A 57671-nucleotide genomic window follows, 5' to 3' on the forward strand; every position below is an offset into this window, starting at 1 on the left:
GGTCGCGGAGGCGGCGCGGTGGTCAGGGGTGCCAGGGGACGCGGTGTTCGGCGAGGTGGGAGAGGACCGCCTGGTTGGCCTCCCAGCCGTCCGGGGCTGCGATCTCCTGCCGCCTCCGGCGGGTGCCAGGGTGCTCGGGGGTGCCGGTGGGTCGCGGAGGCGGCGCGGTGGTCAGGGGTGCCAGGGGACGCGGTGTTCGGCGAGGTGGGAGAGGACCGCGTGGTTGGCCTCCCAGCCGTCCGGGAACTTCACGGTGACGCCCAGCTGCACCGGCTCCGTGGACGGGTGGTCGTCGAGCAGGTCGGCCACCCCCGCCCGGCAGACCACGATGCACGCGTGCCGGTGCCGTGACGCGAGGACGCACAGCCGCCCCGTCTCCAGGTGGAACGCCGTCGCGTCCGGGCGCCCCGACAGCGGGTGCAGCACCACCGTCACGTCGTACTCCCGCCCCTGCAGCCGGTTGGCGGTGTCGACGACGACGTCCCGCACCCCCAGCTCGGCCAGCGCCGCCCGCACCGCGGCCGCCTGGTCGCGGTGGGCCGTGCCGACCGCGACCCGGTCGGCGGTGAGCGGCGCAGGCACGTCCGACCGCTCCGAGACCGCCGCCCCGCCCCGGTCCAGCAGCCGCCGCACCACCATGGCGACCGCCCGCACCGCCTCCGGATCGGTGCGCGGCGTCAGCCGGTGCGGCAGCTCCAGCAGCCCCCACCCCGAATGCGCCGCCTCGTCGATCACCCGGTCCGGACCCGACCCGTCCGACGGCACCGCGAACGACAGCCGCCGGTCGTCGAAACCGGTGCCGGCGCGGAACGGCGTGAACGGGTAGAACGCGGCGGACACCAGCGGCGCCGCCGACGCCGGGAGGCGCCACGACACCGGCAGCCGGTGCTGCGGCAGGCCGGGGTTGTGGGCCAGCAGCGTGGAGACCGCCGAGGCGGACGGGTCGTACGACAGCCCCGCCCACTGCTCCGCGCCCACCACCGAGAACGGGTCCAGCTGACCCGGGTCGCCGACGAACAGCGCCCGGTCGAACAGCCCGGCCACCGTCAGCAGCGCGTCCGAGCGCATCTGGTACGCCTCGTCGACGATCGCCTGCTCCCAGTGCGCGTCGGACGGCTTCACATGGCCCCACTTGGCGGCCGTGGAGATCACCACCGGCAGCCCGGCCAGCGCGGCCGCCTTGTCGGAGAGCAGGACGTTGTCCAGGCCCTCCAGCGCCTTGTCGTACGCGTCGGCGTCGCTGCTGTGCAGCCGGCCCACCGGCAGGTCGGGCCGCTTCTCGTGCAGCCGCAGCACCAGGTCGTCCACCTGCGCGTTGGTCTGCGCGACCACCATCAGCGGACGCCCCGCCTCCGCCAGCTCCAGCGCCGCCCGCACCACCAGCGTCGACTTCCCGGCGCCGGGCGGGGAGTCCACCACCACGCCGCGGTGCGCGCCGGCCTTCGTGTCGCGCAGGATCGCCTCGGTGACCCGGGCGGCCTCCGCGCCGGGATCGAAGGGGGCGGCCTGGGCGGCCCCGACGGACGTCATCACAGCAGGTCCTCCTCGGTGACGGGATCGGCGGCGGGCAGCGGGGCCGGGTCCGAGGGCGGCCCGCCGTGCGTCCACGGAGTGTTCTCCGGGTCCGGCAGCTTGGGCCCGCCCCGCGGCTCGTGCTCGAACAGCGTGAAGCAGAGCCGGTCGCCCTTCTCCGGCACCGAGCCGAGGGCCGGCTCCTTGCCCCGGCCCATCCTGTCCACGATCCGCAGGACGATGAGCAGCGGCCCCTCCTCGGAAGGCTCCCCCTCGCCGCCCGCGACGCCGCCGTCCTCCTCCTCGACGGCGACGAACTGGGCCGCCTGCGGCTTGCCCTCCAGCGAACGGAAGACCTTCGCCTTGTCGCCCAGGTGCGGCCGGTCCTCCGTGCGCACGGTGACCAGCGGACGCGGAGAGGGGCGCTTGGTCTCCGTGTACGTCATCGTCACGTCGACGACCTCGCCGACGAAGGCCTCCCCGGTCAACCGCCGCGCGGCCAGCACCAGCGGGTCGTCCAGCGCCTCCTGGGCGTCCAGCTTCGCCTGCTCCCGCTCGCGGCGGGCCAGCTTCTGCGCCGCCGTGACCGCGTCGTCGATCCTCGGCTGCGGGGGCTCGCCGGAGGCCACCCGGTCCCGGTGCGCGGTGAACGACCAGCGGTCGCCCGTCCAGCGGTCCGGCACCCGGGACGCCTCGGGCAGCGCGCGCAGCAGATCCAGGCCGCGCCAGACGTTCTCCCAGGTGGGGAGGGTGCGCGAACGGACCAGCTCGCCGATCTCCCGCTCCGCCTGCGACAGGTGCGCCAGCAGCGCGTCGGCGGCCACCCCGTCCTCGGCGGCGGCCAGCGCCGAACGCGCCCGGTCGTACCGCTCGATCGCCGGGGCCAGCAGCCGGTTGTCGAAGGCGGGGTCGGTGGCCGGACCGGCCGGCGGGCACAGCAGCTGGCCCTCGGGGTCCCGCCCCAGCTCGGCCCGCAGCGCCGCCTCGGCGCCGGTCGGGCCCTCCTCCTCGGGCGGGTCGATCCAGGCGAGCAGCGCCCCCAGGTGCTGGTCCTCCAGGCTGGACTGCCCGGTGGCCCAGTGCCGGGACAGCAGATCGGTCATGGCGAGCAGCAGCGAGGAACCCGGCACCCGGGCCCGCTCGCCGAAGTGGGTGAGCCAGCGGCCCAGCAGCGGCACCCGCGGCGGCGCCGGGTACGCCGTCTCCGGGTCCTGGTCGGCGGTGCGGCGGAACCGGGTGGAGCGGCCCAGCAGCCGCACGAACTCCACGCCCGCCCGGCTCGGCACGATCAGCTGCGGCGCGTCGGCGCACAGCTCCCGCTCCACCTTCACCTGCCGCCCCGTCTCCGGGTCGGCCTCCTTGCCCTCCACCAGTTCGACGTCGTCCGCGAAGGACTCCACGTGGGGCAGCACGACGTCGGCCAGCTCGGCCAGGAAGGCGGAGCGCAGGTCGCGGTCGCGGGGCTGCGGCACCACCAGCAGGCGCGGCGCGTCCCGGTCGCAGCCGACCAGCGCGCCCAGCGGGGCGCCGGCCTCGCCGGCCGTGGTCAGCGGCACCATCACCAGCGGGCGCTCGGCGAGGTGCCGGTGCCGCACCGTGGCGGCCGGCTGGGCGCGGCCCGCGCGGATCGCCTCGAGCCGGGCCAGGGTGGTGATCAGCGACATGACAGCGCCTCCTCCCGCAGCCGGGCCGCACGGCGCAGCGCGGCGACCGCCGGGTCGGCGGCGTCCCCCGCCTCGCCGTGCGCGGCGGCCAGCACCGCCTCCACGGCGGCCAGCTCGCCCAGCTCGGCCCGGGCGGACCGGCCCAGTACCGTCACCGTGCCCTCGTCGCGGGCCCGGGACCGGCAGTGGAACGCCAGCTCGCAGGTGGCCAGGCACTCCGGGGTGTACACCGCGCGCACCGACTCGACCGTCTCGGTGAGCAGATCGGCGGGCAGCTCCGGGGAGAAGCACGCGCCCGGGGCCAGGCCCGCCGCGATCTCCTCGACCCGGGTCAGCCGGCCCAGCTGCCGCGCCGTCACCGCGCGCTGCTTGCGGATGTCCACGGCGGAGGCGGCGGGCAGGTTGGAGAAGTCCTTCGGGCAGACCAGCAGGATGCGGTGGCGCACCCGCGGAGGCGGATCGAGGCGCGCGGCCACGTCCTCCAGCGCCAGCACGTACACCGCGGCCTGCCGCGCCGCCGCGCCCACCTTCGCGGCGTCCGCGGAGCCGTCCAGCATGGGGAACGACTTGATCTCCACGACCGTCCAGGTGCCGTCCGGGTGCACCACGACGGCGTCCGGCTCGAGGAAGGCGGGGGTGCCGGCCACCTCGAGGGCCAGCATGGGGTGGTCCAGGAGCGTCCACGCGCCGTCCGCCGCGGCGGCGGCGGAGGCCTCGCGCAGGGCCAGCGCGGTGCGGCCGGCGCGGCCCTGCGGGCCCGTCGCGGCGAGGTCCGGCACGCGCGCGCCGCCGGGCGGGGGCTCCGGGGCCGACGGATCGAGCCGCTCGCGCACCAGCCGCAGCAGCTCCGCGCCGCCGTCGCCCTTCACCCGCGCCTCGAAGGCGTGACCGCGGGTGAAGGCGAACTGGGACTGTCCGAACGGCGCGGGGGCGCCCAGCGCGCTCGCCAGCGCGGTCTTGTCCACGCCGGCGCCGTCCAGGAGCGCGCGGCGTTCGCACCCCGGGTTGGCGGCCAGCGCCGCGAGGGCGCGCGCGTCCAGCGGCTTGGCCTGGACGCCGGGACCACGCAGCTCGGCCAGCCGCTGCCGCAGCGCGGGGGCGTCGCCGTACGGGGCCTCGCCCCGGCCCACGCGGTCCCCGCCGGGCCCGGGCGACTGGTTCGGCTCGGGGCCCGGACCGCCCCGACCGGGGCGCGGGCCGCTCAGGTATTCGCTCACCCGGGGAAGTCTGGCATCCGCCACCGACAACGCGGGGTGCGCGTGTGACGCGAGGGGTTCCTGGGGACGGACGACCGCATTGCGAGGGGTGGCGAAGGGGAGCGAATCGGCGGGACGGGGCGTCCGTCCGTGTCCACCGGGGGTTCACTGACGTTGAATTCCACGCTGCCGCTGAATTCGCCGCTGGGGATTCACGCCGTGAGTTACTGCCGGTTCTCGAGCTATTGAGGTCCTTGGAGGCCGAAAATGCAGAACAGCCGTCCGTCGGTGCGAGGCGATGTGGTGACCGTTCCCACGCGGCACGGGCTCGAGGCGGTGGACATCCTGCGCCGCCACCACGTCGCGGCGGTGGGCCCCGTGCTGCACGACGACCGGGGCGGGACCCTGGGCTTCGTGGTGCCGACCGGCACGGCGGAGCGGTGGAACGTCCCCGGCAGCCGGTGCGTCCACCGGGCCGAGGGCACGGACTGGCTCCTCCCGCCCGCCCCCGACGGCCTCGCCACCGACCCCGCCGTCCTGCGCCGCGCCCTCAGCGAGGCCGCCCGCCTCATCGCCGCCGCCGACAGCTGCCAGTAGGTCCGCCCGGGCCCGCACGCGGACCCTCGCCCGTACCCGGCCTCCGTGAGGCCCCCGCCCGCGGCCTTCCCTCGCCCGGACCGGCCCCCCACCCCGCGGTCTTCCCTCGTGCTGAGGCGACAATGGGCGTATGGGCAGGAAGACACGGGGCGCGACGGCCCCCGGGGTGACCGAGGAGGTCGACGGCGGGACGGCCGCGCTGGTGCCGGACCGGGACCGCCCCCGCGGGTGGACGCTGACGATCGACGGCGCGCCCCAGTCCCACGTGGACCTGGACGACCCCACACACCTCGCGTTCACCTACCAGCGCCGCATCGGGCACGTGATCGACCTGGCCGCCCCGCAGGGCAGGCCGGTGACCGCGCTGCACCTCGGCGGCGGCGCCTTCACCCTGGCGAGGTACGTCGCCGCGACCCGCCCCCGCTCGTCCCAGCAGGTCGTCGAACGCGACGGGCGTCTCGTCCAGCTGGTGCGCAGGGAACTGCCCCTGGACCCCGCCGCCCGCATCCGGGTGCGGACCGCCGACGCCCGCGAGGGCCTGGCCAAGGCCCCGGACGCCCGGGCCGACCTGGTCGTCGCCGACGTCTTCGGCGGCGCCCGCACCCCCGCCCACCTCACCTCCGTGGAGTTCCTGGACGAGGTGCGCCGCGCCCTGGCCCCCGGTGGACGCTACGTCGCCAACATCGCGGACGGCGCGCCCCTGGCGTTCCTCCGCGGCCAGATCGCCACCGCCGCCGCCCGGTTCGCCGAGCTCGCGCTGATCGCGGAACCCGCGCTGCTGCGCGGCAAGCGGTTCGGCAACGCGGTGCTCGTCGCCTCCGACGCGCCGCTCCCCCTCGCCGACCTGACCCGCCGCGCGGCCGGCGACCCGCACACCGCCCGGGTGGAGCACGGCCGGGCCCTGCTCGACTTCACCGGCGGCGCCGCACCCGTCACCGACGCCACCGCCGTGGCCTCGCCCGCCCCGCCGGCCTCCGTGTTCACGTAGCCCGCGACGCCACGCCGGCGAGGGCGGTACGCCGACGGGAAAGCCCGCCCCCGGTGACCTGGTCGGCACCGGAGACGGGCTTTTCCCTCGCGCGGCCCGCGCCTCCGCCGGTGGCGGGGAGGAAGTGTGGCGAGGACCCGGACCGCACGTCACAAGGGCGGCCCGTCCCCTCGCGCGGGCCGCCCAAGCCGTCAGCCCGCGTCGGCGGCCGGCTCCGCGGCGGCCTTGGCCGCCGGCTCGACCGCGATCTCGACCGGGACGGCGGCCGGCTCCACCGGCACGGCCACCGGCTCGACGACCGGATCGGCGAGCGTGCCGGTGCGCGCGGCCTGCGCGTACCACAGGGCGCTCGCCTTCGGGGTGCGCTCCTGCGTCGCGTAGTCCACGTAGACCATGCCGAACCGCTTCGAGTAGCCGTAGGCCCACTCGAAGTTGTCCAGCAGCGACCACAGGTAGTACCCGCGCACGTCGGCGCCGTCGGCCATCGCCTGGCGCACCGTGGACAGGTGGGAGTGCAGGTAGGCGACCCGCTCGGGGTCCCGCACCTGGCCGTCCACGTCCTTGACGTCGTCGTAGGCGGCGCCGTTCTCGGTGATGTAGATCGGCAGTCCGGGGACCTCGCGCTGGTAGCGCATGATCAGGTCGTACAGACCGGTGTGGTCGACGGTCCAGCCCATGGCGGTCTGGTCGCCCGGGCTCTGGTGGAAGACCACGTCCTCCGCGCCGGGCCACGGCGAGAAGTCGCCCGTGCCGTGCGCGTCCGTGGCGGGGCCGTCCTCCGGCGCGGTGCCGGCGTGGCCGACCGTGGCCGGGGTGTAGTAGTTGAGACCCAGCGCGTCCAGCGGCTGGTGGATCAGCTTGAGGTCGCCGTCCTCGACGAAGGACCAGTCGGTCACCGAGGCGGTCGCCGGGAAGAGCGTCTCGGGGTAGGCGCCGTGCAGCATCGGACCGTGGAAGACGCCGTTGGCGAGGTCGTCGATCCGGCGGGCGGCCTCGAGGTTGCGAGGGTCGTCGGAGACGGTGCGCACCACGTGCGAGTTGAGCGCCACGGCGACCTGGTTGCGGGCCGGCATCACGGAGCGGAGCGCCGAGGTGCCCAGGCCGTGGGCCAGGTTCAGGGTGTGGGCGGCGCGCAGGGCCAGCTCGCCGTCGGTGCGGCCGGGGGCGTGGACGCCGGAGCTGTAGCCCAGGAAGGCCGCGCACCAGGGCTCGTTCAGGGTGATCCACCGCTCGACGCGGTCACCGAGGGCCTCGCCGACGATCGCCGCGTACTCGGCGAACCGGTAGGCCGTCTCGCGCGCGGGCCAGCCGCCCGCGTCCTCGAGCTCCTGCGGGAGGTCCCAGTGGTAGAGGGTGACGGCGGGGGCGATGCCCTTGGCGAGCAGCTCGTCGACCAGGCGGCGGTAGAAGTCCAGGCCCTTCTGCACGGCCGGGCCGCGGCCGGTGGGCTGCACGCGGGGCCAGGCGACGGAGAAGCGGTAGGAGTTCAGGTTGAGGTCCGACATGAGGGCCACGTCGTCGCGGTACCGGTGGTAGTGGTCCACCGCGACGTCGCCGTGCTCACCCTCGTGGGTCTTGCCGGGAGTATGGCTGAACGTGTCCCAGATGGAGGGGGTACGGCCGTCCTCACGGACCGCGCCTTCGATCTGGTAGGAGGACGTGGCCGATCCCCAGAGGAAGTTGGGGGGGAAGGAGACCTGTGCGGAATCGGGCATGGAAGCGCTCCCATGAAGTGGTCACGGCGGGACCGTGGGCGGAAGGGGGGAAGGGGAAGAGCGGGAACGCGGGGCCGGCCACCTGTGGACAGGGGCCGGCCCCGCGGAGTGATCAGCCCTTGACGGCGCCCTGCATGATGCCGCCCACGATCTGCTTGCCGAAGATCACGAAGACGAGCAGCAGCGGCAGCGTGCCGAGCAGTGCGCCGGCCATGATGAGGGCCTGGTCCGGGGTGTAGCCGCGGCCGAGTCCGGCCAGCGCCACCTGCACGGTCGGACTGCCGTGCTGGGTCAGGACGAGGAACGGCCACAGGAAGTCGTTCCAGGTCTCGACGAACTTCAGCATCGCCAGCACCGCCATCGCGGGCCGGGCGATCGGGAACACGATGTGCCACAGGATGCGCCAGGTGCTCGCACCGTCCACCCGGCCCGCCTCGATCAGCTCGTCGGGCAGGGCCTGGATGAGGTACTGGCGCATGAAGAACACGCCGAACGCGTTGACCAGCGAGGGCAGCAGCACCGCCTGGAGCTGGTCGGACCAGTCGAGCTTGGCCACCATCATGTACAGCGGGATCACGCTGAGCTGCGGCGGCACCATCATGGTGCCGATCACGACCAGCAGCAGCGCGTTGCTTCCCTTGAAGCGAAGCTTGGCGAAGGCGAAGCCGGCCATCGTCGACAGGAAGCAGATGGTCAGCGCCGAGGTGCCGGCCACGAAGGTGGTGTTGATGAAGGCTTCGCCGAGGTTGCCGTCGACCCACGCCGCCTCGACCTTGTCGAAGAGGTTGGCGCCGAACCAGAACGGCGGGGGCGACTGGGCCAGCCGGGAGTTGTCCCGGGAGGCGGCGACAGCCGTCCAGAACAGCGGGAAGAGCGATCCCAGCGTGAACAGCGCGAGGAGCACGTAGGTGAGCGGACCGGCATGGAAGTGCCCGCCCGCCCGGGCGGACTTGGGTCCGCGGCGCCGGGGGGCCTTGGTGCCCGGTGTCTTCTCGGGCGCCGGTTGCTGCGGCGGGGTCAGGGTCGTCGTCACGGCCGGGTCTCCTTAACTACTGGTGCGCAGCCGGCGCGAGATGACGGAGTTCACCAGACCGATCACGATCAGGATCGCGAACATCGTCCAGGCGATCGCCGAGGCGCGGCCCAGGTGCTGGTTCACCCAGCCCTGCTCGTACAGGTACAGGCCGAGGGTCTGGAAGTCGTGCTCCGGGCCGCCGGAGGCGCCCTTGCTGGCGTCGAAGAGCAGCACCTCGCCGAAGATCTGGGTGGCGCCGATGGTGGAGACCACGACGGTGAACAGGATCGTCGGGCGCAGCGAGGGCAGCGTCACGTGGAAGAACTGCCGCCACCGGGAGGCGCCGTCGAGGGCCGCCGACTCGTAGAGGTCGTGCGGGATCGCCTGCATGGCGGCCAGGTAGATCAGGGCGTTGTAGCCGGTCCACCGCCAGATGACGATGGTGGAGACGGCGAGCTTGGAGGCCCAGCCGACCTGCCAGTCCACCGGGTTGATGCCGAGGAAGTTCAGCGCCCAGTTGATCATGCCGTAGTCACGGCCGAAGAGCAGGACGAAGACCAGCGTCGCCGCGGCCACCGAGGTGGCGTACGGGGCGAGCATGGAGACCCGCCAGAACGTGGAGCCGCGCAGCTTGTAGTTGAGGAGGTGGGCGATGCCCATCGCCATGGCGAGCTGCGGGACCGTCGAGACGATGCCGATGAACAGCGTGTTGCGGGCCGCGTTCCAGAAGAACTCGTCGTCGAAGATCCGGACGAAGTTCTTCAGGCCGGCCCACTCCATGTCGGTGGGCGCGGTCAGCTCCACGGTGTGGAACGACGCCCAGCCGGTGTAGAGGAGGGGGAACAGGCCGAAGGCGATGAACAGGAGGAAGAACGGGGCGACGAAGGCGTACGGGCTCCAGCGCAGGTCCCGCTGCCAGCGGCGGGACAGCTTGGCCCGCTGTCGGTCGTCCTCCGGGGCGCTGCCGGCCGGACGTGAACCGGCCGGGGCCGCGCCCCCCTTGACGGGGGGCGCGGCGATGGAGTGCCGGGAAGGCATACCGGTCACTTCTCCAGGTTGTTGTCGATGGTCTTGATCGCGTTGGACCAGGCCTGCTCGGCGGACTTGCCCTTCGTCACCAGGATCACGCCGTTGTCGGTCAGACCCTGCTGGATGATCTGGTCCTTGGCGCCGATCACCTGGACCGGGGCGGACTTGGCCGCGTCACCGAAGATCTGGCCGATCGGGGCCTCACCGGTCATCTTGTTCTTCGCGGCGAGAACCTGGTCACCCTCGTAGGTGGACGGGGCGCTCGGGAAGGAACCGCGCTTGGCGAAGAGCGTCGCCTGCTGCTCCGGGGCGGTCAGCCACGCGGCCAGCTTGGCGGCCGCCTCGGCGTTCTTGCCGGCCTTCGGGACGGCCAGGAAGGAACCGCCCCAGTTGCCGGCCTTGGGCGCCTTGGCGACGTCCCACTTGCCCGCGGCCGAGGCCTCGGACTTGCTCTCGATGTAACCGAGCATCCACGGCGGGCAGGACATCGCCGCGAACTTGCCCTTGGCGATGGTGGTGTCCCACGAGGGCTGGAACTGGACCTGCTTGCCGATCAGCCCCTCCTTGGCGGCGTCGGCGGTGAGGTCGAAGGCGTCCTTGACGGCCGGGTTGGTCTTGTAGATGACCTCGCCCTGCGCGTTGTAGAACTTCTCCGTCTCACTGGAGAGGACGGCGTTCAGCAGACCGCCGGGGGAGTCCATGAAGGAGACGCCCTTGGGCGCGCCCTTCTTGAAGTCACGGCCGACGTCGACGAACTTCGCCCAGTCGCCCTCCCACAGCTTCGCGAGCTCCTCGCGGTCGGTGGGCAGGCCCGCCTTCTCGAAGAGGTCCTTGCGGTAGCAGATCGCCATCGGGCCGACGTCGGTGCCGAGAGCGACCGTCTTGCCGTCCTTGGCGGTGCCCTGGGCCCACTTCCACTCCAGGAAGTCGCCCTTCTTGCCGTACTTGGAGAGGTCGACCAGCTTGTCGGCCTGGGTGGCGGTGATCTCGGCGATGTTGCCGACCTCGACACCCTGGATGTCCTGGAGGCCGCTGCCGGTGGTCAGGTGGTTGACGAGAGCCGGGTAGTAGTTCTCGTTGCGCTCGACCACCGTCTCCTTGATCTGGACGTCGGGGTTCTGCTTCATGTACTCGTCGTACAGCCCCGCCTCCTTGAAGCCGAACGTGCCGAACAGCCCGACGGTGATGGTGGTCTTGCCGTCGCTGTTGCCGGACGAGGTGGCGTCCTCGTCCTTGCCGTCGTCGGCGCAGCCGGCCAGCAGTCCGGCGCCGAGCGCCGCGACCGTTGCGAGAACCACTGCCCTGTGGCGGGCGGTTCGAATGGCGCGCATGGTCGTCCCTCCTGATTGCCCTGAACGTGCCTACCCCCGGGCCAAAGGTCACTGGCGACCTCTGATCTTCTTGCTGCGGCGCGGGCGGGGAACGCGTGGGTTGGGTTTGGGTCAGGTACCGTGAGAGCGCGTGGGAGCGCTCCCAGAAGTGATGTGTTGAAGAGTCCCGGGTCGCGGCGGGGGTGTCAAGGGAAGTGACGCCTGGATCTTGCCGGGGTTATCAGGGTGTTACCGAATGGGGAGAACCCGGTCAACGCGCGGCAGCGTGCGGATACTTGGTACCTCCGGGCGGCGCTCCGCGCGTAGACCCCCGTCCCGCAAGGGGTCGAGGACGCGCCAAGGTGGGCCGTCCACGCATCACATGGCGGTGGCCGGACCCGGGAATGCCCGGAACGGCTGTTAGATTCCAGGACCGGTACGAACAGGAGGCGGCGGATGGCGAGCCACGGACGAGGCCGAAGCGGCGGGCGACCCACCCTTGAGGAGGTCGCGGCCCGGGCGGGTGTCGGCCGGGGCACGGTCTCGCGCGTGATCAACGGCTCGCCCAGCGTCAGCGAGGCCACCCGCGCCGCCGTGGAGGCGGCCGTCGCCGAGCTCGGCTACGTGCCCAACACGGCGGCCCGCGCGCTGGCCGCCAACCGGACCGACGCCATCGCCCTGGTCGTCCCGGAGTCGGAGACCCGCTTCTTCGCCGAGCCGTACTTCTCCGACATGCTGCGGGGCGTCGGCACCGCCCTCACGGACACCGAGATGCAGCTCCTGCTGATATTCGCGGGCAACGACCGCGAACGGCAGCGCCTGGCCCAGTACCTGGCCGCGCACCGGGTGGACGGCGTGCTGCTGGTGTCGGTGCACGCCGACGACCCGCTGCCCGACATGGTCTCCGAGCTGGGCATTCCCGCCGTGATCAGCGGCCCCCGCAGCGCCGACGAGCCGCTGGCCTCGGTCGACTCCGACAACCACGGCGGCGGACGCTCGGCCACCGCCCACCTGATCGAGCGGGGCCGCCGCCGGATCGCCCACATCACCGGCCGCCTCGACGTGTACGGCGCCCAGCGCCGCACCGACGGGTACCGCACCGCCCTCGCGGAGGCCGGCATCGCGGAGGACGAGGGGCTGGTCGAGCCCGGCGACTTCAGTGAGGAGGGCGGCCGTCGCGCCATGGCGGCCCTGCTGGAACGCCGTCCCGACCTGGACGCCGTCTTCGCCGCCTCCGACGTCACCGCGGCCGGCGCCCGGCAGGTGCTGCGGGAGGCCGGGCGGAGCATCCCCGACGACGTCGCCCTGGTCGGGTACGACGACTCGGCCATCGCCCGCCACATGGACCCGCCGCTGACCAGCGTCCGGCAGCCCATAACGGAGATGGGCCGGGTCATGACCGACCTGCTGCTCGAGGAGACGGCCACCCGCGAACCGCGGCAGCGGGTCCCGGCCGGAATTCGCCGGGTCCAGACCGTTCTGCCCACCCAGCTGGTGCTGCGCCAGTCCTCCTGAGGCGTTCGGGGCTTCATGCCCCGGACGCCCCCGGGCGCGGGGATGTCTCCATGTCTTGAAACGAGGAAGGCCCTCGGTCCGGTGTTTCCACCGGCCCGAGGGCCTTCTTTCAGGGTGAGTGACGGGACTTGAACCCGCGACATCCTGGACCACAACCAGGTGCTCTGCCAGCTGAGCTACACCCACCATGACCGGCGGTTCGGTACCTTGCGGTTTCTTTCCGACCGGCCGAGAAAAAGTGTACAGGGTCGGAAGGGGTGCTCGCGCCGCCCTTTTCCGGCGCCCCTCGCCGAGGGGCGCCGGGCGGGTCAGCCGCCGGAGACGACGTGCTTGGCGGCGATGGTGCGGGCGGTGGCGGAGTCAGGCCCGGGCTGGGGGACGAAGACCGCCTCGCGGTAGTAGCGCAGCTCCGCGATCGACTCCCGGATGTCCGCGAGCGCCCGGTGGTTGCCGGCCTTCTCGGGCGCGTTGAAGTACGCCTGCGGGTACCAGCGGCGCGCCAGTTCCTTCACCGAGGAGACGTCGACGATCCGGTAGTGCATGAAGGACTCCAGCGTCGGCATGTCCCGCAGCAGGAAGCCGCGGTCCGTGCCGACGGAGTTCCCGCACAGCGGGGCCTTGCCGGGGTCCTTCACGTGCTCACGGATGTAGGAGAGGACCCGCTCCTCGGCGTCGGCCAGGGTGGTGCCGCCGGCCAGCTCGGTCAGCAGACCGGACGCGGTGTGCATCTGGCGCACCACCTCCGGCATCGTCTCCAGCGCCGAGTCCGGCGGGCGGATGACGATGTCCACCCCCTCGCCGAGCACGTTCAGCTCGGAGTCGGTGACGAGGGCGGCCACCTCGATGAGAGCGTCGTCGGACAGCGAGAGGCCGGTCATCTCGCAGTCGATCCACACCATGCGATCGTTCATACGTCCACCCTACGGGGCGGGGCGGTGACCGTACGCGCTGCCGTACGAGCCGGTGTGCGAAGGGGGGCGCGGTCCGCGCCACCGGGACCGCGCGTACCCGCGCGCGGGGGCGTGCCTCCGGGGCCGACCGTGCGTCGAGGCCGCGCCTGCTGGTTCGCGGCGGGGCGGTGTCCGCGGGTGGTCCGGGCCGCGGCGCGGTCGTCGGTATGCGGCAATGGGGACGGACGGGGCCCGCCGGTGCAGCGAGCGGTGCCGCCGGCGCACGAAGGCGTGGGCTCGGCTGTACCTGGAGGCCGGCGGGGCCACCCGCTGCACGAGGGGCTGCGTGCCCGCCCCGCCGCTCGCGCGGTGGGGCGGAACCGCCGGTGGGTCCGGTTGCGCTTGCCGGTGGGTGACAGGGGGACCACCGGCCCGTGTCTCGGGCTCTTCCGTATACGAATGGCGTGCCCGTATGTACACGGAGGCCGAGCCGTATGTACACGGAGGCCGGGCCGCCCGCGCGTGAAGGGCCGTGCCCCCCGCCGCTCGCGCGGTGGGGCGGAACCGCCGGAGGTCCGGCGCTCTACTGGTGCCCGGCGACGGTGTGCGCCCCGCCCGTGCCGGGGGGCGCGGGAATGGGGAGAGGGGCGCGCCGTGGCGCGCCCCTCTCGTCCTGCGGCTCAGCCGGTCAGCGGCGGCCGGGCAGGGTGGGCCGCGGGAGGGCCTCGCCGTTCTCGGCGGGACGCCGGGACTGCGAGGGCACCCCAGGAGCCCCGGACAGCGGCGCCGGGTCCGCCGACAGCGGCTGGGCGCCCGGACCCTGCTGCGGCATTCCGGCGGACGGCCCGTGCTCCACGGCGACGCTCTGCTCGCTCTGCGGACGCCGGGCCCGGTACGCGGCCCGGTAGGCCGCCGGGGAGGCCCCCAACTGCCGCCGGAAGTGCCCGCGCAGGGCCACCGGCGAGCGGAAGCCGCACCGGCCGGCGACCTCGTCGACCGAGTAGTCGGAGGTCTCCAGCAGCCGCTGCGCCTGGAGCACCCGCTGGGTGATCAGCCACTGCAGCGGGGCGCTTCCGGTCAGCGAGCGGAACCGCCGGTCGAAGGTGCGCCGCGACATGTAGGCGCGCGCGGCCAGCTGCTCGACGTCGAACTGCTCGTGCAGGTGCTCCAGCGCCCAGGCGACGACCTCGGCCAGCGGGTCGGCGCCGATCTCCTCGGGTAAAGACCTGTCGAGGTAGCGCTCCTGCGCCGCCCCGCCTCCCGCTCCGCCCGCGTGCCCGGTGCCGCCGCCCCTGCGGGGCGGCACGACCAGGCGGCGGGCCAGCGCGTTGGCTGCCTCGTTCCCGTGGTCCGAGCGGACGATGTGCAGGCACAGGTCGATCCCGGCGCCGGTCCCGGCCGAGGTCAGCACGTCGCCGTCGTCGACGAAGAGCTCCCGCGGGTCGACGTGGACCGACGGGTAGCGCTTGGCGAGCGTGGGCGCGTACATCCAGTGCGTGGTCGCCGGACGCCCGTCCAGCAGACCGGCCGCGGCCAGGACGAACGCCCCGGTGCACAGGCCGACGATGCGGGCCCCCTCCTCGTGCGCCCGGCGCAGCACGTCGAGTGCCTGCTCGGGGGGCGGGGAGGTGATCGAACGCCACGCGGGCACCACCACGGTGCCGGCCCGGCCGATCGCGTCGAGGCCGTGCGGCGCGGAGAGCTCCAGGCCCCCCGTCGTACGCAGCGGTCCCTCTTCGCCGGCGCACACCAGCAGCCGGTATCGCGGTACGCCGGCGTCCTGCCGGTCGATCCCGAACACCGAGAGCGGGATGGAGCTCTCGAAGATCGGTCCGCCACTGAACAGCAGTACCGCGACGATCTCCTTGCGGCGCCGGCCGGACAGCTTTCTGACGGCTGTGTCCGACACGGCGGTGGAGTCGTGGCTCATCCTGCTAAGCCCCCCTCGGTGGTCGCGGCGCCTCTCACTGGACGGGTCTCTCGTTCCAGCACGTTTCCCCTCGGTCCCGAACGAATCCCCAGCCGGACGACAGTCAAGATCGAATCTACTGTGTCCGGCGTTGCCGGGAAGCCCAGTTGGACAAGCGCCGGAATGTCGACATGGCAACTTGGCGTAAAGCATTCGATCACGAAGGGTCGCGGCGCGGGAGGGGGCGGAGAAGCGCGCCGTGCGCCGGTGGCCAATCCGCGTAGGGTACCTGAGTCGGTCCGCACCCTTTTTGCCCTGGTGGAACGGTGGTTGGGGGGACGTTTCGGCACGGGTGTGCTGTGGCCGGGAAGTTGGCTGAAAGTGTGCGGCGGCCGGAACGGAAACCGGTCAGTCGCAAGGGGGTGCGCGGCAGGCGGTCCGACGTGCCTCCGTGCGCCCCGCGTGCCCCGTGGCGCACGTGACCTGGGGTGCGTGTGTGGCGTCGCGCCCCCTGTGTGGTGGCCTGTCGTGGCGCCTTGCCGTGAGTTCGGCGCGGGTGCCGGGCCGGTTGCCGGCGCCTCGTGGCGCGGAACCGTCTCCTGTCGCGGGGCGGCAGCGGCCGAGGTGAGGGCCTCGCTTCCCCCGTCTGGCCTGGGGGTCTGCCGGCATCGCGGGTGCCCGGCGGGCGTCGGCCGTGCGGGTGATGGCGTCGCGCCGTGCGGGTGATGGCGTCGCGCCGGACGGATGGTGGCGTCGGGGCGGACGGCGGCCCGGGCAGCAGGCGTCCGAGGCCTCTCGGCGGGACCGGGGGCGGGGCCGCGAGGCCGGGCCGGACGGCGGCCGAACCGCCTGTACGGCGCAGCCAACATTGCGCGGGAGGCGTCGGCTCATGCATGCTCCGGAGAATCCCGGCGGGCCCTCGCGGAGCGGGCAGCCGGGTGAAGCCTTGCCACCGGCAACTGCCGGTACCCGTCCGGACCTGCGGATCTCCCCCCGGAGGCGGCAGAAAAAGGGCCCGGGAACGCTTGCCGCCGTACCCTGAAGGGTATGGGGACGGGAAGATGGATCCCGGACACAGCTCCGCCGCTCACGTCGCCCCAACGAGGATCACTACGCCGAGACAGTCATGGCCGGTCACGAATACACCGATCCAGCGGACCGCAAGCGGCCGGTCGCCGAACCGACGGCGGCCGATCCCCTCGCGGCCGAAGAGCTGCGTCCTCATCCCTGCGACCCCGCCTTCAAGCACGGGGTGGTCGTCGGTTTCGACGGCTCGACGTCCAGTGAGCGCGCCCTCGCCTACGCCGTGGGCATGGCCACCCGGTCCCGTTCGGGGCTGATCATCGTGCACGTCGCCAACCGCCTGCCGACCACGGTCTGGGCCGGCTGCGAGCCCCCCGTCTTCGTGGACGTGCCGGACCACCGCACCGAGGTGCTCGGCCTGGAGCTCGCCTGCTCGGACTTCCTCGCCGAGGTGCCGTGGATCCTGGTCGAGCGCGGCGGGGACATCTGCCACGAACTCGAGGAGGTCGGCCGGGAGTACGAGGCCGACGCCATCGTCGTGGGCTCGACGCACGGACTGCTCAGCCGCGTCTTCGGCTCGGTCGCCGGCCGGCTGGCCAAGCGGGCGCAGCGGCCCGTGGTCGTCATCCCCTGAGCGACTGCGGGGCGCTCGTATGCCCTGCCAGGGCCGCCCCTCCGAGGCGCCCCCGCCCGGCCCGCCGGGCGTTTCAGCCGCCGGGGCGCATCAGCCGCCGTCCACCGCCGCGTCCGCCGAACACCGCGGACTGCATGCGGAGTTGGTGCACGCCCGCGCCCAAGCTACCGGCGCGTACGGCGTGTTCGGCGTCGTAGCGAGGGAATGACACCGACACGGAAACCGGCTGCCGGCCGCCGTGGGGTGACGGCCACCGCCAACGGCAGCCAGGGCCGGAGGATTCGGGCGGCTCCGGCCCATGGGAAAGGAACGGTCCCTGTGCATGGTGGCGCACAGGGACCGTTTCGCCGTTCAGGGGCGAGGCGAGGGCGAGGGCGAACCCGGGGATGACGATGGCGGGTGCCGACCGCCCCACCGTGGCCGACTACTCGACGGTGACCGACTTCGCCAGGTTGCGCGGCTTGTCGATGTCCCGGCCCAGCGCCAGCGCCGTGTGGTAGGCGAGCAGCTGCAGCGGGATGCCCATCAGGATCGGGTCCAGCTCGTCCTCGTTCTTCGGGACGACGACGGTCCGGTCGGCCTTCTCCTGGTCCCGGTGCGCGACCGCGAGGATCCTGCCGCTGCGGGCCTTGATCTCCTCGAGGGCGGCGCGGTTCTTCTCCAGCAGGTCGTCGTCCGGCACGATCGCGATGGTCGGCATGGCCGGCTCGATCAGGGCCAGCGGACCGTGCTTGAGCTCGGAGGCCGGGTAGGCCTCGGCGTGGATGTAGGTGATCTCCTTGAGCTTCAGCGAGGCCTCGCGGGCGACCGGGTAACCCCGGACGCGGCCGATGAAGAGCGTGGAGCGGGCGTCGGCGAACTCCTGCGCCAGCTCCTTGACCTCGTCCTCGAGCTTGAGGATCTCGTTGATCTGCTCCGGCAGGCGGCGCAGGCCCGCGATGATCCGCTTGCCGTCGGCGACGGACAGGTCGCGGGTGCGGCCCAGGTGCAGGGCCAGCAGCGCGAAGGCCACCGTGGTGTTGGTGAAGCACTTGGTGGAGACCACGCAGACCTCGGGGCCGGCGTGGACGTAGATGCCGCCGTCCGACTCACGGGCGATGGCGGAGCCGACCACGTTGACCACGCCGAGGACGCGGGCCCCCTTGCGCTTGAGCTCCTGCACCGCGGCGAGCACGTCGTAGGTCTCGCCGGACTGGGAGACGGCGATGTACAGCGTGTCGGGGTCCACGACCGCGTTGCGGTAGCGGAACTCGGAGGCCGGCTCGGCGTCCGCGGGGATGCGGGCCATCTCCTCGATCATCTGCGCGCCGATCATGCCGGCGTGGTACGAGGTGCCGCAGCCCAGGATCTTCACGCGGCGGATCTGGCGCGCCTCACGGGCATCCAGGTTCAGGCCGCCCAGGTGCACGGTGGAGAACCGGTCGTCGATGCGGCCGCGCAGCACGCGGTCCACGGCGTCGGCCTGCTCGTGGATCTCCTTGTGCATGTACGTGTCGTGGCCGCCCATGTCGTAGGAGGCGGCCTCCCACTCGACGGTGGTCGGCTCGGCGGAGGTGCGGGTGCCCTCGGTGGTGTAGGTGCGGAAGTCGTCCGCGGTGAGGGTGGCCATCTCGCCGTCGTCCAGGGTGACGATCTGACGGGTGTGCGTGACCAGCGCCGCGATGTCCGAGGCGACGAACATCTCCTTCTCGCCTATGCCGAGCACGACGGGCGAGCCGTTGCGGGCGACGACGATCCGGTCCGGGAAGTCGGCGTGCAGCACGGCGACACCGTAGGTGCCCTCGATCAGGCGGACCGCCTGACGGACCTTCTCCTCCAGGGTGGTGGCCTGGGAGCGGGCGATCAGGTGGGTGAGGACCTCGGTGTCGGTCTCCGAGAGGAACTCGACGCCGTCGGCCTCGAGCTTGCGGCGCAGGTCCGAGGCGTTGTCGATGATGCCGTTGTGGACGACGGCGACCTTCTCGTCGGCGGAGAGGTGCGGGTGCGCGTTCACGTCGGACGGCGCGCCGTGGGTGGCCCAGCGGGTGTGCGCGATGCCGGCCGTGCCCTTGAAACGGGCCGGCACCTTCGCCTCCAGCTCACGGACACGACCCTTGGCCTTGACCATCTTCAGCCCGCCCTTGGGGGCCGTGACGGCGATACCGGCAGAGTCGTAGCCGCGGTACTCGAGGCGCGCGAGGCCTTCGAGGAGCAGCGGGGCGATGTCACGCTTGCCGATGTACCCGACAATTCCGCACATGTGGTGTGGTTCCCTCAGCCATAGACGATGCGGCGGAGCTGACGGAGCGAGAGCTCCGGCGGCGCCACCGCGCGGTACTGGAGGTCCGCCGAGATCCTGGTGAAGATCTCCGCGTTCACCAGACCCTGGGCCTGGAGCTCGCGGTGGCGGCGACGGACGTAGTCCTCGGTCGTCTCGTCGAAGTAGGCGAGAACGTCCTGGATCACCCGCACGGCCTCGCCCCGCGTGAGCGAGGAAGACCGCGTCAAATGATCGACAAGTTCGTCGTGCATGCTCGATCCTCCGATACGTCGCGTGGTATCCGCAACAATTCTGCCCGATATCGGGCAGGATTCTGGCGTTCGGGTGCGCGACGCCACAGGACGGCGCGCGAGGGGATTGTCGCGCCTCCCGTGTGGGGAGAAGTGGTCCAGACCTTCTTGCGGCGCAATGAGTGAACGGAAGGGGACGACCGTGGCGGGACAACGGCACACGGCCTTACGGCTGGCGGCCTCACTGCTGCTCCTGACGGCGGCCGCCGGGGGAGCGGCCGGAGCCGGGCCCTCGGAACGGACGGCCGGTCCCGGCGAGGCCGACGCGCCGGCCGGGGGGTTCGGCGCGCTGATCCCGGCGCCGGTCTCGGCCGAGCCGGGCGGCGCCCCGTACCGGATCACCTCCGGCACGGCGATCCGGGTCGAGGACGGTCCCGAGGTGCGCGCGATCGGCGTCTACCTCGCGGAACTGCTGCGGACCTCCACCGGCTACCGCCTTCCGGTCACCGGCGCGGGCGGGGACGACGAGGGGGCGGGCGGTCCCGGGGACGGGGCGGGGGGTCTCGGGGACGGGGCCGGTGGTGAGCCGCGCGGTGCCGGGGGCATTCGGCTGCGGCTCGCGGACGGCCCCTGGGGGGAGGAGGGCTACCGGCTCACCAGCGGCCCCTCAGGGGTGACGGTGACGGCCGGGCGGCCCGCCGGGCTGTTCCACGGCGTGCAGACCCTCCGTCAGCTCCTGCCGCCCGAGGTGGAGGCCGGCCGGGTGCGGCCCGGACCCTGGCAGGTGCCCGGCGGCGTGGTCGAGGACCGCCCGCGCTACGCCTACCGCGGCGTGCACCTGGACGTGGCGCGGCACTTCTTCACCGTCGAGCAGGTCAAGCGGTTCATCGACCGGATCGCGCTGTACAAGGTCAACACGCTGCACCTGCACCTCACCGACGACCAGGGCTGGAGGCTGGCGATCGACTCCTGGCCCCAGCTCACCGCCGTCGGCGGGGCCACCGAGGTCGGCGGCACGCCCGGCGGCCACTACACGAAGGACCAGTACCGGGAGATCGTCGCCCACGCGGCCTCCCGCTACCTGGAGGTCGTCCCGGAGATCGACCTGCCGGGCCACACCAACGCCGCGCTGACCTCCTACGCGGAGCTCAACTGCGACGGCGTCGCGCCGCCCGCGTACACCGGGATCAAGGTGGGCTTCTCCTCGCTGTGCGTCGGCAAGGAGGTGACCTACGACTTCGTGGAGGACGTGATCCGCGAGGTGGCCGAGCTCACCCCGGGCCGCTACCTCCACATCGGCGGGGACGAGGCGCACTCCACCCCGCACGAGGACTACGTCGCCTTCATGGCGAGGGTGCAGCCCCTGGTCGCCGAGCACGGCAAGACGGTGATCGGCTGGCACCAGCTCACCGCGGCGGAGCCCGCGCCGGGGGCGCTGGCGCAGTACTGGGGCTACGACGCCACCGAGGAGGAGGAACGGGCCCGGGTGGCTCAGGCGGCCCGGGCCGGCACCGGGATCATCCTGTCGCCGGCCGACCGGGCGTACCTGGACATGAAGTACACCGACGGGACGCCGCTCGGACTCGACTGGGCCGGGCTGGTGGAGGTCCGCCGGTCCTACGACTGGGACCCGGCCACCTACCTCGCGTCCTCCGGCGTACCGGAGGACGCGGTGCGGGGCGTCGAGGCGCCGCTGTGGACGGAGACCTTGAGTACGCCGCAGGAGCTGGAGTTCATGGCCTTCCCCCGGCTGCCGGGGATCGCCGAACTGGGCTGGTCGCCGGCGGACGCCCACGACTGGGACGCCTACCGGGTGCGGCTGGCCGCGCAGGCGCCGCGGTGGGACGCGATGGGCCTGGACTACTACCGGTCCCCGGAGGTGCCGTGGCCGTCCGGAGACGCCGAGGGGTCCGAGGGGGTCAAGGGAGCCGAGGGGGTCGCGGCTGCGGGGTGAGCCGTCGGGCGGCGGACGCGCGGGAGCCCCCGGAGGACCGTCTCCGGGGGCTCCCACGGCTGCCCGAGGGGGAGGCAGCGGTCAGGCCACCTTCTTGGCGTTCTCGATGGCCTCGGCAAGGTTGTTCAGCAGCGGAGTGCACTTGGCGTAGGACAGGATCGGCTCCGGCGAACGGGCGATGACCTGGCCGGCCTTGACGGCGGGCAGCTTCTTCCAGGTCGCCTTGGTGATGTCGGCGGGCTGGATGGCCTGGGCCCGGTCGTCCATGATGATCACGTCGGCCTTGTACTTGTCGACGTTCTCCCAGCTCAGGCTCTCGAACCAGCCGCCGCTCTCCTTGATCGCCTTCGCGTCCGGCTCGACGATGTTCACACCGAGGGCCTTGTAGTACTCGAGGTCGATCGAGAGGTTGTGGGTGGAGACGTAGAAGAGGTCGGGGGAGGCGGAACCGGCCAGGACGCGGATCTCCGGGCGGGCCTTCGCGGCGGCCTTGAGGCGCGCGGCGGCCTCCTCGAACTTCTTCTTCGCCTCGACGACCTCGGCGGCCTTCATGTCCGCGCCCAGCGACTCGGCCAGCGCCGCCATGCGCTCCAGGGACTTGGTCATCTGCACGTCGAAGACGGAGACGCCCACGCTCGGGGCGAACTTGGCGATCTGCTTCTCGGACTCCTCCGGCACGTACCAGAGGGTGCCCGCGCCGTCGAACATGGTGGAGACCAGGAGGTCGGGCTTGAGGGCGGCGTACTTCTCGACGCTGAACTCGCCCCAGACGTTGCCGATGACCTTCACCTTGGACACGTCCATGTCGCCGGCCTGGACGTCCGGCTTGCCGTCCTTGGTGGTGGTCGGGCCGAAGACGCCCTTGACCTGGACGCCGTAGTCGTACAGCGCGGCGCCCACGCCCGTGAAGGCCACGATGTTCTGCGGCGCCTTGTCCAGCTTCACCGTGGTGCCGCGGTCGTCCGTGAAGGACCACGGGCCGGAGGCGGCCTCGCCCTTGTCCGCACTGCCCTTCGCCGGCTCGTCGTCACCGCACGCGGCGAGGACGGCGCCGAGGCCGAGGGCGCCGCCGGCTGCCAGGATGCCGCGGCGGGTGGGGAGGGAGGGACGGACGTGGCGCATGGGTCACTGCTTTCGAACAGGGCGGACGGCCGCCGGACGATTCGAGGCAAGGTTAGCCTTACCTACATTGGCTTTGTCCAGGGGGTGGCGGACCGCGGTTTTCCGGGAGCGTCCGCAGGTGGGGAGGCCCGGCGTCCGTCCCGGCAACCGGCTCGTCCCGACACTGCCGGGTCCAGGCACTGCGCGCCGCCCCGCGGGGATGCGATCATGCGCGGCACGGGGGTCGTCGGCCCGGGCCGGGACCGGGGTGCCGGAGTCGTGGGGGGGGCCGCCCCCGGCCCCCGCCCACCGCCGGGCGGGGGGGGGGGGGGTGGTGGGGGGCGGGGGGGGGGGGGGGGGGGGGGGGCGCGGGGGGGGGGGGGGGGGGGGGGGGGGGGGGGGGGGGGGGGGGGGGCGGGCGGGGCCCCCCCCCCCCCCCCCGGACGCCGAACGCTGCGGGCTGCGGGCTGCGGGCTGCGGGCTGCGGGACCGGGCCTGACGGGCTGTAGGTCTGCGCGCCGGCGGGCCTGCGGACGGGCGGGCCCGCCGGGCCTGCGGACGTGCGGGCGCGGTGATCTGACGGCCCGACGGATGGGACGCGAGAGCTCAGGGGGTGGGCGCGTGGTCACGTTGCCGAGGCAGGGCGAACGGTCGCCGGCGGAACCGCACATGCTGGTCTGCGGTGACGACGGGCTGGCCCCGCGGCTGGCCGCCGAGCTGCGGGACGTCTACCGGCAGCGGGTGGTCCTGGTGGTGCCGGGGGAGCGGACCGAGGACGCCGGGACGCTCGCCTCCACCGTCTCCCGCGCCGCCGCGCTCCTGGGCCGTTGGGGCCAGGGGCAGGCCCAGCCGGGGCCCGACGACTCCCAGCCGGGGCTGAGCACCCCGGTGCTGGAGCTGCACGCCCCCCGGCCGGGCGCGGACGTGCTCACCGAGGCGGGCGTGGAGCGCGCCGCCGCGATCGCGCTGCTCTACGAGGACGACGAGACCAATCTGCGCGCCGCCCTCGCCGCCCGCAGGCTCAACCCCTCGGTCCGGCTGGTGGTGCGGATGTACAACCGCAAGCTCGGCGAGTACATGGAGGAACTCCTCGACCAGGCGGCCCTGATGGCGCGGCCCGAGCTGGACCGGGCCACCCTGGAGGCCTCCACCACGGTCCTCTCGGACGCCGACACCGCCGCTCCCGCCCTCGCCGCCACCGCCGTGGCGGACACCCGCCGCGTGGTGCAGGCCGACGGACTGCTGCTGCGCGCCGCCGAGCGCACCCCGCCGCGGACGGGGGAGGCCGCCGACCCGGGCCTGTGCACGCTGGCCCTCCTTTCCTCCACCACCGCCGACCCCGCGGGCGCCGAGGGGTCCGACGCCAGCGGCCCGCAGGGGCCGCGCCTGCTGCCCGACGACGCCGAGGTACGGGCGGCCACCGGGCGCGGCACGGTGGTGCTGGACGCGGTGCGCCGCACCGGCCCCGCCCTGCCGCCGCACCGGCTGGCCCGGCGCGGGGCGCCGCTGTCCCGGCTGTTCTCCCGGCGGCTGCGCTGGGCCACGGCCGGCGTGGTCGCCTCCGTGCTGGCGCTGGCCGTCGCCACCACCGTGCTCACCGACATGGAGTTGCTGTCGGCGACCTACGTCTCGCTGCTCGACCTCCTCGGCATCGGCGACCCGGCCACGGGTCAGTCGGCGTCCCGTCAGATCCTGCAGCTGCTCTCCGGCCTGGTCGGCCTCGCCCTGCTGCCGCTGCTGGTGGCGGCCGGGCTGGAGGCGCTGGGCACCTTCCGCGGCGCGGGCGCGCTGCGGCGTCCGCCGCGCGGGCTCTCCGGGCACATCGTGCTGCTGGGTCTCGGCCGGGTCGGCACCCGGGTGCTGGCCCGGCTGCGGGAGCTGGACATGCCGGTGGTGTGCGTCGAGCAGTCCGCCGAGGCACGGGGCGTGCCGCTGGCCCGGGACCTGGGGGTGCCGGTGGTGCTGGGCGACGTCACCGAGGCGGGGGTACTGGGCGCGGCCAAGATCCACCGGGCCGCGGCGCTGCTGGCGCTGACCAGCTCCGACACCACCAACCTGGAGGCGACGCTGGCGGCCCGCTCGATCGCGCCCGAGCTGCGGGTGGCGCTGCGGCTGTACGACGACGAGTTCGCCACCGTCGTCTACCGGACGCTGCGGGCGGCGCATCCGCGGGCCGTCACCCGCAGCCGGAGCGTCAGCCATCTCTCCGCGCCCGCGTTCGCGGCGGCGATGATGGGACGTCAGGTGCTGGGGGCGATCTCCATCGAGCGCAAGGTGCTGCTGTTCGCGGCGCTGGTGGTCGGCGGGCACCCGCGGTTCGAGGGGCGCACGGTGGCCGAGGCGTTCCGCGCGGGGGCGTGGCGGGTGATCGCCCTGGACACCCGGCGGCCCGAGGCCCGCCGCCCCGACCTGGCCCGCGAGGCCCGCCCGGACGGCCCCCAGCTGCTGTGGGACCTCCACCCGGGGTACGTCCTCCAGCCGGACGACCGCATCGTCCTGGCCGTCACCCGGCGCGGCTACGCGGAGATCCTGAGCACCACCCGGGGCGCCACGGGCTGAGCGGGCCGCCGGCCGGTGTGCGAGCCGCCGCCCGGTCGGGGCGGGGCGGCCCGCATGCCTGTGCCCAGGCCGGTGCGCCCTGCACCCCGTGCGCGCGCCAGGGTGCGGGCGGCGGCGTGGGCGGGGCCGTGCCGGAGGGCCGCGGGGTTCCGCGGCCGAGGAAAGGGCGGGCGGCGGCGCGGGCGGGGCTGCGCCAGACGGCCGCAGGGATGCTGCGCCGGAAGGCCGTGGGGTTCCGCGGCCGAGGGCCGCGGAGCTGCCGCACCGGGGGCGGCGAGCGTGCCGTGCCGAGGGCCGCGCGGGTTCCACGCCGGGGGCCGCGGGGTCGCCGCGGCCCCCGGCTCGAGGACGGGACGTACGGTCAGGCGTCGGGGCGGGTCAGCCGGGAAGCCCCATCTCGCGGGCGATCAGCATCCGCTGGACCTCGCTGGTGCCCTCGCCGATCTCCAGGATCTTGGAGTCGCGCCACATGCGGGCCACCGGGTACTCGTTCATGAAGCCGTACCCGCCGTGGATCTGCGTGGCCTCCCGCGCGTTGTCCACCGCCACCGTCGAGGAGTACAGCTTGGCGATCGCCGCCTCCTTCTTGAACGGCTGCCCCGCGACCATCCGCGCCGCCGCGTCGTGCCAGGCGAGGCGGGCGGTGTGCGCCTTCATCTCCATGTCGGCGATCTTGAACTGGATGGCCTGGTTGGCGCCGATCGGGCGGCCGAACGCGTGGCGCTCCCCGGCGTACTTCACCGACTCGTCCACGCAGCCCTGCGCCAGACCGGTGGCCAGCGCGGCGATCGCGATCCGGCCCTCGTCGAGGATCCGCAGGAACTGGGCGTAGCCGCGGCCTTCCTGGCCCACCAGGTTGGCGGCCGGGACCCGGACGTCGGAGAAGGAGAGCTCCCGGGTGTCCGAGGCGTTCCAGCCGACCTTGGAGTAGGGGGCGGCCACCGTGAAACCGGGGGTGCCGGAGGGCACGATGATCGCGGAGATCTCCGGCCGGCCGTCCGCCTTGCGGCCGGTGACGGCGGTGACCGTGACCAGCCCCGTGATGTCGGTGCCGGAGTTGGTGATGAAGCACTTGGAGCCGTTGATCACCCACTCGTTCGTCGCCGCGTCGAGCCGCGCGGTGGTGCGGGTGGCGCCCGCGTCGGAGCCGCCCTCGGGCTCGGTCAGGCCGAACGCGCCGAGCATCTCCCCGGAGCACAGCCGCGGCAGCCACTCCCGCTTCTGCTCCTCGGTGCCGAACAGGTGGATGGGCATGGCGCCGAGGGAGACGCCGGCCTCCAGGGTGATGGCGACCGAGGAGTCGACCCGCGCCAGCTCCTCCAGGGCGACGCCGAGGGCGAAGTAGTCGCCGCCCATGCCGCCGTACTCCTCGGGGAAGGGCAGGCCGAACAGGCCCATGCGGCCCATCTCGCGGACGATCTCGTAGGGGAACTCGTGCCGCTCGTAGAAGTCGCCGATCTTCGGGGCGACCACGTCGTGGGCGAACTCCTCGACGGTGCGGCGCAGCTCCTCCAGCTCCGGGCTGAGGCGGCGGTCCATGGGGGTGGCGGTGGTGGCGGTCATCGCGTCACTGCTCCTGGTGGGAGAGGGCTCGGACGGTGCGGGACGGGCTGGGCCGGCCCAGTTGTTCGGCCATCCACACGCTCGTGGCGGTGAGACGGCCGAGGTCGACCCCGGTCTCGACGCCGAGGCCCTGGAGCATCCACACCAGGTCCTCGGTCGCGAGGTTGCCGGTGGCGGACTTCGCGTAGGGGCAGCCGCCGAGGCCTCCGGCGGAGGCGTCGACGGTGGTGACACCGTGCTGGAGCGCGGCCAGCGTGTTGGCCAGCGCCTGGCCGTAGGTGTCGTGGAAGTGGACGCCGGTCGCCTCGACGGGGACCTGGGCGTCCTTCAGCGCGGTGAGCACCGCGGAGACATGGCCCGCGGTGGCGACGCCGATGGTGTCGCCCAGGCTCAGCTCGTCGGCGCCCATGTCCATCAGCGCCCGGCAGACCCCCACGGCCCGCGCGACGGGGACGGGGCCCTCCCAGGGGTCGCCGAAGACCATCGAGACGTAGGCGCGGATCCGCAGCCCCTCGGCCCTGGCACGGGCGGCCACCGGCTCGAACATGGCGAGCGACTCGTCGACCGTGCGGTTCAGGTTGGCCTTGGCGAAGGACTCGGTGGCGCTGGCGAACAGCGCGACCGTGCGCGCGCCGAGCGCCAGGGCCCGGTCCAGGCCGCGCTCGTTGGGCACCAGCACCGGCAGCTCCACCGGCAGGTCGCGGACCATCGGGAACAGCTGCTCCGCGTCCGCCAGCTGCGGCACCCATTTCGGGTGCACGAAGCTGGTGGCCTCGACGGTGGACAGGCCCGCCCCGGCGAGGCGGCGGACGAACTCCGCCTTCACCTCGGTGGGGACCGTCGCCTTCTCGTTCTGCAGGCCGTCCCGGGCGCCCACCTCGTAGATCCGCACCCGGGCGGGAAGGCCTTCGGCGGGCACCCGCATGGGCAGGGCGCCCGGGCCGGTCGTCGCGTCGGCGGTCATGCCGCGCCCTCCGTCTCCTCGTCGGGGGTGATCACGGCGAGCACCTGGTCCATGGCGACCGCCGTGCCGGGGGTGACGTCGAGCTCGGCGACCGTGCCGGAGTGCGGGGCGGAGATGACGTGTTCCATCTTCATCGCCTCCACCACCAGCAGACTCTGCCCGGCCTCCACCCGGTCGCCGACGGCGGCCTTGACCACCGTCACCGTGCCGGGCATGGGGGCGGTCAGCGAGTCGGCGCCCGCGCGGGCCGCGCCGGTCAGCGAGGCCGCCACCGGGTCGTGGTCACGGACCTGCCAGGCGTCGCCCTCCCGGCCGAGCCAGTCCCCGGCCCGGTGGAAGGTGTGGCGGACGCCGTCCAGGGTGACCGAGACGCCGCCCTCGCCGACCTCGTGGTGGGCGGCGTCGGCCCGCACGGTGTGGGTGACCGGGTCGAGCCCGGGGACCTGGAGCGGGAAGCCGAGCGGCCGGTGCGCCTCGGGGCCGCCGATGCGCCAGCCGCTGGGCACGGCGAACGGGTCCGTCCAGCCGCCCTCGGCGGGCGCGGGCGCCAGCCCGTCGAGCCGGACGGCGGCCGCCGCCTCGTAGACCTCGGCCGGTACCCCGTCGGGGACCAGCGCGTCCGCCTCGCGCTCCACCAGCCCGGTGTCCATCTCGCCGGACACCACGTCGGGGTGGGCCAGCAGACGGCGCAGGAACCCGGCGTTGGTGGGCACGCCCAGCACGACCGTGTCCGCGAGGGCGGCGCGCAGGCGGCGCAGGGCGGTGGCCCGGTCCGGGCCGTACGCGATCACCTTGGCCAGCATCGGGTCGTAGAGACTGCCCACCTCGGAGCCCTCGGCCAGCCCGGAGTCGGTGCGCACCCCGGGGCCGGACGGCTCGCGCAGCAGGAGGACCCGGCCGCCGGAGGGCAGGAAGCCGCGGGAAGGGTCCTCCGCGCAGATCCGCGCCTCCACCGCGTGGCCGGTGAGGGTGACGTCCTCCTGGGTGAACGGCAGCGGCTCACCGGCCGCCACCCGCAGCTGCCACTCCACCAGGTCCAGGCCGGTGACGAGCTCCGTCACCGGGTGCTCGACCTGGAGACGGGTGTTCATCTCCATGAAGTAGTACGAGGAGGGGTCGTTGCCCGGGACGATGAACTCCACCGTCCCCGCGCCGACGTAGCCGCAGGAGCGGGCCGCCTGCACGGCGGCCTCGCCCATCGACGCCCGGGTCTCCTCGTCGAGCAGGACGCTCGGCGCCTCCTCGACGATCTTCTGGTGCCGTCGCTGGAGCGAGCACTCGCGCTCGCCCAGGTGCAGGACGTTGCCGTGGGCGTCGGCCAGCACCTGGATCTCGATGTGCCGGGGGCGGTCGATCCAGCGCTCCACCAGCAGCGTGTCGTCGCCGAAGGAGGCGCGCGCCTCACGGCGCGCCGCGGCGATCTCCTCGGCCAGCGCGGACTCCACGCGGACCAGGCGCATGCCCTTTCCGCCGCCGCCCGCGCTGGGCTTGAGGAGCACCGGCATGCCGATCTCCCGGGCCGCCGCCGCCAGCTCGTCGTCGGTCAGACCGCTGCCGCTGGAGCCCGGCACCACCGGGACCCCGGCCGCGCGGACCGTCTCCTTGGCGCGGATCTTGTCGCCCATCAGGTCGATCGCCGAGGCGGGCGGGCCGAGGAAGACCAGTCCGGCGTCGGCGCAGGCCTGCGCGAAGCCGGCGTTCTCCGCGAGGAAGCCGTATCCCGGGTGGACGGCCTGCGCGCCGGTGCGCGCGGCGGCCTCCAGGATGCGGTCGACGCGCAGGTAGCTCTCGCCGGCCGGCGCCGGCCCGATCCGCACCGCCGTGTCGGCGGCGCGGACGTGCGGCGCCCGGGCGTCGGCGTCGGAGAAGACCGCGACCGAGCGGATGCCCAGCTCGCGCAGCGTCCGGATCACCCGCACCGCGATCTCGCCGCGGTTGGCGACCAGCACCGTGTCGAACATGCCCCGCCCCGCCTGCCCTGCCTCGGGCTGTGTCGTACCGAGCTGCGTTGTCCTGATGCGTGCCACGTGTCCCACCCCTTACATCCGGAAGATGCCGAACTTCGGCTCGCCCAGGGGGGCGTTGCCGCAGGCGGTCAGGGCCAGGCCCAGGACCTGCCGGGTGTCCAGCGGGTCGATCACGCCGTCGTCCCACAGGCGCGCCGTCGCGTAGTAGGCGCTGCCCTGCTCCTCGTACTGGGCGCGGACCGGGGCCTTGAAGGACTCCTCCTCCTCGGCCGGCCACTCCTCGCCGCGCGCCTCCAGCTGGTCCCGCTTGACCGTTGCCAGCACCGAGGCGGCCTGCTCGCCGCCCATCACGGAGATCTTGGCGTTGGGCCACATCCACATGAAGCGCGGCGAATAGGCGCGCCCGCACATGGAGTAGTTGCCTGCGCCGTAGGACCCGCCGACCACCACGGTCAGCTTGGGGACCCGGGTGCAGGCCACCGCCGTGACCATCTTGGCGCCGTGCTTGGCGATGCCGCCCGCCTCGTAGTCCCGGCCCACCATGAACCCTGAGATGTTCTGCAGGAACACCAGCGGGATGCCGCGCTGGTCGCACAGCTCGACGAAGTGCGCGCCCTTCTGGGCGGACTCGGCGAAGAGGATGCCGTTGTTGGCGACGATGCCGACCGGGTGGCCGTGGATCCGGGCGAAGCCGGTGACCAGCGTCTGCCCGAACTCCGACTTGAACTCGGCGAACTTCGAGCCGTCGACGATCCGGGCGATGATCTCGCGGGCGTCGTAGGGGGTCCGGGAGTCGACCGGCACCGCGCCGTACAGACCCGAGGGGTCCACCTTGGGCTCGACGGGGGCGACGGCCTTCCACGGCAGCTCCCGGCGTGCGGGCAGCGTGGAGACGATGGTGCGCACGATGCGCAGCGCGTGCGCGTCGTCCTCGGCGAGGTGGTCGGTGACGCCGGAGGTGCGGGAGTGCACCTCTCCGCCGCCGAGCTCCTCGGCCGTGACCACCTCGCCGGTGGCCGCCTTCACCAGCGGCGGACCGCCCAGGAAGATCGTGCCCTGGTCGCGGACGATGACCGCCTCGTCGCTCATCGCCGGGACGTACGCACCGCCCGCCGTGCAGGAGCCCATCACGGAGGCGATCTGCGGGATGCCGGCCGCGGACATCCGCGCCTGGTTGTAGAAGATGCGGCCGAAGTGCTCCCGGTCGGGGAAGACCTCGTCCTGCATCGGCAGGAAGGCGCCGCCGGAGTCGACCAGATAGACGCACGGGAGGCGGTTCTCCAGCGCGACCTCCTGGGCGCGCAGGTGCTTCTTCACCGTCATCGGGTAGTAGGTGCCGCCCTTGACCGTGGCGTCGTTGGCCACGACCACGCACTCGCGGCCGCTCACCCGGCCGATGCCGGCGATCACTCCCGCGGCGGGCGCCTGCCCGCCGTACAGCCCGTCCGCGGCCAGCGGAGCCAGCTCCAGGAAGGGCGAGCCGGGGTCGAGCAGCGTGTCGACCCTCTCGCGGGGAAGCAGCTTGCCGCGCGCGGTGTGCCGCGCGCGGGCCTTCTCGCCCCCGCCCAGGCGGGCCGCGGCCAGCTTGGCGCCGAGCTCCTCCACCAGGGCGCGGTGGGCCGCCTCGTTGGCCCTCCAGGCGTCCGAGGCGGGATCCGCCGCGCTCTTCAGCTCCGGTGCGTCGTCCATCTACGAGCTCCCTCAGGTTAGCGCTCGTTAACCGATTTCCTTCAGGTTAACGAGCGCTAACCGCCCTGTCTACAATTGATGGCATGGCCACCAGGACGGATGCCTCGACCCGCCGTGAGCAGATCCTCAAGGAGGCCGCGCGGCTCTTCGCCGAACGCGGCTTCCACGGCGTCGGCGTCGACGAGATAGGCGCTGCCGTGGGCATCAGCGGCCCCGGCCTGTACCGGCACTTCCCCGGCAAGGACGCGATGCTCGCGGAGCTGCTGGTGGGCATCAGCGGTCAGCTCCTCACGGGGGGCAGGCGGCGAGTGGCCGAGGCCGGGACGGAGCCCGGGGCCGGCGGCCCCGGTGCGGTCCTCGACTCGCTGATCGAGGGGCACATCGACTTCGCGCTCGACGACCGCCCGCTGATCACCCTGCACGACCGTGAGCTGGACCGCCTGCGGGACAGCGACCGCAAGATGGTGCGCCAGCTGCAGCGCCAGTACGTCGAGCTGTGGGTCGAGGTCGTCCGGGACGTCCACCCCCAGCTCGCCGAGCCGCCCGCGCGGGCGGCGGTGCACGCGGTGTTCGGCCTCCTCAACTCCACGCCCCACCTGAGCCGGCCCAAGCTGCCCAACCGAGCGGCCACCGCCACGCTGCTGCACGCCATGGCGCGCGGCGCCTTCGCCTCCGCCGCCGACGCCGCCGCCCGGGCCTGAACCCCGCGCTGGGCCGTCGCGCCCGCATCCGTCCACTCCACCTCCCGTCCCGCGGCGGGGGGTGACGTGCGTTACGGACCCGTTCGGCCGTGCATCTCTGGACGAGTGTCCTACTCGCCGGTACGGTAAGACTGAGCAAGCGCTTAGCCAGATCGTGCTGCTCACAAGCGACAACCAGCCAGGACGAAGGCGGAGGTGGCGGCGGTGCGCCGTACGGTGTTCAACGAGGATCACGAGGCGTTCCGGGAGACCCTGCGCGCCTTCATCGAGGCCGAGGTCGTCCCGGTCTACGACGAGTGGTTCCAGGCGGGCATCGTGCCCCGCGAGTTCTACTACAAGCTGGCCGAGCTGGGCCTCTTCGGCATCAACGTCGACGAGGAGTTCGGCGGCGCCGGCCTGGACACCCACAAGTTCGAGGCCATCCAGTACGAGGAGACCGCCCGCGCGGGCGTGAACTTCGGCGGCTCCGGCGTGCACGTGCTGCTCGCCCTGCCGTACATCAAGATGCTGGCCACGGCGGACCAGAAGAAGCGCTGGCTGCCGAAGTTCGTCTCCGCCGAGGAGATGTGGGCCATCGCGATGACCGAGCCGGGCACCGGCTCCGACCTCGCCGGCATGAAGACCACCGCCAAGCTCTCCGAGGACGGCACCCACTACGTCCTCAACGGCTCCAAGACCTTCATCACCGGCGGCGTGCACGCCGACCGCGTGATCGTCTGCGCCCGCACCGCCCCGGCGACCCCCGAGGACCGCCGTCACGGCATCTCCCTCTTCGCCGTCGACACGAAGTCCGAGGGCTACTCGATCGGCCGCAAGCTGGACAAGCTCGGCCTGCGCACCTCCGACACCGCCGAGCTCGCGTTCGTCGACGTCAAGGTCCCGGCCGAGGACCTGATGGGCGAGGAGAACAAGGGCTTCTACTACCTCGGCAAGAACCTGGCCTCCGAGCGCTGGGGCATCGCCTTCGGCGCCTACGCCCAGGCCGCGGCCGCGGTGGAGTTCGCCAAGCGCTACACCCAGGACCGCACGGTCTTCGGGCAGCCGGTCGCCGCCTTCCAGAACACCAAGTTCGAGCTGGCCGCCTGCAAGGCCGAGGTGGACGCGGCCGAGGCCGTCGCCGACCGCGCCCTGGAGGCCCTGGACGCCGGTGAGCTGACCGCCGCCGAGGCCGCCTCCGCCAAGCTGTTCTGCACCGAGGTCGCGCACCGCGTGATCGACCGCTGCCTGCAGCTGCACGGCGGCTACGGCTACATGAACGAGTACCCGATCGCCCGCCTGTACGCGGACAACCGGGTGAACCGCATCTACGGCGGCACCAGCGAGATCATGAAGACGATCATCGCCAAGGACATGGGCCTGTAGAGGAACCCGTACCTTTCCGCACATGAGCAAGGCACTGCAGTCGCTGCTCGATCTGCTCGACCTGGAGCAGATCGAGCGCGACATCTTCCGCGGTCGCTCCCGGTTCGCCGTCGTCCCCCGGGTCTTCGGGGGACAGGTGGCGGCCCAGGCGCTGATCGCCGCGGGACGCACCGTCCCCGCCGACCGGTTCGCGCACTCGCTGCACGCGTACTTCCTGGTCGCCGGGGACCCGGGCGCCCCGATCGTCTACGAGGTGGACCGGATCCGTGACGGTCGGTCCTTCACCACCCGGCGCGTGGTCGCCGTCCAGCACGGCCGGCCGATCTTCCACCTCTCCGCCTCCTTCCAGGCGCACGAGGAGGGGCTGGACCACCAGGCGCAGATGCCCGAGGTCCCCGACCCGGAGACGCTGCCGACGTTCGAGCAGATGATGCCGCTCCACGCCGACGCCTACGCCTCGCCGGACATGCTGGAGCGAATGCTGGCCGCGCGCGCCGCCGTGGACCTGCGGTACGTCAACACGCCGCCCTGGGGCAGCGTGGGCGAGCCCCGGGAACCCCGTTCCCAGGTGTGGTTCCGCACGGCGGGCAAGCTCGACGGGCCGCTCGACGACCCGCTGATGCACGTCTGCCTCGCCACGTACGTCTCCGACATGACGCTGCTGGACTCCGTGCTGCTCGCCCACGGGCGCGGCGGCTGGGCCGTCGGCGACGTGGTGGGCGCCTCCCTGGACCACGCGATGTGGTTCCACCGCCCCTTCCGGGCCGACGAGTGGCTGCTCTACGACCAGGAGTCGCCGTCCGCCTCCGGCGGGCGCGGGCTCGGTCAGGCGCGCATCTACACGCGGGACGGGCGGCTCGCGATCTCCGTCATCCAGGAGGGCGTGGTGCGGGTCCCGCGGGGGACCTGAGCGACGCCCGGTGTCCGCCGCCGCCGTGCCGGGTGCCCGCGTGCGCCGGGGCCCCGCGGGCCTGTGGCTCCGCGGTCCCGCGGTCCCGCGTGAGAAGTGCGGGGGCCGGGGAACGTTCGATGCATGACGGATACCCCCGGCGGCCGACGGCCGGACGACAAGCGGCCCGACGACGCGCGGCCGGACGACGTGCGGCCGGACGGGGCGGGGTCGTTCGGCGCCGGACCGGACGACGTGCGGCCTGACGCGACGCGGCCTGACACCACGCGACCGGGCGCCGAGGGGCCCGACGGCACCGGACCGGTCGGCGCGCGGACCGACGGCGCCCAGCCCGACGACGCGCGGCAGGACGCGCTCCGGCCGGACGGGACGTTCCCGGAGGACGGACACCTCGCGGGCGGCGGCGCGTCGAAGGGCGAGGCGGCCTCCGACGACGGGGACAGCACCTTCACCGTGCTGGTCGCCGCCGGGGCGAACCTGGGCATCGCGCTGGCCAAGGCGGTGGCCGGCGTCATCAGCGGATCCAGCGCCATGCTCTCCGAGGCCGCCCACTCCGTCGCCGACACCGTCACCGAACTCCTCCTGCTGGTCGCCCTGCGTCGCAGCGCCCACCCCGCCGACGAGGACCACCCCCTGGGCCACGGCGCGGAACGGTACGTCTGGGCGCTGCTCGCCGCCGTGGCCACCTTCGTCGGCGGCGCCGTCTTCTCCTTCTACGACGGCGTGCACACGCTGGTGAAGGGGGAGGAACTCGGGGACCCGCTGATCTCCTACATCGTGCTCGCGGTGGCGTTCGTGCTGGAGGGGATCTCCCTGCGGACCGGACTGCGGCAGTCGCGCGGCGAGGCCCGGCGGCACGGGACGAGCTTCGAGCGGTACCTGCGCCACACCCCGGACACCGCCGTCAAGGCCGTGGTGATGGAGGACTCCGCGGCCCTGATCGGCCTCGCACTGGCCGCGCTCGGCCTGCTGGGCGGCCAGCTCACCGGTTCGGGCGTGTGGGACGGCGTGGCCTCGCTGCTGATCGGCGTGCTGCTGCTCTACGTGGCGTGGGTGCTCGGGCGGTCCAACGTCGAACTGCTGGTGGGCCGCCCGCTGCCGCGTCCGGTCCGCGAGCGGATCCGGGAGGAGCTGCGGGCGGTGCCGCACATCGAGGACGTGCTGGAGCTCACCACCCTGGTGCAGGGCCCGCGGGAGGCGCTGGTGGCGGCCAAGGTGGACTTCCGGGACGTCTCCAGCGCCGCCGAGGTCGAGCAGGCGTGCGACCTCGCGGAACAGCGGCTGCGGGAGACGTTCCCGGTGATCGGCCGGGTCTACCTGGACCCGACCCCGGGGCGGCGTCAGCCCTCGTAGAGCCCCGCCTCGCTGAGCAGGTAGGCGGTCATCGGGTCGTAGTACCGGGGGCTGTGGACATGGTCGTCGAGCGGCACGGCCACCTGGAGCGTGCCCTCGGCCTCCGCCACGAACAGCGCCGGGTCGTTGCAGTCCGCGTAGCCCACCGCGTCCACACCGTGCTGGGCGGCGGCGCCCGCCCAGCCGTGGTCGGCGACCACCAGATCCGGCAGCGGGCGGCTGTCCTCGCCCAGCGCGAAGAGAATGGCCCGCATCGGCTCGCCCGAGTGGGTGTGCCAGAGGCTCGCGCCGCGCTCCACCACGGCGACGTCGGCGAACTGGACCACCCGGCCCTCCACCGTGCCCAGGTCCTCGGGGATCACCATGACCTCGCAGCCCGCCGCACGCAGCGCGGCCGCCGTGGCCCGGTGCACGTCCAGGAGCCCGCCGGGGTGCCCGGTGGCCAGCAGCACCCGCTGCCGGTCCTCCGCCGCCTTCCGCAGCCGGGCCGCCATCCGCTCCAGCCCGGACACCGTCAGCTCCGGGTCGATCGTGTCCTGCCCGACCCGGTGCGCCGGGTCGTCGTCCACCCCGACCCGCTCCGCCATCACGGCCAGCACGTCCTGCTCGTCGGCCCAGCGGTCGCCGAACTCCAGGCCGAACCAGTAGTAGCGGTCACCGTTGGCCAGGGCGCGGTAGTGGGACAGGTTGTTCTCGCGGGGCGTGGCGACGTCCCCCGCGATACGGGTACGCACGAGGTGGTCGATCAGCTCGTCACGGCTGGGCGTCGGGGTCCCGGGTATCGGCATGTCACCCATTCTGATGGAGGCCGGGCCGGACGTCCCGCGGATTGTCCACAGGTCTCGAACCCGCGTCCGAGACCTGTGCCACGGTCGCCGTATGTCACGGCACCAGCTTGTCCAGTTCCAGCTCTATCCGGAACGGCACCGGCCGCCGCAGGGACCCCCGGAAGATCCCGGCCGGGGCGTAGACGCCGGTCGGTCCGTCCAGCTCGTACACGTGGACGACAGGAGACCCGTCCTCGTCCTCCACGCACCAGTAGTGCGGGATCCCGGCCTCGGCGTACTTGCGCAGCTTGACCGTGCGGTCGCGGTGCGCGGACTCGGGGGAGACCACCTCGACGACGAGGCGCACCTCTTCCGGGGTGAACCAGGTCCTGTCGCCCTCGTAGGCCGCCGTGGTGACCAGGAGATCGGGCTCCGGCCGGTTGCGGGCGTCCAGTCTTATCGTCATCTCCCGGCTCACCCGCAGGTCGGCGGGCGCCTGTTCCATGAGCGCGACGGTGAGCATGGTGACGAGGTGGCCATGCCGCCACCGCTGTGGCGACATCATGAAGACGAGAGCTCCATCGATCAGCTCCGTGTGGCGAGGTGCCTCGGGAAGGCGGTCCAGGTCCTCCGCGAGCCAGCCTTCCTCGCGCGGGGGGCGCATCCAGTCGGGCAGTGCGGTCATGCAGTCACTGTAGCGATCCGGGCCGGCACGGTCCGATTGTTGCGGAGGGATGAAATCCGCTCCGGCCGTCGTTGGTGCCTGGAGGAAGATCAGGACCGACGGAGGGCACCCCGAGTGACGGAGCGGCAACAGGAGAACGGACCCGGCTGGGCGCGCCGGCTGGCGGCCTACGCCTGGCGGCATCCGAAGGACGTGATCCTCGCCCTCGGCTCCTCCCTGGCCGGCATGGCGGTCATGGCGCTGATCCCGCTGATCACCAAGGTGATCATCGACGACGTGATCGGCGACCGGTCCCGCGAGATGGTCCACTGGGCGGGCCTGCTGATCGCCGCCGCGTTCGTCGTCTACGTGATGACCTACATCCGCCGCTACTACGGCGGACGCCTCGCCCTGGACGTGCAGCACGAACTGCGCACGGACATGTACCGCACCATCACCCGCCTCGACGGCCGCCGCCAGGACGAGCTGTCCACCGGCCAGGTGGTCGGGCGGGCGACCAGCGACCTCCAGCTGATCCAGGGCCTGCTGTTCATGCTGCCGATGACGATCGGCAACATCCTGCTCTTCCTCATCTCCCTGGGCATCATGGCCGCCCTGTCCCTCCCGCTGACCGCCGTCGCGGTCGCCGTCGCCCCCGCCCTGTGGTGGATCGCCCGCCGCAGCCGCGCCAAGCTGCACCCGGCCACCTGGTACGCCCAGGCGCAGGCCGCCGCCGTCGCCGGTGTGGTCGACGGCGCCGTCACCGGAGTCCGGGTGGTCAAGGGCTTCGGCCAGGAGGAGCAGGAGACCGGCAAGCTCCGCGCCGTCGGCCGCCGCCTCTTCGCCGGGCGCCTGCGCACCATCAAGCTCAACGCCACCTACACCCCCGCCCTGCAGGCCGTGCCCGCCCTCGGGCAGGTCGCCATGCTGGCCCTCGGCGGCTGGCTCGCGGTCGAGGGGCACATCACGCTCGGCACCTTCGTCGCCTTCTCCGCCTACCTGGCCCAGTTGGTCTCCCCGGTCCGCATGCTCGCCATGGTGCTCACCGTCGGCCAGCAGGCCCGGGCCGGCACCGAACGCGTGCTGGAGCTGATCGACACCGAGCCGAGCTTCCGGGACGGCGCCGCCGAACTGCCCGCCGACGCGCCCGCCACCGTCGAGTTCGACGACGTCTCTTTCTCCTACAACGACACCCGCCCCGTCCTGAACGGCCTCTCGTTCGCCATACGCCCCGGCGAGACGCTGGCCGTGGTCGGCTCCTCCGGCTCCGGCAAGTCCACGGTCTCGCTGCTGCTGCCCCGCTTCTACGACGCCACCGGCGGCAGCGTCCGCATCGGCGGCCGTGACGTGCGGGAACTGACCCTGCGGTCGCTGCGCGCCGCGATCGGCATGGTGCCCGAGGACTCCTTCCTCTTCTCCGAGTCGGTCCGCGACAACATCGCCTACGGCCGCCCCGAGGCCACCGACGCGGAGGTCGAGCGGGCCGCCCGCGCGGCCCAGGCCCACGACTTCATCGCCGCGCTGCCCGAGGGCTACGCCACCAAGGTCGGCGAGCACGGCCTCACCCTCTCCGGCGGCCAGCGCCAGCGCGTCGCGCTGGCCCGCGCCATCCTCACCGACCCGCGCCTGCTGGTCCTCGACGACGCCACCTCCGCCGTCGACGCCCGTGTCGAGCACGAGATCCACGAGGCGCTGCGGCACGTCATGGAGGGCCGCACGACCCTGCTCATCGCCCACCGCCGCTCCACCCTGAACCTCGCCGACCGCATCGCGGTCCTCGACGGCGGCCGCCTCGCCGACATCGGCACCCACGAGGAGCTCACCGCGCGCTGCGCCCTCTACCGCGGCCTGCTCACCGACCCCGACGAGCTCGGCGGCATGTCCCCGGGCCACGTCCGGGCAGCCGCCGGACGCGCCGGAGAGGAGTCCACGGACACCACCGTTCGCGACGAACTGGACGCCGAGTACTGCGCCGAGCGCGGCATCACCCCCCGCCTGTGGACGGGCGACCGCGAGCCGCGCGACCCCGCCCTGGAGGGCATGCCCGCCACACCGGAGCTGCTGGCCAAGGTCGACGCGCTGCCCCCCGCCACCGACACCCCGGAGGTCGACGAGGCACGCGCCGGCCGGCCGGAGAAGGACTACAACCTCCGCCGCCTGCTGCGGGGCTTCGGCGGGGTGCTCACGGTCAGCCTGCTGCTGGTCGCGATCGACGCCGGCATGGGCCTGCTGCTCCCCGTCCTGATCCGCAACGGCATCGACGACGGCGTCCAGCGGGTCGCGCTCGGCGGCGTGTGGACGGCCTCGCTGATCGCGCTGGCCGTGGTGCTCACGCAGTGGGCGGCCCAGGTGGGCGAGATGCGGATGACCGGCCGGACCGGCGAACGGGTGCTGTACGCGCTGCGGCTGAAGATCTTCGCCCAGCTCCAGCGGCTCGGCCTGGACTACTACGAGCGCGAGCTCACCGGCCGGATCATGACGCGGATGACCACGGACGTGGACGCGCTGGCGACCTTCCTGCAGACCGGACTGGTCACCGCGTTCGTCTCGGTGGTCACCTTCTTCGGCATCATGGCCGCCCTGCTGGTGCTCGACGTCGAACTGGCGCTGATCGTCTTCGCGACACTGCCGCCGCTGATCGTCTCCACCTACTTCTTCCGCCGGGCGAGCGTGAAGGCGTACGAGCTGGCCCGGGAGCGGGTCTCCACGGTCAACGCCGACCTCCAGGAGTCCGTCGCCGGGCTGCGCATCCTGCAGGCGTTCGGCCGGGAGGGCTCCGGCGGCGAGCGGTTCGCCGAGCGCAGCGACCTGTACCGCCGGGCCCGCATCCGCGGACAGTGGCTGATCTCGGTGTACTTCCCGTTCGTGCAGTTCCTCGCCACGGTCGCCTCGGCGGCCGTGCTGTGGGCGGGCGCCGGGCGGATCGCCGCAGGCACCCTGACGGCGGGCGCGCTGGTCGCCTACCTCCTCTACATCGACCTCTTCTTCGCGCCCGTGCAGCAGCTCTCGCAGGTCTTCGACGGGTACCAGCAGGCCTCGGTCTCGCTGGGCCGGGTCCAGGAGCTGCTGCGGGAGCCCACCTCCACCGAGGCCGCGGACAAGCCGGTGCCGGTGCGGAAGCTGGCAGGGGAGATCGTCTTCGAGGACGTCCACTTCGCCTACGGCGCGGAGGGGGCGGCCGGCGAGGGGCCGGACGACGACTCCGGCGGCGGGAACGCGCTGACGGGCATCGACCTGCGGATCCCGGCCGGGCAGACGGTGGCCTTCGTCGGCGAGACCGGCGCGGGGAAGTCCACGCTGGTCAAGCTGGTCGCCCGCTACTACGACCCGGTCCGCGGGCGGGTCACCGCCGACGGCCGCGACCTGCGCGAGCTGGACCTCACCGGGTACCGGCAGCGGCTGGGCGTGGTGCCGCAGGAGGCCTATCTCTTCCCCGGCACGGTCCGGGACGCCATCGCCTACGGGCGGCCGGACGCGACCGACGCCGAGGTCGAGGCGGCGGCGCGGGCGGTCGGCGCGCACGAGATGATCGCGACGCTGGAGGGCGGCTACCTGCACGAGGTCGCCGAGCGGGGGCGGAACCTCTCCGCGGGCCAGCGGCAGCTGATCGCGCTGGCCCGGGCGGAGCTGGTGGACCCGGACGTGCTGCTGCTCGACGAGGCGACGGCGGCGCTGGACCTCGCCACGGAGGCGGCGGTCAACGCGGCCACCGAGAAGCTGGCCGGCCGCCGCACCACCCTGGTGGTGGCCCACCGGCTCACCACCGCGGCCCGAGCGGACCGGGTGATCGTCATGGACCACGGCCGCGTCGCCGAGGACGGCACCCACGATGAGCTGCTCGCCCGCGGCGGCCGCTACGCCGCCCTCTGGCAGACCTTCATCGGCGCCCCCGAGCCCGCCGCCGACCTCCGCTGACCGGGCGGCGCGCCGTCGCGTGTGTTCGACCGCCCGTCCCCTCTCCTCCTGTCTAACCTGCCTGACGACACGAGGAGAGGGGACGACATGGAGACGAGACTCCTGATGGGCCGTGCCGCCGCGGTGGCGGTGGACATCGTCCGGGGGACCGGTCCGGACGCGTTCGACCTGCCCACGCCGTGTCCGGACATGAGGACCGGCGCGCTGGTGAACCACCTGATCCGGTTCACCGGCGAACGGGCGCAGGCCGCGGGACGCAAGCAGTCCCCGTCGCCGGGGGACGAGGTCGCGCAGGACCACGACTTCACCGCGGAGCCGGACTGGGCCGAGAGGTACGCCGCCGAGGCCGCGGCGGCCGCAGCCGTCTGGAGCACTCCCGAGGCGTGGACCGGCGAGACGTCGCTTGCGGGGACCGCGCGGATGCCCGCCCGTTTCGTCGGAGGAATCGTGCTGGGGGAGTGGCTGCTGCACGGCTGGGACCTGGCGGTGGCCACCGGGCGGAAGCCGACCGTGGACGAGGAACTCGCCGCGGCGCTGTACGAGGACATCGCGGGCAAGGCCGACATGGCGCGCACGTACGGGGTGTTCGGGCCAGAGGTCGCCGTGGAACCGACCGCACCGCTGTTCGACCGCGCCCTGGGGCTGGCCGGCCGGGACCCGGCGTGGCGCCGCCCGGCCGACCGGGAGTGAGGGGACGGAGCCGGAGCCACCGGGCGGGCGCAGGTCCCGCTGCGTCAGGAGGAGCCCGGTGGTGCTCCGGTGCGCGTGCGGGCCTGGTGATGGAGCGGTGGCGCGGGTAGGTTCGGGCCACCTATGTCTCCCAGGGGAGGGTGCATGCGCAAGGCGCTCAGAGGGGCGATGGCACTCGGTGTGCTGATGGGCACGCTGGGCACGGCCGGGACGGCCACCGCCGTCCAGCCCGACGCCACCGACACCACCACCGCGGCAACGGCGGCCCAGGCCGCCGCCTCCGCGGACATCCTGGACCGGCTGCTCTCGATACCCGGGATGAGCCTGATCCAGGAGAAGCCGTACAGCGGCTACCGCTTCTTCGTGCTCAACTACACCCAGCCGGTGGACCACCGCGACCCGTCCAAGGGCACGTTCCAGCAGCGCATCACCCTGCTGCACAAGGACGTCTCGCGCCCGACGGTCTTCTACACCGGCGGCTACAGCGTCTCCACCAGCCCGAGCCGCCGTGAGCCGACCCAGATCGTCGACGGCAACCAGATCTCCATGGAGTACCGGTTCTTCTCGCCGTCCCGCCCGGACCCGGCCGACTGGTCGGACCTGGACATCTGGCAGGCGGCCAGCGACCAGCACCGCATCTTCGCGGCGCTCAAGCCGATCTACGCCGAGAACTGGCTGTCCACCGGCGGCTCCAAGGGCGGCATGACCGCCACCTACTACGAGCGCTTCTACCCGCGCGACATGGACGGCGTGGTCGCCTACGTCGCCCCCAACGACGTGGTGAACAAGGAGGACTCCGCCTACGACGCGTTCTTCGCCCGCGTCGGCACCAAGGAGTGCCGCGACCGCCTCAACGGCGTGCAGCGCGAGGCGCTGGTCCGTCGTGACGCGCTGATGAAGCGTTACGAGGCGGCCGCCGCGGAGAACGGCTGGACCTTCGACACCATCGGCTCCATGGACCGCGCCTACGAGGCCGTGGTGCTGGACTACGTGTGGGGCTTCTGGCAGTACAGCACCCTCGCCGACTGCGAGTCGATCCCGGCGGACGCGGCGAACGCCACCGACGAGGAGATCTGGAACTCCGTCGACACGATCTCCGGGTTCAGCTTCTACACCGACCAGGGCCTGAGCCCGTACACGCCGTACTACTACCAGGCCGGCACCCAGCTGGGCGCCCCCACGATCACCTTCCCGTACATCGAGGACGAGCTGATCCGCTACGGCTACCAGCCGCCGCGGAACTTCGTCCCCCGCTCGATCCCGATGTCGTTCCAGCCGTCGGCGATGCGCGACGTGGACAACTGGGTGCGCAAGAACGCCCGTCAGATGCTGTTCGTCTACGGGCAGAACGACCCGTGGGGCGCCGAGCGGTTCCACCTGAGCAAGGGCGCCAAGGACTCCTACGTGCTGACCGCGCCCGGGATGAACCACGGCGCCAACGTGGCCGGTCTGGTGCCCGAGGAGAAGGCGCTGGCCACCGCCCGCATCCTCGAGTGGGCGGGTGTCGCCCCGGCCTCCGTCCAGTCGGACCCGACCAAGGCGAAGCCGCTCGCGAAGTGGGACGCCAAGCTGGACAAGCGGGACGTGGAGCGGGAGCCGAACCTGCGCCCGTGACGACGCTCCCGGGCTGAGCCCCCGAGCTTCTGGGCTTGGCTCCTGGGCCGAGTCCGACCCGCGTGGTGCGGGTCCGTCCGTACCCCGGTCCCGCACGACGCGGGACCGGGGTACGGTCACACCTTGCGGGCGCACCCGACCGGCAGGCTCCCGCCCAGCCGCACGTACAGCGCCGTGGACGACGGGCACCGGTCGCGGTCCGCGACCGCCCGGGTCACCTCGAACTGCGGCTTCCTCCCGCCCCGTCCGTCGCAGGCGGTCTCCCGGACCTCGCCCCGGCCGGTGGCGTAGAGGCAGTCGCCGACCACCGTGAGCGGGCCGCCCCCGCCCCCCGGGTCGCCCGGATGCGGCGGCTGGAGATTGCGCATGCAGGCGTAACCCTGCGGGGTGATCCCGTCGCCGTCCTCGTCCGAGGCGGAGTGCCGGTCGCTGACGTGCAGCACGAAGTCGGTGTCGGCCGGGCAGCGCGGGCCGCCGGTGCGTCTCCCCTCGTGACGGGCGGTCACCTTGGCCACCGCCCGCTCGCTGGTGCAGGCCACCTCGCCGAAGCTCCGGGTTCCCGAGGTGCTGCACCGGCCCACCGCCAGGAACACCGGACCTTCGCCGGCCGCCGCGACCGTCGGCGACGAACGGGCCTCCACCCGCCCGTCGCCGGATCCCCCGGCCCCGGCCGGCGCGGTCCGCGCGCAGCCCGCCGCCGTCAGGACGACGAGCAGCAGCGCGCCCGCCACCCGCACAGCACCACGTCGCATCTCCGTCCCCCCGCAGCAGCCTGCCCCGCGCGGAGCGGGACGCGCCAGGCGTTCGGGAGGAAATGGGCCGACCGGAGCGGGTGGCACGCCGACGGGCGCAGAGCGGGTACGGCGCATGACGGGCGGCGGCCTACGGCCTCCTGCGGCCCCCGTCCACCCGCTGAGCACCCGCTGCGGACCACCCGCACGCGCCCGCCCGCTGCCGCCTGCCGCCGGGCTCGCGCGCTCGGCAGCGGTGCCGGGGTCCATCCGCCCCTGGACCGGCCCCGGCACCGCCGTTCCTCAGTAGCTCAGCCCGTACCCGATCGGGAAGAGCACCTGGTCAGGGGCGTCCGCCCGCTGCACCGGCACCGGCAGCTTCCCGCTGGGCGAGACCCGCCCGGCGATGACCCGCGCCGCCGCCCGCACCTCGGTGTCCGTCCAGGAGTAGGAGGCCAGCACCGCCGGCACGCCGTCCAGGTGCGCCACGTCGTACGGGTTGCGCACCGCCACCACGACGACCGGCTTCCCGGTCTCCTGCAGTCGCCTCACCAGCGTCTTCTGCGTGCTGCTCGCCGTCACGTTGTACGTGGCGACCACCACCGCGTCCGCGTCGGCGGCCGCCGTGACCGCGCCCGCGATGACGGTGGCGGAGGGCGCCGTCCCGGTGGTCAGGGCCGTGGTGGTGAAGCCGGACTCGGCGAGCGCCGCGGCGATCACCTTGGTGGTGGGGCCGTCGGACAGGGACGGGGAGGCCGGGTCGGGGCCCACCACCAGCAGCCTGCGGTGACGGAGCCGGTGCAGCGGCAGCAGGCCGCCCTCGTTGACCAGCAGCGTGGTCGTGTGGTCCGCGATCCGCTCGGCCGCCTTGTAGTGGGCGCCGGTGCCCACCGCCTGGTCGACGCCGTGGTGGGTGACGTACGGGTCCTGGAACAGGCCCAGCTTCGCCTTGAGGCGGAGGATCCGCAGAATCGATTCCTCCAGCCGCGCCTCGGTGAGCTCGCCGGACCGGACCGCGTCCAGCACCGCGTTCCAGGAGACGTTCAGGTCCGGCGGGTTGAGCAGCTGGTCGACGCCGGCCTGGACGGCCATCACCGCCACCCGCGCGTCGCCGTACTTGCTGCGCACACCCTGCATGCCGAGGGAGTCGGTGACGACCACGCCGTCGTAGCCGAGCTCCTCGCGCAGGATGCCGGTGAGGATCGGCCGGGAGAGGGTGGCCGGGTCGCCGGACGGGTCCAGCGCGGGAACCATCAGGTGGGCGGTCATGATGGAGTCGATCCCCGCCCGGATGGCCGCCCGGAACGGCGGGGCGTCCACCGTCTCCCACTCCTCGCGGCTGTGGGTGATGATCGGGAAGCCGTAGTGGCTGTCGACGGCGGTGTCGCCGTGACCGGGGAAGTGCTTGGCGGTGGCCGCCACCCCGGAGTTCTGGTAGCCGACCACCTCGGCGGCGGCCAGCCGGGCCGCGGCCTGCGGGTCCGCGCCCAGCGAGCGCACGCCGATCACCGGGTTGGCCGGGTTGACGTTCACGTCGCAGACCGTGGAGTAGTTCTGACGGATGCCCAGCGCGGCCAGCTCCGCGCCGGCCACCCGGCCCAGCGCCTTGGCGTCGGACTTCGATCCGCTCGCGCCCAGCGCCATCGCGCCCGGCAGCAGGGTGGCCGGCTTGCCGACCCGGGCGACGATGCCGTGCTCCTGGTCCGTGGCGATCAGCATCGGCAGCCCGCGGGGCAGGTCCAGGGAGGCCTTCTGGATGCCGTTGGAGAGGTCCGCGATCTGGTGCGGGTCGCGGGTGTTGTGGGCCCAGGCGAAGTAGATGATGCCGCCGAGCCGGTACTTCTCGATCAGTTCGGCCGCGGTGCGGACGCCGATCTCCTTGAGGTTGGCGTCGACGTCGGCCTGGTCCGGGGCGGTCGCCGAGTGGCCGTAGACCCGCATCACGAAGAGCTGGCCGACCTTCTCCTCCAGTGTCATCCCGGAGATGAGGGCGCGCAGTTGCTCGTCGTCCACGGTCGCCGGGTCGTCGGCGGCGAGGGCGGGGGTACCGGCCGCCAGGACCGCGGCGATGCCCGCGGTGGCGGCGAGGACGGTGCGTCTTGAGGGCCGGGTCCTGCCCGAAGCGGTGTTTCCGGAACTACCCGTGCTGGAGTCGCGCACGTGCGCCCCTTCCTTGGATGAAGGAAACTTCCGAGGGGCCACGAATATCGGGGAAGTTTCTTTCGGTCAAGGGTCGCGGCACGATGCGTGCCTGTGCGGCGCGGCGGACGGGGGCGGCGCGGGGGTGCTGCGGGGCCTCCCGGGCGGGCGGGGCGCCGGGCGGGCGGGCCGGGCTTGCCGTGCCGGTCACGGCGAACCGGAACGGCGGGGCGGGGTGCGGCCCGCGGTGCGGCATGGCGGACCGCGGCGGCGGAAACCAGCGTCGGACCGCGGTGCAGAGTGCCGACCGCGGCGGCCGACCGGCCCCGCCCGGACAAGTGGGGTGTGTGGGGGCGAAGGGGGCCATGGGGCCGGCCCGGTGGGGGCAGGCGGCCACGGGTGGCGGACCGTGTCTGCCAGCCGGCCGACCGGCCCCTCCCGGACAGGTGGGGTCCGGGCGCGGGGACCGTTCCCCATCCGGTCCGGACCCGGACACGGCGACCGGGGCCGCGACGGGCGCCGGACCCGGGGCCAGGGGACGCCTGGTGGGGGCAGGCGGTCATCAGGGAGGCCCGGTGGGGCGGGCGGTCGTCCGGGGAGCCCGGTCGGGCAGGTGGGCATCCGGGGGCCAGGAACGACGCGGTCGGGGCCCCGGTGGGCCGTCACCGGCGCGCAGGAGGGGGCGGCGCCGGTGACGGCCGGGCTGCCGGTCCGCGGGCGGGGAGGGAGGGGGAAACCGGCCCCCACAGGTGGCCGGTCGGCCGCTCCGCGGTGACTGCTCCGGCAGCGCGGCCCTTGGACGCGCCACCGCCGCTCACGGTTCCCCGGTCATGCCCCGCCATCGCGACCGCAGCGTCCGCACCGTCTCCGTGACGGCCGGACGGCGGGCCGCCTCCTGCCGCCACACCGCGTACAGCCGCCGCACCGGCACCGGTTCCATCGGCACCGTCACCACCTCCTCGGGCAGCGGCCCCCGGCCCAGGCGGGGGATCACCGCCACCCCGAGCCCGGCCGCCACCAGTGCCACCAGGGTGGGGTTCTCGTCGGCGGTGTGGACCACCCGTGGTTCGTGCCCGGCCGACCGCATGGTCCGCAGCAGCCAGTCGTGGCAGACCCGCCCCGGCGGCTGGCAGACCCAGTCCTGGCCCGCCAGTTCCTCGCCCCGCACCCCCGACCGGCCGGCCAGCGGGTGCCCCCGCGGGACCAGCAGGTCGCTGTGGTCCTCGCCGATCCGCCGCCGCGCCAGCCCCGGCGGGAGCGCCATCGGGGCCACGTCCCAGTCGTGCGTCACCGCCATGTCGACGGCGCCCTTGGCCACCATCCCCACCGACAGGTGCGGGTCCACCTCGCTGAGCCGCAGGTCCAGCGCCCGGTGACGCGCCGCCAGGTCGGCGAGCACCCCCGGCATCAGCCCGCGCGCGGCCGAGGGGAAGGCGGCGACCGTCAGCCGCCCCGACGGCTCCCCGCGCCGCTCCTCCAGGGCCGCTTCCGCCTGCTCCACCAGGCCCAGCAGAGCCCGCGCCGTCTCGGCCAGCTGACGCGCGTCCTCGGTGAGCCGCACGCCCCGGCCCTGCCGCTCCAGGAGCACCGTGCGGGTCTCGCGTTCCAGCTTGGCGATCTGCTGGGACACCGCGGAGGGCGTGTAACCCAGCGACTCCGCCGCCGCGTTGACGGTTCCGTGCACGGCGACCGCGTGCAGCGCGCGCAACCGCTGAAGGTCCAGCATGGTCCGGCCTCCCTCGCGACGGACTCCGCCCGTCGATTCAGCGTTCCTACATCCACCCGTGCAGCAATCATCGCTGGTGCTTCACGGTGGTGGCGACGGATGCTCGACGCATGCGACCTACTCATCTCCTGCTGGCCGTGTGTGTGGCGGCCACCTGGGGCGTCAACTTCGTGGTGATCGAGGTCGGCCTCGACCACTTCCCGCCCCTCCTGCTGTCCGCGCTGCGGTTCCTCCTCGCCGCCCTGCCGGCCGTCTTCCTGGTAGGGCGGCCGAAGGTCGCGTGGAAGTGGATCGTGGGCGTCGGCCTCGCCCTGGGCGTGGCCAAGTTCGGGCTGGTCTTCGTCGGCATGGACCAGGGCATGCCCGCCGGGCTCACCTCGCTGGTCCTGCAGATCCAGGCCGTCTTCACCGCGCTGTTCGCCTTCGCCGTGCTCGGCGAACGGCTCACCGGCCTGCGGGTCGCCGGCATGACGGTCGCGGTCGCCGGGATAGCGGTGGCGGCCGTGGACGAGGGGACGACGGGGCCCCTGCACGCCTTCGCCCTGGTGATCCTCGGCGGCGCCTGCTGGGGCGTGTCCAACGTCCTCACCCGCAAGGCGGCCCCGCCGGACGCGCTCAACTTCATGGTCTGGGTGAGCACCGTGCCCGTGCTCCCTCTGCTGGCCCTCTCGCTGCTCACCGAGGGCGCCGACCGCGACCTGGCGGCCCTGCGCGCTCTCGACATGGAGGGCGTCGGGGTGATCCTGTTCATCGCCTGGGTCAGCACCGTCTTCGGCTTCGGCGCCTGGGGCTGGCTGATCAAGCGGTACCCGGCCTCCACGGTGGCCCCGTTCTCGCTGCTGGTGCCGGTCTTCGGGATGGCCTCCGCCTGGCTCCTGCTGGACGAGACGGTGAGCCCGCTGCGCTGGGCCGCCGCCGCCCTGCTGGTCGTCGGCGTCGCCATGACCTCCCTCGTGCGCCCGGGCCGCAGCCGCGTGGTCGCCGGAGGGGTCGGTGGTGCAGACTCCACGGCGGACGCACCGACGAAGGAGGACCCGGATGACCTTCCGGCTGACCGCTCCACCGCTGGAGGGCTCACGGGTACGGCTGGAGCCGCTGCACCCGCGGCACGCGGCTGACCTGGCCGTCGCGGCGGAGGAGGACCGGTCCACCTTCGCCTGGACCTGGGTGCCCCGCGCGGACGAGGTCCCGGGCTACATCGCCACCCAGCGGGGACGCGCCGAGGAGGGGACGGTCGCGCCCTACGCGCAGATATCCCTGGTCACCGGCCGCGCCGTCGGCTGCACGTCCTTCTGCACGCCGCGCGCCTGGCGGACGCCCGGGCGGCTGGACGCGGTCGAGGTGGGGTGGACCTGGCTGGGCCGCTCGGCCCAGGGCACCGGCGTCAACGCCGAGGCCAAGCTGCTGCTGTTCCGGCAGGCGTTCGAGGGCTGGGGTGTCGGCCGGGTGGACCTGATGACGGACGCCCGCAACGCCCGGTCCCGTGCCGCGATGGAACGGGTGGGGGCCCGGCCCGAGGGAGTGCTGCGCGGCTGGGGCGTCTCCCGGGTCCCGGGGGAGGAGGGCCGGCTGCGCGACACGGCCGTCCACGCGGTCCTCGCGGAGGACTGGACGGAGGTTCGCGAGAAACTCGAAAAAATCTTGTCCGGCCGTACAACCTCCGCCCCACCCCGCCGGTCTTAGTCGGCGTCAGGAGTTCTGGAGGGGGATCCGGGGGGATCGGAAAAGCTTCTGGCGGGGGGAGAAACCGAAGGGGCCCGGTCCACAGGACCGGGCCCCTTCGTCATGCGCACCGGCCGCCGTGGTCAGAAGAACACGCCGCAGCGCAGGAGGACGTTGGCGTACGGGGCCGCCTCGCCGGTGCGGACCACCAGGCGGGCGTCGCGGGAACGCAGCTTGAGCTCCTCGTGGGGGACCAGGCGCAGCCCGGGCAGGCCGGCCAGCAGCGCGGCGGCCGCCGGATTGGCGTCCCGCACCTCGGACGCGGCGACGGCGCCCTCCACGACCAGTTCCTCCAGCAACCCGTCCAGCACCTCCGCGAAGGACGGCACCCCGGCGCGGAACGCCAGGTCCACCACCCGCGGGCCCGCGGGTATCGGCATGCCCGCGTCGCAGACCAGCACCTCGTCGGTGTGGCCCAGCTCCGCGAGTGCGCCGGCCAGGTGGCGGTTGAGGATTCCGGACCGCTTCACAGCGCCTCGACCTCCTCGGCCGTCGGGTAGGACGCCTGGGCGCCCTCCCGGGTGACCGCCGCCGCGCCGACCCGCGCCGCGTAACCGGCGGCCGCCGGCAGGGACTCGCCGAGGCCCAGACGCCAGGCCAGCGCCGCGGTGAACGCGTCGCCCGCGCCGGTGGTGTCCACGGCCTCGACCTTCACCGACGGCACCCGGTTGACCGCGACGCCGGCCGCCGCGCCCTGCGCCGACGGGTCCGCCGAGGCCGCGCCTTCCGCCGCCTCGGCCGTCACCGCGCCCTCCGCGCCCAGGGTGACCACCACCGAGCGCGGTCCCAGCGCCAGCAGCGCCCGGGCCCACTCCTCGGGGGTGTCGCCCAGCGGGCCGTCGCCGGCGATCACCCGCGCCTCGTGCTCGTTGACGATCAGCGGGTCGCAGGCCGCCAGCAGCTCCGCGGGGAGCTCCCGCGGCGGCGACGGGTTCAGCACGAACCGCGTCCCCGGCGCCAGCAGGCGCACCGCCTCGGTCACCGTCTCCAGCGGGATCTCCAGCTGGGCCGAGACCACCGGCGCGCGGCGCAGCACGCGTTCGGACGCCGTCCGGGCGTCCTCGGGCGTCAGCCGCCCGTTGGCGCCGGGCGACACCACGATGCTGTTGTCGCCCGACGGGTCCACGGTGATCAGCGCGACGCCGGTGGGCGCCCCGCCGGCCGCCACCGCGGCGGTGTCCACGCCGGAGGAGGACAACGAGTCCAGCAGCAGCCCTCCGTGCGGGTCGTCGCCCACCCGGGCCACCAGGGCCGTGCGAGCCCCGAGCCGGGCCGCGGCCACCGCCTGGTTGGCGCCCTTGCCGCCCGGGTGGACCGCGAGGTCCGAGCCCAGCACGGTCTCGCCGGCGGCGGGCCGCCGCTCGACGCCGATCACCAGGTCGGCGTTGGCCGAACCGACGACCACCAGGTCGTAGTCGAACATCACTGTCTCCCTCGTCTTCCTCACCCGGACCGTCCGCTTCCACCCGGACCCGTTGCCGGTTCCGGACCCGTTGCCTCTGTCGGGCCGTCAGCCGCCGAACGAGCCGACGTTCTCCTTGGTGACGACCTTCACCGGCACCTTGACCAGGTCCTTGAGGTCCTTGCCCTCGGCCGCGTCCAGCGCGTTGCGGACGGCGATCTTCCCCAGCTCGGTGGGCTGCTGCGCGACCGAGGCGTAGAGGGTGCCCGCCTCGACGGCCTTCAGGCCGTCCGGGGTGCCGTCGAAGCCCACGACCTGCACGTCCTTGCCCGCACGGGAGCCGAGGGCCTTCGCGGCGCCGAGCGCCATCTCGTCGTTCTCGGCGAACACGCCCTGGACGTCGGGGTGCGCCTGGAGCAGGTTGGTCATGACGTCCAGGCCCTTGGTGCGGTCGAAGTCCGCGGGCTGCTTGGCGACCACCTTGACGCCGGGGAACTCCTTGAGCCCTTCGGCGAATCCCTGGCCGCGCTCACGGCTGGCGGAGGTGCCCGCCTGGCCCTGGAGGATCACGATGGAGCCCTTGCCGCCCAGCTTCTCGCCCAGCGAGCGGGCCGCCATCCGGCCGCCCTCGACGTTGTCGGACGCGACCAGCGTGTCGACCTCCGCCTTGTTGACGCCGCGGTCCACGGCCACCACCGGGATGTCCGCCTTGTTGGCGGAGCGCACCGAGGGGCCCGCCGCGTCGGAGTCCACCGGGTTGACGACGATGGTGGACAGGCCGGAGCTGGTGAAGTTCTGCAGCTGGTTGGCCTGCTGGGAGGCGTCGTTCTGGGCATCGGTGACGGTCAGGTCCACGCCCAGCTTCTTCGCCTCCTGCTCCGCGCCCTGGCGGATCTGCACGAAGAACGGGTTGTTCAGGGTGGACAGCGACAGACCCACCTTCTGCCTGGCGGCCGAGTCGGAGCCGTTGTGCAGGAAGGACATCGAGGCCACCACCGCGACCGCGACCACGGCGGCCAGCAGGTAGGTCAAGGCCTGCTTGCCGCGGTTTCCGCCACCGCCCGCCGGGGAGGCGGCCGCCGGGGTGGCGCCGGCCTTGCGTCGGACGGTGTCCAGCAGGACGGCGAGCGCGATGACCACGCCGATGACGACCTGCTGCCAGAACGCGGAGACCGAGAGCAGGTTGAGGCCGTTGCGCAGCACGGCGAGGATCAGCGCGCCGATGAGCGTGCCGGAGGCCTTGCCGACGCCGCCGGCCAGCGAGGCGCCGCCGATGACGACAGCGGCGATCGCGTCCAGCTCGTAGCCCTGCGCGGCCTGCGGCTGCGCGGAGGACAGACGGGAGGCCAGCACGATGCCCGCCGCGGCGGCGAACAGCCCGGACAGGGCGTAGATCGCCAGCTTCTGCTTCTTGACCTTCAGGCCGGACAGCCGCGCGGCCTCCTCGTTGCCGCCGATGGCGTACATGGAGCGGCCGATGTAGGTGCGGCCCAGGACCAGCGCCGTGATCAGGCCGAGGACGACCATGACCAGGACGGGCACCGGCAGCCAGCCGCCGAGGGTGTCGCCGAGGTGCGAGACCGACTCGGGGAACGGGATCGGGCTGCCCTGCGAGATCACCAGCGACAGACCGCGCGCGATCGACAGCATCGCCAGGGTGGCGATGAACGGCGGCAGCTTCCCGTAGGAGATCAGCACACCGTTGACGAGGCCGCAGGCCAGGCCGGTGGCGACGGCCAGGATCACGGCGACGACGACCGGAACGCCCTCGGAGGTCGCCGTCCAGGCCAGCACGGTCGCCGACAGCGCGGCCACCGAGCCCACCGACAGGTCGATGCCCGCCGAGACGATGACGAAGGTGACGCCGAACGCCAGGATCGCGGTGACCGCCGCCTGGACGCCGATGTTCAGCAGGTTGTCCGCGGTCAGGAAGTCGCCGGAGAGCGCCGCCATGGCGACCACCAGGACGATCAGCGCGGTCAGCGCGCCGTTGTCGAGCAGGATGCGGCGCAGGCCGCCGGCGCCACTCGCGCCCGGCCTGCTCTTGAGCGTGTCAGTGGCCACGGTCGGCCTTCCCTTCCTTGGTTCCTGCGTTCCCGGCCTCTTCGCCGGTGGTGTGCGTGGACTGCGTGGGCTGCGGGGACCGGTCGGGCCGGGTCGAGACGGCGAGGGCCATCACCGCGTCCTGGGTCGCTTCGTCGGCGGGCAGCTCGCCCGCGATCCGGCCCTGGGCCATCACCAGCACCCGGTCGCTCATGCCGAGCACCTCGGGCAGGTCGCTGGAGACCATCAGGACCGCCGCTCCGGCGGCCGTGAGTTCGTTGATCAGCTGGTAGATCTCGACCTTGGCGCCCACGTCGATGCCGCGGGTCGGCTCGTCGAGGATCAGCACCCGGGTGTCGGCGAGCAGCCACTTGCCGATGACGACCTTCTGCTGGTTGCCGCCGGACAGCGTGCGCACCTGCTGGTCGAGGCCGGCCATCCGGACGCCGAGCTGCTCGGCGATCCGCCCGGCGGCCTGCCGCTGGCCCTTGCGGTCCACCAGCCCGGCCTTCGTCGACGACCGGAGGGTCACCAGGCCGAGGTTCTCCGCCACGGAGGCGTCGAGGACCAGGCCCTGGCCCTTGCGGTCCTCCGGGATCAGCCCGATCCCGGCGTCCAGCGCGGCGTTGACGTCGTGGCGGCGCAGACCCTTCCCCGCCACCGTCACCGTGCCCGCGTCGTAGGGGTCGGCGCCGAACACGGCGCGCGCCACCTCGGTGCGGCCGGCGCCGACCAGGCCGGCGATGCCGACGACCTCGCCGGCCCGGACCTCGAAGGACACGTCGTGGAAGACGCCGTCACGGGTCAGCCCCTCCACCCGCAGCAGCGGCTCGCCGGCTGTGGCCCGCTCGCGCGGGTACTGCTGCTCGATGGAGCGGCCCACCATCAGGCGGACCAGTTCGTCCTCCGGGGCGGAGGCGGGGACCTGGCCCACGCTGCGGCCGTCGCGGATGACGGTGACGCGGTCGCCGAGGGCGGCGATCTCCTCCAGGTGGTGGGTGATGAAGACGACGCCCACGCCGTCCTCGCGCAGCCGGCGGACGATCGAGAACAGCTTCTCGACCTCCTCCGAGGTGAGCACCGCGGTCGGCTCGTCCATGATCAGCACCCGGGCGTCCAGGCTGAGCGCCTTGGCGATCTCCACCATCTGCAGGCGGGCGATGCCCAGTTCACGCACCCGGGCCCGCGGCGAGACCGCCACCCCGACCCGTTCCAGCAGCTCGGCGGCGTCGGCCTCCATGCGGCGGCGGTCGATCATGCCGAACCGGCGGGGCTGGCGGCCCAGGAAGATGTTCTCGGCCACGGTCAGGTCCGGGACCAGATTGAACTCCTGGTAGATGGTGGCGATGCCGAGCTTCTCGGCGTCCTGCGCGCTGCCGATCGTCACCTCCCGTCCGTCGACCAGGAGGCGGCCCTCGTCCGGGCGGTGGGCGCCGGAGAGCGTCTTGATCAGCGTGCTCTTGCCCGCGCCGTTCTCGCCGAGCAGCACGTGCACCTCGCCGCGCCGCAGGTCGAAGTCGACGCCGTCGAGCGCGACCACGCCGGGGAAGGCCTTGCGCACTCCTTCGATGCGCAGCAACTCGTCCGTGTCGCTCACGGGTTGCTCCTCTTCTGGGGGTCGGTCCCGTTCTCCGGACCGGTCCCGGTGTCAGGGCCGTCCTCGCCGCAGGAGCGGCGGACGACGAGCCGGGCGGGAAGGGTGACGGACCGGGCGGCCCGGCCCTCGATGCGGTCGACCAGGGCGCGCACGGCCGCACGGCCGAGCTCGCCGGTGGGCTGGGCGATCGCGGTGACCGGTGGGTCGGTGTGCACGAACCAGGGAATGTCGTCGAACGCCGCCAGCGCGATGTCGTGCGGCACCCGCAGGCCGCGCGAGCGCACGGCGTCCAGGGCGCCGAGCGCCATCAGGTTGTCGGCGGCGAACACGGCCTCGGGCGGCTCGGACAGGTCAAGGAACCGCTCGGTGGCGCGCCGGCCGCTCTCGGCCTGGAAGTCGCCCTGGCCGATGTAGGCGTCGGGCAGCTCCAGACCGTGCGCGGCGAGCGCCTCGCGGAACGCCTCGACCCGCTCGCTGCCGGTGGTGGTGGCGGCCGGGCCCGCGATGATGGCGAGCCGCCGGTGACCGAGGCGGTGGAGATGGGCGACCAGCTCCCGCACCGCGTCCCGGCCGTCGGAGCGGACCACGGGCACGTCCACGTCGTCCGCGCCGGGGATCCACCGGTCCACGAAGACGACCGGGGTCCCGGCCCGCGCGGTGTCGAGCAGCAGGGGGGTGCCGCCGTCGGTGGGGGAGACCAGCAGGCCGTCGATCCGACGGTCCCGCAGGTTGCGGATGTGGTGGTCCTGCAGGTCGGGGCGCTCGTCGGCGTTGCCGATGATCACGCTGTAGCCGAGGGCGCGCGCCTCCTCCTCCACGGCCCGGGCGAGCTCGGTGAAGTACGGGTTCAGCACGTCGCTGATCACCAGCCCGAGCGTGCGGGTCTGGTCGGTGCGCAGTGACCGGGCCACCGCGTTGGGGCGGTACCCGAGCTCCTCGACCGCGGCCAGCACCCGGGCGCGGGCGTCCGCGCTCACCGAGGGGTGCAGGTTGAGCGCACGCGACACGGTGGCGACGGAGACTCCGGCGCGGGCCGCGACGTCCTTGATGCCAGGCATGAGCGGTTCCACCTCCTTGTGGAAACGTTTACACGAGCGATTGGAATCGATTACACGGGCGGTTGGCAAGGGTCTGGGGGCCAGTTGTGAGATAGCTCGCTCGGGTGAGCGGGTGAGCGGGTGAGCGGGTGAGGTGGGGGGTGCCGAGCCTCGACGGCGGCGGGCGGCCGATGGCCGTGCGGGGTGGCGAAACGTTTCGCGGAAGGGGGCGCATCTCCGTCACCGCGGAGCTACCCGTGAGTAGCATCGGTCCACACCGTTCTGAGGAGACCCCGATGTCCCGCTCGCCCCTCGCCCTCGCCGCCCTCCTCGCCACGGCCGGCGCCGCCCACTTCGCCCGTCCCCGCGTCTTCGACGGGATCGTCCCCCGCGGCCTCCCCGGCTCCGCCCGCGCCTGGACCTACGCCAGCGGCGCGGCCGAGCTCGCCCTGGCCGCCGGCCTCGCCGCACCCCGCACCCGGCGCACCGCGGCCCTGGCGACCGCCGCCTTCTTCGTCGGCGTCTTCCCGGCGAACGTGAAGATGGCCCGCGACTGGAGCCGCCGCCCCGCCTCGATGAAGGCCGTCGCCTACGGCCGGCTGCCCCTGCAGGTCCCCCTGGTGCTGTGGGCGCGCGACGTCGCCCGCAAGAGCTGACCGCCCCTCACCCGGGTTTTCCACAGGCCCCCGGCGTTGTCGCCGCCCGGCGGTAACGTCGGAACATGGCAACTCCGCCCACCAGCAAACTCGCCACCCTCGAGGGCGTGCTCGAGCGCGTCACGTACGCCAACGAGGAGAACGGCTACACCGTCGCCCGGGTCGACACCGGCCGCGGCTCGGGCCCGGGCGAGCTGCTCACCGTCGTCGGGGCGCTGCTCGGCGCCCAGGTCGGGGAGTCGCTGCGGATGGAGGGCCGCTGGGGCTCCCACCCCCAGTACGGCAAGCAGTTCCACGTCGAGAACTACACGACCGTCCTGCCCGCCACGGTCCAGGGCATCCGCCGCTACCTCGGATCCGGCCTGGTCAAGGGCATCGGCCCGGTCTTCGCCGACCGCATCACCCGCCACTTCGGGATGGACACCCTCACCGTCATCGAGGAGTCGCCGCAGCGCCTGATCGAGGTCCCCGGTCTCGGTCCCAAGCGGACGAAGCGGATCATCGCCGCCTGGGAGGAACAGAAGGCGATCAAGGAGGTCATGCTCTTCCTCCAGACCGTCGAGGTGTCGACCTCCATCGCCGTGCGCATCTACAAGAAGTACGGCGACGCCTCCATCTCCGTCGTCAAGAACCAGCCCTACCGCCTCGCCTCCGACGTCTGGGGCATCGGCTTCCTCACCGCCGACAAGATCGCCCAGTCCGTCGGCATACCGCACGACAGCCCGGAGCGGGTGAAGGCCGGGCTCCAGTACGCCCTCTCCCAGTCTGCCGACCAGGGCCACTGCTTCCTGCCCGAGGAACGCCTGATCGCCGACGCGGTCAAGCTGCTCCAGGTGGACACCGGCCTGGTCATCGAGTGCCTCGCCGAGCTGGCCGAGCCCGGGCCGGACGGCGAGGAGCCGGGAGTGGTCCGCGAGAGGGTCCCCGGACCGGACGACGACGGCAGCCCGGTCACCGGCGTCTACCTGGTCCCCTTCCACCGGGCGGAACAGGCGCTGGCCTCCCGCCTGCTGCGGCTGCTGCGTGCCGACGACGACCGGATGCCCTGGTTCCGCGGCGTGGACTGGGACCGCGCGCTGAGCTGGCTGCGCACCCGTACCGGGGCCGAGCTGGCGCCGGAGCAGGAGGCGGCGGTGAAGCTGGCCCTCACCGAGAAGGCCGCCGTGCTCACCGGCGGGCCCGGCTGCGGCAAGTCGTTCACGGTCCGCTCGATCGTGGAGCTGGCCCGCGCCAAGCGCGCCAAGGTGGTGCTGGCCGCGCCCACCGGCCGGGCCGCCAAACGGCTCGCCGAGCTGACCGGCGCCGAGGCCTCCACCGTCCACCGGCTGCTGGAGCTCAAGCCTGGCGGGGACGCCGCC

The 57671-nt window shown here is 73.4% G+C and carries 43 protein-coding genes and 1 tRNA gene (1 of these 44 cut by a window edge); 17 read left to right on the plus strand and 27 right to left on the minus strand.

All coding sequences use genetic code 11. From position 1 onward, the window contains the following. Window positions 1-171 precede the first annotated feature (171 nt). The 3 genes from ACFRAV_RS22020 to ACFRAV_RS22030 are packed head-to-tail and all read right to left on the minus strand — an operon-like array spanning window position 172 to window position 4306. Window positions 172-1530 carry an AAA domain-containing protein gene (locus ACFRAV_RS22020; RefSeq protein WP_382557971.1) on the minus strand — a complete coding sequence of 453 codons (1359 nt, stop codon included), beginning with the start codon at window positions 1528-1530 and terminating at the stop codon, window positions 172-174. Then, complete coding sequence (locus ACFRAV_RS22025) at window positions 1530-3176, minus strand: hypothetical protein (RefSeq protein ID WP_382557972.1); 1647 nt, start codon at window positions 3174-3176, stop codon at window positions 1530-1532. The genes ACFRAV_RS22020 and ACFRAV_RS22025 overlap by 1 nt, the downstream gene beginning before the upstream one ends. Then, window positions 3167-4306 carry a hypothetical protein gene (locus ACFRAV_RS22030; protein WP_382558008.1) on the minus strand — a complete coding sequence of 380 codons (1140 nt, stop codon included), beginning with the start codon at window positions 4304-4306 and terminating at the stop codon, window positions 3167-3169. The genes ACFRAV_RS22025 and ACFRAV_RS22030 overlap by 10 nt, the downstream gene beginning before the upstream one ends. Before the next feature lie 333 nt (window positions 4307-4639). Here ACFRAV_RS22030 and ACFRAV_RS22035 point away from each other — a divergent pair, with 333 nt between their 5' ends. Together ACFRAV_RS22035 and ACFRAV_RS22040 are read left to right on the plus strand one after the other, a co-directional pair. Beyond that, a complete protein-coding gene (locus ACFRAV_RS22035) occupies window positions 4640-4969 on the plus strand; it encodes a hypothetical protein (protein ID WP_351114090.1) in 330 nt (109 codons plus the stop codon). A 130-nt stretch (window positions 4970-5099) separates the two neighbouring features. Further along, on the plus strand, window positions 5100-5957 hold the full coding sequence (locus tag ACFRAV_RS22040) for a spermidine synthase (protein ID WP_382557973.1): 858 nt from the start codon (window positions 5100-5102) through the stop codon (window positions 5955-5957). A 191-nt stretch (window positions 5958-6148) separates the two neighbouring features. Here ACFRAV_RS22040 and ACFRAV_RS22045 read toward each other — a convergent pair whose 3' ends face one another. The 4 genes from ACFRAV_RS22045 to ACFRAV_RS22060 form a co-directional block, all read right to left on the minus strand. Then, on the minus strand, window positions 6149-7672 hold the full coding sequence (locus ACFRAV_RS22045) for a GH1 family beta-glucosidase (RefSeq protein WP_382557974.1): 1524 nt from the start codon (window positions 7670-7672) through the stop codon (window positions 6149-6151). Between the two features lie 112 nt (window positions 7673-7784). Further along, window positions 7785-8705 (minus strand): carbohydrate ABC transporter permease, encoded by a 921-nt coding sequence (locus ACFRAV_RS22050; protein WP_351118333.1) that lies wholly within the window; start codon window positions 8703-8705, stop codon window positions 7785-7787. 12 nt (window positions 8706-8717) lie between these two features. Then, window positions 8718-9725, minus strand: coding sequence for a carbohydrate ABC transporter permease (locus tag ACFRAV_RS22055; protein WP_382558009.1), 1008 nt, complete (start codon window positions 9723-9725; stop codon window positions 8718-8720). Between the two features lie 5 nt (window positions 9726-9730). Next, on the minus strand, window positions 9731-11047 hold the full coding sequence (locus ACFRAV_RS22060; RefSeq protein ID WP_382557975.1) for an ABC transporter substrate-binding protein: 1317 nt from the start codon (window positions 11045-11047) through the stop codon (window positions 9731-9733). A 435-nt stretch (window positions 11048-11482) separates the two neighbouring features. On the opposite strand from ACFRAV_RS22060, the gene ACFRAV_RS22065 reads away from it, so the two are divergent. Further along, on the plus strand, window positions 11483-12541 hold the full coding sequence (locus ACFRAV_RS22065) for a LacI family DNA-binding transcriptional regulator (RefSeq protein ID WP_382557976.1): 1059 nt from the start codon (window positions 11483-11485) through the stop codon (window positions 12539-12541). A 113-nt stretch (window positions 12542-12654) separates the two neighbouring features. On the opposite strand, the gene ACFRAV_RS22070 is transcribed toward ACFRAV_RS22065, so the two are convergent. From ACFRAV_RS22070 to ACFRAV_RS22080, 3 genes are all read right to left on the minus strand, one after another. After that, window positions 12655-12727, minus strand: a tRNA-His gene (locus ACFRAV_RS22070). A gap of 122 nt (window positions 12728-12849) precedes the next feature. Next, complete coding sequence (orn, locus tag ACFRAV_RS22075) at window positions 12850-13452, minus strand: oligoribonuclease (RefSeq protein ID WP_351118330.1); 603 nt, start codon at window positions 13450-13452, stop codon at window positions 12850-12852. Between the two features lie 667 nt (window positions 13453-14119). Further along, a complete protein-coding gene (locus tag ACFRAV_RS22080) occupies window positions 14120-15361 on the minus strand; it encodes a GlxA family transcriptional regulator (protein ID WP_382557977.1) in 1242 nt (413 codons plus the stop codon). Between the two features lie 1105 nt (window positions 15362-16466). Between ACFRAV_RS22080 and ACFRAV_RS22085 the strand changes: the two genes are divergently transcribed. After that, window positions 16467-16997, plus strand: coding sequence for a universal stress protein (locus ACFRAV_RS22085; protein WP_351118328.1), 531 nt, complete (start codon window positions 16467-16469; stop codon window positions 16995-16997). Window positions 16998-17421: 424 nt separating this feature from the next. Here the strand turns inward: ACFRAV_RS22085 and glmS are convergent, their stop codons facing one another. Together glmS and ACFRAV_RS22095 are read right to left on the minus strand one after the other, a co-directional pair. Next, window positions 17422-19236, minus strand: a complete 1815-nt coding sequence (gene glmS / locus ACFRAV_RS22090) for a glutamine--fructose-6-phosphate transaminase (isomerizing) (RefSeq protein WP_351118327.1) — start codon at window positions 19234-19236, stop codon at window positions 17422-17424. 14 nt (window positions 19237-19250) lie between these two features. Beyond that, window positions 19251-19508 carry a hypothetical protein gene (locus ACFRAV_RS22095; protein ID WP_382557978.1) on the minus strand — a complete coding sequence of 86 codons (258 nt, stop codon included), beginning with the start codon at window positions 19506-19508 and terminating at the stop codon, window positions 19251-19253. Between the two features lie 157 nt (window positions 19509-19665). Between ACFRAV_RS22095 and ACFRAV_RS22100 the strand changes: the two genes are divergently transcribed. After that, entirely contained in the window at window positions 19666-21441 is a 1776-nt protein-coding gene (locus tag ACFRAV_RS22100) for a beta-N-acetylhexosaminidase (RefSeq protein ID WP_382557979.1), read from the plus strand. 81 nt (window positions 21442-21522) lie between these two features. Here ACFRAV_RS22100 and ACFRAV_RS22105 read toward each other — a convergent pair whose 3' ends face one another. Next, window positions 21523-22563, minus strand: coding sequence for an ABC transporter substrate-binding protein (locus ACFRAV_RS22105; RefSeq protein WP_382557980.1), 1041 nt, complete (start codon window positions 22561-22563; stop codon window positions 21523-21525). A gap of 648 nt (window positions 22564-23211) precedes the next feature. Between ACFRAV_RS22105 and ACFRAV_RS22110 the strand changes: the two genes are divergently transcribed. Next, window positions 23212-25101: an NAD-binding protein gene (locus ACFRAV_RS22110; protein WP_382557981.1), complete on the plus strand. Its 1890-nt coding sequence runs from the start codon at window positions 23212-23214 to the stop codon at window positions 25099-25101. Window positions 25102-25479: 378 nt separating this feature from the next. On the opposite strand, the gene ACFRAV_RS22115 is transcribed toward ACFRAV_RS22110, so the two are convergent. The 4 genes from ACFRAV_RS22115 to ACFRAV_RS22130 all read right to left on the minus strand — a co-directional run bounded on the left by ACFRAV_RS22115 (window position 25480) and on the right by ACFRAV_RS22130 (window position 31284). Then, window positions 25480-26640, minus strand: coding sequence for an acyl-CoA dehydrogenase family protein (locus ACFRAV_RS22115; protein WP_382558010.1), 1161 nt, complete (start codon window positions 26638-26640; stop codon window positions 25480-25482). 28 nt (window positions 26641-26668) lie between these two features. After that, the gene (locus ACFRAV_RS22120) at window positions 26669-27628 is read right to left on the minus strand and encodes a hydroxymethylglutaryl-CoA lyase (RefSeq protein WP_382557982.1); all 960 of its coding nucleotides are present in this window, start codon (window positions 27626-27628) and stop codon (window positions 26669-26671) included. Further along, the gene (locus ACFRAV_RS22125; RefSeq protein WP_382557983.1) at window positions 27625-29589 is read right to left on the minus strand and encodes an acetyl/propionyl/methylcrotonyl-CoA carboxylase subunit alpha; all 1965 of its coding nucleotides are present in this window, start codon (window positions 29587-29589) and stop codon (window positions 27625-27627) included. Before ACFRAV_RS22125 ends, ACFRAV_RS22120 begins: the two co-directional genes overlap by 4 nt. Before the next feature lie 78 nt (window positions 29590-29667). Continuing rightward, window positions 29668-31284, minus strand: a complete 1617-nt coding sequence (locus tag ACFRAV_RS22130; protein ID WP_382557984.1) for a carboxyl transferase domain-containing protein — start codon at window positions 31282-31284, stop codon at window positions 29668-29670. A gap of 83 nt (window positions 31285-31367) precedes the next feature. Between ACFRAV_RS22130 and ACFRAV_RS22135 the strand changes: the two genes are divergently transcribed. The 4 genes from ACFRAV_RS22135 to ACFRAV_RS22150 all read left to right on the plus strand — a co-directional run bounded on the left by ACFRAV_RS22135 (window position 31368) and on the right by ACFRAV_RS22150 (window position 35610). Further along, on the plus strand, window positions 31368-31985 hold the full coding sequence (locus ACFRAV_RS22135; protein ID WP_382557985.1) for a TetR/AcrR family transcriptional regulator: 618 nt from the start codon (window positions 31368-31370) through the stop codon (window positions 31983-31985). 204 nt (window positions 31986-32189) lie between these two features. Next, the gene (locus ACFRAV_RS22140) at window positions 32190-33347 is read left to right on the plus strand and encodes an acyl-CoA dehydrogenase family protein (RefSeq protein ID WP_382557986.1); all 1158 of its coding nucleotides are present in this window, start codon (window positions 32190-32192) and stop codon (window positions 33345-33347) included. A 22-nt stretch (window positions 33348-33369) separates the two neighbouring features. After that, entirely contained in the window at window positions 33370-34257 is an 888-nt protein-coding gene (locus ACFRAV_RS22145) for an acyl-CoA thioesterase (protein WP_382557987.1), read from the plus strand. A 453-nt stretch (window positions 34258-34710) separates the two neighbouring features. Further along, entirely contained in the window at window positions 34711-35610 is a 900-nt protein-coding gene (locus ACFRAV_RS22150; protein ID WP_382558011.1) for a cation diffusion facilitator family transporter, read from the plus strand. On the opposite strand, the gene ACFRAV_RS22155 is transcribed toward ACFRAV_RS22150, so the two are convergent. Continuing rightward, complete coding sequence (locus tag ACFRAV_RS22155; protein WP_382557988.1) at window positions 35598-36398, minus strand: phosphatase; 801 nt, start codon at window positions 36396-36398, stop codon at window positions 35598-35600. The two genes, ACFRAV_RS22150 and ACFRAV_RS22155, sit on opposite strands and share 13 nt — an antisense overlap. Window positions 36399-36492: 94 nt before the next feature. Continuing rightward, complete coding sequence (locus tag ACFRAV_RS22160) at window positions 36493-37062, minus strand: Uma2 family endonuclease (RefSeq protein WP_382557989.1); 570 nt, start codon at window positions 37060-37062, stop codon at window positions 36493-36495. 114 nt (window positions 37063-37176) lie between these two features. On the opposite strand from ACFRAV_RS22160, the gene ACFRAV_RS22165 reads away from it, so the two are divergent. From ACFRAV_RS22165 to ACFRAV_RS22175, 3 genes are all read left to right on the plus strand, one after another. Next, window positions 37177-40956 carry an ABC transporter ATP-binding protein gene (locus ACFRAV_RS22165; RefSeq protein ID WP_382557990.1) on the plus strand — a complete coding sequence of 1260 codons (3780 nt, stop codon included), beginning with the start codon at window positions 37177-37179 and terminating at the stop codon, window positions 40954-40956. An 87-nt stretch (window positions 40957-41043) separates the two neighbouring features. Beyond that, window positions 41044-41646: a TIGR03086 family metal-binding protein gene (locus tag ACFRAV_RS22170; protein ID WP_382557991.1), complete on the plus strand. Its 603-nt coding sequence runs from the start codon at window positions 41044-41046 to the stop codon at window positions 41644-41646. A gap of 144 nt (window positions 41647-41790) precedes the next feature. Continuing rightward, window positions 41791-43260: an aminopeptidase gene (locus ACFRAV_RS22175; protein ID WP_382557992.1), complete on the plus strand. Its 1470-nt coding sequence runs from the start codon at window positions 41791-41793 to the stop codon at window positions 43258-43260. A 116-nt stretch (window positions 43261-43376) separates the two neighbouring features. On the opposite strand, the gene ACFRAV_RS22180 is transcribed toward ACFRAV_RS22175, so the two are convergent. From ACFRAV_RS22180 to ACFRAV_RS22190, 3 genes are all read right to left on the minus strand, one after another. Continuing rightward, window positions 43377-44012, minus strand: coding sequence for a hypothetical protein (locus ACFRAV_RS22180; protein WP_382557993.1), 636 nt, complete (start codon window positions 44010-44012; stop codon window positions 43377-43379). Between the two features lie 282 nt (window positions 44013-44294). Then, window positions 44295-46151 carry a glycoside hydrolase family 3 protein gene (locus tag ACFRAV_RS22185; RefSeq protein ID WP_382557994.1) on the minus strand — a complete coding sequence of 619 codons (1857 nt, stop codon included), beginning with the start codon at window positions 46149-46151 and terminating at the stop codon, window positions 44295-44297. A 793-nt stretch (window positions 46152-46944) separates the two neighbouring features. Beyond that, complete coding sequence (locus tag ACFRAV_RS22190; protein WP_382557995.1) at window positions 46945-47856, minus strand: LysR substrate-binding domain-containing protein; 912 nt, start codon at window positions 47854-47856, stop codon at window positions 46945-46947. Between the two features lie 110 nt (window positions 47857-47966). On the opposite strand from ACFRAV_RS22190, the gene ACFRAV_RS22195 reads away from it, so the two are divergent. Then, entirely contained in the window at window positions 47967-48974 is a 1008-nt protein-coding gene (locus ACFRAV_RS22195; RefSeq protein ID WP_382557996.1) for an EamA family transporter, read from the plus strand. Continuing rightward, window positions 48895-49539: a GNAT family N-acetyltransferase gene (locus ACFRAV_RS22200; protein WP_382557997.1), complete on the plus strand. Its 645-nt coding sequence runs from the start codon at window positions 48895-48897 to the stop codon at window positions 49537-49539. Before ACFRAV_RS22195 ends, ACFRAV_RS22200 begins: the two co-directional genes overlap by 80 nt. A 122-nt stretch (window positions 49540-49661) precedes the next feature. Here ACFRAV_RS22200 and rbsD read toward each other — a convergent pair whose 3' ends face one another. The 5 genes from rbsD to ACFRAV_RS22225 all read right to left on the minus strand — a co-directional run bounded on the left by rbsD (window position 49662) and on the right by ACFRAV_RS22225 (window position 55678). After that, a complete protein-coding gene (gene rbsD / locus ACFRAV_RS22205; RefSeq protein WP_382557998.1) occupies window positions 49662-50048 on the minus strand; it encodes a D-ribose pyranase in 387 nt (128 codons plus the stop codon). Continuing rightward, complete coding sequence (locus ACFRAV_RS22210) at window positions 50045-51001, minus strand: ribokinase (RefSeq protein WP_382557999.1); 957 nt, start codon at window positions 50999-51001, stop codon at window positions 50045-50047. Before ACFRAV_RS22210 ends, rbsD begins: the two co-directional genes overlap by 4 nt. Window positions 51002-51088: 87 nt before the next feature. Beyond that, window positions 51089-53044, minus strand: a complete 1956-nt coding sequence (locus tag ACFRAV_RS22215; protein WP_382558000.1) for a substrate-binding domain-containing protein — start codon at window positions 53042-53044, stop codon at window positions 51089-51091. Then, window positions 53034-54620 (minus strand): sugar ABC transporter ATP-binding protein, encoded by a 1587-nt coding sequence (locus ACFRAV_RS22220; protein ID WP_382558001.1) that lies wholly within the window; start codon window positions 54618-54620, stop codon window positions 53034-53036. Before ACFRAV_RS22220 ends, ACFRAV_RS22215 begins: the two co-directional genes overlap by 11 nt. Continuing rightward, window positions 54617-55678, minus strand: a complete 1062-nt coding sequence (locus ACFRAV_RS22225) for a LacI family DNA-binding transcriptional regulator (RefSeq protein WP_382558002.1) — start codon at window positions 55676-55678, stop codon at window positions 54617-54619. Before ACFRAV_RS22225 ends, ACFRAV_RS22220 begins: the two co-directional genes overlap by 4 nt. Before the next feature lie 275 nt (window positions 55679-55953). Between ACFRAV_RS22225 and ACFRAV_RS22230 the strand changes: the two genes are divergently transcribed. After that, window positions 55954-56313: a hypothetical protein gene (locus tag ACFRAV_RS22230; RefSeq protein WP_382558003.1), complete on the plus strand. Its 360-nt coding sequence runs from the start codon at window positions 55954-55956 to the stop codon at window positions 56311-56313. A gap of 65 nt (window positions 56314-56378) precedes the next feature. Continuing rightward, window positions 56379-57671, plus strand: partial view of an ATP-dependent RecD-like DNA helicase gene (locus ACFRAV_RS22235; RefSeq protein WP_382558004.1) — the 5' portion only. It continues 984 nt past the right edge of the window; only the first 1293 of its 2277 coding nucleotides appear in the window; it begins with the start codon at window positions 56379-56381; the stop codon falls past the right edge of the window.

This window comes from Streptomyces sp. NPDC056600, assembly GCF_042792855.1.
Classification (GTDB): domain Bacteria; phylum Actinomycetota; class Actinomycetes; order Streptomycetales; family Streptomycetaceae; genus Streptomyces.

What these genes read in the sequence shown, in the direction of transcription:
- ACFRAV_RS22020 (WP_382557971.1), bottom strand. Translation starts at nt 1,530, where the DNA reads ATGACGTCCGTCGGGGCCGCCCAGGCCGCCCCCTTCGATCCCGGCGCG.
- ACFRAV_RS22025 (WP_382557972.1), bottom strand. Translation starts at nt 3,176, where the DNA reads ATGTCGCTGATCACCACCCTGGCCCGGCTCGAGGCGATCCGCGCGGGC.
- ACFRAV_RS22035 (WP_351114090.1), top strand. Translation starts at nt 4,640, where the DNA reads ATGCAGAACAGCCGTCCGTCGGTGCGAGGCGATGTGGTGACCGTTCCC.
- ACFRAV_RS22040 (WP_382557973.1), top strand. Translation starts at nt 5,100, where the DNA reads ATGGGCAGGAAGACACGGGGCGCGACGGCCCCCGGGGTGACCGAGGAG.
- ACFRAV_RS22045 (WP_382557974.1), bottom strand. Translation starts at nt 7,672, where the DNA reads ATGCCCGATTCCGCACAGGTCTCCTTCCCCCCCAACTTCCTCTGGGGA.
- ACFRAV_RS22055 (WP_382558009.1), bottom strand. Translation starts at nt 9,725, where the DNA reads ATGCCTTCCCGGCACTCCATCGCCGCGCCCCCCGTCAAGGGGGGCGCG.
- ACFRAV_RS22060 (WP_382557975.1), bottom strand. Translation starts at nt 11,047, where the DNA reads ATGCGCGCCATTCGAACCGCCCGCCACAGGGCAGTGGTTCTCGCAACG.
- ACFRAV_RS22065 (WP_382557976.1), top strand. Translation starts at nt 11,483, where the DNA reads ATGGCGAGCCACGGACGAGGCCGAAGCGGCGGGCGACCCACCCTTGAG.
- orn (WP_351118330.1), bottom strand. Translation starts at nt 13,452, where the DNA reads ATGAACGATCGCATGGTGTGGATCGACTGCGAGATGACCGGCCTCTCG.
- ACFRAV_RS22080 (WP_382557977.1), bottom strand. Translation starts at nt 15,361, where the DNA reads ATGAGCCACGACTCCACCGCCGTGTCGGACACAGCCGTCAGAAAGCTG.
- ACFRAV_RS22085 (WP_351118328.1), top strand. Translation starts at nt 16,467, where the DNA reads ATGGCCGGTCACGAATACACCGATCCAGCGGACCGCAAGCGGCCGGTC.
- glmS (WP_351118327.1), bottom strand. Translation starts at nt 19,236, where the DNA reads ATGTGCGGAATTGTCGGGTACATCGGCAAGCGTGACATCGCCCCGCTG.
- ACFRAV_RS22095 (WP_382557978.1), bottom strand. Translation starts at nt 19,508, where the DNA reads ATGCACGACGAACTTGTCGATCATTTGACGCGGTCTTCCTCGCTCACG.
- ACFRAV_RS22100 (WP_382557979.1), top strand. Translation starts at nt 19,666, where the DNA reads ATGAGTGAACGGAAGGGGACGACCGTGGCGGGACAACGGCACACGGCC.
- ACFRAV_RS22105 (WP_382557980.1), bottom strand. Translation starts at nt 22,563, where the DNA reads ATGCGCCACGTCCGTCCCTCCCTCCCCACCCGCCGCGGCATCCTGGCA.
- ACFRAV_RS22110 (WP_382557981.1), top strand. Translation starts at nt 23,212, where the DNA reads ATGCTGGTCTGCGGTGACGACGGGCTGGCCCCGCGGCTGGCCGCCGAG.
- ACFRAV_RS22115 (WP_382558010.1), bottom strand. Translation starts at nt 26,640, where the DNA reads ATGGACCGCCGCCTCAGCCCGGAGCTGGAGGAGCTGCGCCGCACCGTC.
- ACFRAV_RS22120 (WP_382557982.1), bottom strand. Translation starts at nt 27,628, where the DNA reads ATGACCGCCGACGCGACGACCGGCCCGGGCGCCCTGCCCATGCGGGTG.
- ACFRAV_RS22125 (WP_382557983.1), bottom strand. Translation starts at nt 29,589, where the DNA reads ATGTTCGACACGGTGCTGGTCGCCAACCGCGGCGAGATCGCGGTGCGG.
- ACFRAV_RS22130 (WP_382557984.1), bottom strand. Translation starts at nt 31,284, where the DNA reads ATGGACGACGCACCGGAGCTGAAGAGCGCGGCGGATCCCGCCTCGGAC.
- ACFRAV_RS22135 (WP_382557985.1), top strand. Translation starts at nt 31,368, where the DNA reads ATGGCCACCAGGACGGATGCCTCGACCCGCCGTGAGCAGATCCTCAAG.
- ACFRAV_RS22145 (WP_382557987.1), top strand. Translation starts at nt 33,370, where the DNA reads ATGAGCAAGGCACTGCAGTCGCTGCTCGATCTGCTCGACCTGGAGCAG.
- ACFRAV_RS22155 (WP_382557988.1), bottom strand. Translation starts at nt 36,398, where the DNA reads ATGCCGATACCCGGGACCCCGACGCCCAGCCGTGACGAGCTGATCGAC.
- ACFRAV_RS22160 (WP_382557989.1), bottom strand. Translation starts at nt 37,062, where the DNA reads ATGACCGCACTGCCCGACTGGATGCGCCCCCCGCGCGAGGAAGGCTGG.
- ACFRAV_RS22170 (WP_382557991.1), top strand. Translation starts at nt 41,044, where the DNA reads ATGGAGACGAGACTCCTGATGGGCCGTGCCGCCGCGGTGGCGGTGGAC.
- ACFRAV_RS22175 (WP_382557992.1), top strand. Translation starts at nt 41,791, where the DNA reads ATGCGCAAGGCGCTCAGAGGGGCGATGGCACTCGGTGTGCTGATGGGC.
- ACFRAV_RS22180 (WP_382557993.1), bottom strand. Translation starts at nt 44,012, where the DNA reads ATGCGACGTGGTGCTGTGCGGGTGGCGGGCGCGCTGCTGCTCGTCGTC.
- ACFRAV_RS22190 (WP_382557995.1), bottom strand. Translation starts at nt 47,856, where the DNA reads ATGCTGGACCTTCAGCGGTTGCGCGCGCTGCACGCGGTCGCCGTGCAC.
- ACFRAV_RS22195 (WP_382557996.1), top strand. Translation starts at nt 47,967, where the DNA reads ATGCGACCTACTCATCTCCTGCTGGCCGTGTGTGTGGCGGCCACCTGG.
- ACFRAV_RS22200 (WP_382557997.1), top strand. Translation starts at nt 48,895, where the DNA reads ATGACCTTCCGGCTGACCGCTCCACCGCTGGAGGGCTCACGGGTACGG.
- ACFRAV_RS22210 (WP_382557999.1), bottom strand. Translation starts at nt 51,001, where the DNA reads ATGTTCGACTACGACCTGGTGGTCGTCGGTTCGGCCAACGCCGACCTG.
- ACFRAV_RS22225 (WP_382558002.1), bottom strand. Translation starts at nt 55,678, where the DNA reads ATGCCTGGCATCAAGGACGTCGCGGCCCGCGCCGGAGTCTCCGTCGCC.
- ACFRAV_RS22230 (WP_382558003.1), top strand. Translation starts at nt 55,954, where the DNA reads ATGTCCCGCTCGCCCCTCGCCCTCGCCGCCCTCCTCGCCACGGCCGGC.